Consider the following 57,671-nt stretch of genomic DNA (forward strand, 5'->3'; position numbering starts at 1 on the left):
CGGCGAGCAGCTGCCTCGGGCGGCGGTCTTGCTCATGGGCTGGCCTGGGTGCGCTCGTGGGAGGCGCTGCTGCTGGTGTTGCTGGTGCTCTCTCTGGCCCTGGGGAGTGCGCTCTCCCCGTATTTCCTGAGCCTGTCCAACTTCTCGCTGCTGATCAGCGACATGATGGAGAAGGCGCTGATGGCCCTGACCATGACGCTAATCGTGATCGCTGGCGAGATCGACCTCTCGGTGGCCTCGATTCTGGGGCTGGCCAGTGTCGTGCTTGGCTATACCTGGAGCCACGGCTTGCCCCTGGGTCTGGCCATCGTCCTGGTCTTGTTGATTGGGGCCCTTTGCGGCCTCGTCAATGGCCTGGCGGTCACCCGCCTTGGCTTGCCGTCGCTGGTGGTCACACTGGGCACACTGGCCCTCTTTCGCGGCCTGGCCTATGTGGTCATGGGCGATCAGGCAGTGAGTAGCTTCCCGCCAGCCTTCACGAACTTTGGCTTCGGTACGGTGCCGGGCACTCTGATCCCCTGGCCGTTCGTCCTCTTCGTTGCTCTGGCGCTGATCTTCTCCTTGCTCTTGCATCGCAGTACGCTAGGCCGGCAGATCTATGCCATCGGCAGCAATAAGGAGGCAGCTCGCTTTGCCGGCATCCGCGTTGAGGATATCAAGTTGCTGCTCTTTGTCCTCTCGGGCCTGATGGCGGCCCTGGCCGGTGTGGTTTTCACAGCGCGCTTCTCTAACGCGCGTGCCGATAACGCCCTCGGCTTTGAGTTGGATGTGGTGACGATTGTGTTGCTGGGTGGAGTCAATATCTTCGGCGGCAGCGGCAGCCTGCCCGGCGTGGTGCTCTCACTCTTGATCATCGGAGTGTTGCGCAACGCGCTGGGTCTGGCGGATATCAGCGGCGATATCCAGAATATTGCCGTGGGTGCGCTGCTCATTCTTTCGGTGTTGGGGCCTAATGTGGTTCGACGTTTCCAGGAGGCGGCCTCGCGCAGACGCGCAGCTGAAAAGGGGCCTGCTGGCGGGCCGGCCCACGGAGCCGCGCGCTCTGTGCCTGAAGAGACAGGAGCTGCCCGCGCCCGCGAGGGAGGACAGCGCCGCTAGCTCGACTGGCCTGATCGGGCGAGTCGGGTCCGGCGCTGACTCGACCCTCGTCTGGGGTGGTGCTCTGCCCTGTCTCGGGATAGACGTGTTGGTTGTCATCACCACTACATCACCACTACCACACCAGGACGCTCCGCTTGTGGGAGCGTTGGTAAGGAGGAGGAAAACAGTGAAGACGCTGTTGCGCACACTGCTCACCGCTCTCTCTGTGGCAATGCTGCTGATGCTGGCTGCCTGCGGTGGCAGCAGCAGCGGGAGTGGCAGCTCGGGCGGAAGCTCCACTTCGCTCAATATTGCCTTTCTCCCCAAGGCGATCAACAACCCCTATTTCGATACCGCGGCCAATGGCGCCAGGCAGGCGGCCACAGAGCTGAAGGGGCAGTTCAAGCAGGTTGGCCCGACGGAGAGTAGCGCGGCGGCACAGGTGCCGTTTATTAACACGCTGACGGAGCAGCATGTGAGCGCTATCGTGGTCTCGGCCAACGATCCCAACGCCCTGGCGCCGGCCCTGAAGCGTGCGATGCAGCAGGGGATTAAGGTGGTCAGCTATGACTCGGACGTCGCTCCCGATGCGCGCCAGATCTTTGTGAATCAGGCCAATTCCGAGGATATCGGGCGGATCGAGGTCCAGATTCTGGGGAAGCTGATTAACTACAGCGGCGACATCGCCATCCTCTCGGCGGCCAGCACGGCCACCAACCAGAACACCTGGATCGGGTACATGAAGGATGAGCTGGCGAAGCCCCAGTACAAGAATATGCATCTGGTCAAGATTGCATACGGTAATGATGATGACCAGCAAAGCTTCCAGCAGACGCTGGGGCTACTACAGGCTTATCCCGACCTCAAGGGGATCATTTCGCCAACGACGGTGGGGCTGGCCGCAGCGGCGCGCGCGATCGAGTCGGTAGGCAAGGGCGGCAAGGTCATGCTGACTGGCCTGGGGACGCCGAATCTGATGCGCAAGTACGTGAAAGATGGGACGTGCCCGGAGTTCGCCCTCTGGAATCCGGCTGATCTGGGCTACCTGGCCTACTATGCGGCTGCCGCCCTGGTAGAGGGCAAGATTACAGGCAAGCCGGGCGAGAGCTTCAACGCCGGGAAGCTCGGTACGAGGACCATCGGCCCTAATAATGTGGTCCTGCTTGGCCCACCGACGGTCTTTAACAAGGATAACATCGACCAGTTCAACTTCTAGCGCTGCCAACGGCGTCGCAATCGCTCCGCTGGCGGACACTGACCTGCGAAGTGGGCTGCGACACCCGACCTGGCCTGAACCCGATTGGGCTGGCCGGCGGCCCGGTGCCTGTGAAGAGCCGGCTGCGGCTCGCTGCGCCAGCCTCGGACCAATTGGCTGCACTCTTGTACCCCTGTTCCGATATTCCCATTCAGTGCGGCTATAAGTGCTGTGTAGCGAAGTGAAGGAGGTTCGCTTGAAGCAAGAACAGGATCAGCCAAACGTGGGCCGCGACCGGCTTGCCAGTGAGGAGCTGGATGCGGCTGAGCGGCGCAGCGTGCTGGAGGCTATCAAGCGCTTTACGATCGAGACGCCTTCCTGGGGCTACGGTGACTCTGGGACTCGTTTTAAGGTCTTTCACTGGCCTGGGGCGGCTCGCAATTTACGCGAAAAGCTAGCCGATGCGGCCCTGGTCCATCGCCTGACGGGCGTCTGCCCGCGGGTGGCCATCCATATTCCCTGGGATAAAGAAGATGACTGGGAAGCGGTCAAAGCCTACGCTGCCGGGTTGGGCGTCCGCATCGGGGCGGTCAATCCCAATCTCTTTCAGGATGAGGAGTATCGCTTTGGTAGCCTCTGTCATCCTGATCCAGCGGTGCGCCGGCGCGCCGTGCAGCATGTCCTGGAATGCATCCAGATCGCGCGTGCGGTCGACTCCGATACGATCAGTCTCTGGCTGGCCGATGGGACAAACTATCCCGGCCAGGACGATTTACGAGCGCGCAAGCACCGTCTGGAGGAGACCCTGGCCGAGATTTACGCTGCCCTGGCGCCCGGTATGCGTCTCTTGATCGAATATAAGTTTTTTGAGCCGGCTTTCTACCATACCGATCTGGCCGATTGGGGAATGGCCTACACCCTGGCGCGCAAGCTAGGACCGCAGGCGCGCGTCCTGGTCGATACCGGGCATCATCCCCAGGGCACCAACCTGGCCCATATTGTGGCTTTTCTTCTTGACGAGGAGATCCTGGGCGGCTTCCATTTCAACGATCGGCGCTATGCCGATGATGACCTGATTGTCGGCTCGCAGCATCCGTTTGAGCTGTTTCTGGTCTTCAATGAGCTGGTTGCTGCAGCCAGCCAGCCCCAGGCGCCGCGCATTGATTACATGATCGATCAGTCGCACAACATTGAACCCAAGATCGAGGCCATGATTCAGTCGGTCCTCCATATCCAGAGCGCCTACGCCCGCGCCTTGCTCGTCGATCGCCGGCGTCTGGCCGAGGCCCAGGCCGCGGGGGATGTGCTTGGAGCCTACCGGGTGCTGCGGGATGCCTTTGAGACTGATGTTCGTCCTCTGCTGGCGCAGGCGCGCGAGGAGATGGGCCTTGATCCTGACCCCATTGCTGCCTTCCGCCGCAGTGGCTACGCCGACGAGGTGGCGCGGGCGCGCCCGGCCAGTAAGGGCGGAGCAAGCGGCTATCCAGGTGCCTGATATCTCTAATGGCCAGGTGATCAGCAGATAAACAAGCAAACCTGGCCTGCTGCTCTCAGGGCTTGTTCTTGTCTTGTCTGGCTTTGGAAAGGGGAGACGACACTATGCCGCGCAATCTCTGGCGCGATGATGACGTTCGGGGGCAAGAGACTGACGAGGTCGCGCTGCTGCTCTATCGCTCGCATCTGCTAGGTCGCGATCGTAGCCTGGCCAACTGGGGCGGGGGCAATACTTCTGTCAAGCTGACTCAGCCAGATTTCCGCGGGCGACCCACGCGCATCATGTGGGTCAAAGGCAGCGGCTCCGACCTGGCGACCATGACAATGGCCGACTTTGTGCCACTGCGCCTGGACGATGTGCTGCCGCTGGAAGAGCGCGAGGCCCTCAGCGATGAAGAGATGGTGGCCTATCTGCTCCATTGTCTTGCTGAGCCGGGACGTCCGCGGCCCTCGATTGAGACTCTGCTGCATGCCTTCTTGCCCTTTGCCCACGTCGATCACACGCATCCCGACGCCATTCTTGCCTTTGCTAACGCCCAGAACGGGCGCCGCCTGGCAGAGGAGGTCTTTGGCCGGCGCCTGGCCTGGATTCCTTATATTCGTCCAGGCTTCACCCTCGCCAGGCAGGTCGCCCAGGCGGTACGAGCCAATCCCGAGGTCGAACTGGTCATTCTCGAAAAGCATGGCCTGGTGACCTGGGGCGACAGTGCCCGCTCCTGCTACGAGCAGACCCTGCGTGTGGTGCAGGAGGCCGAAGACTTCGTTGCTGCCGAGCGTCAGCGCCGTGGGCGGACAACCGTCCTGGTCGCTCAGCCCGGGCTGAGTGCCGCCGAGCGCGAGCAGCTGCTGACAGCCATCCTGCCCGGCCTGCGGGGCCAGCTCAGTCAGCCGCAGCATATGGTCCTGGCCGTTGACAACAGCGAGGAGGCCCTGACCTTCGCCAGCGCTCCTGAGGCGCGCGAGGTTGCTCGACGTGGCTCGGCCTGCCCCGATCACCTGGTGCACACACGGCACTGGCCAGTCTGGGTTCCCTGGGAGCCAGCCCAGGGGGCCGAAGCACTCCAGGCTGCCCTGCGTCAGGAAATCACGGCTTTTCGCCACAACTATCAGCGCTACTTTGAAGAATGCCATCATCCGGGCGACGTCCTGTTGCATGCCAATCCACGCATCGTGGTCGTGCCACACCTGGGCATCATCGCCAGTGGGCGCGATGCCCAGATGGCCGGCGTCGCCCGTGACCTCTATCAGCGGGCTGCAGCCGTGATGCGCGCCTGTGAAAGCATTGATCGTTTTACGCCGCTCTCCGAGCAGGAAGCCTATGACATCGAGTACTGGCCGCTGGAACTCTATAAACTGACGCGCCGCCCGCCCGAAAAAGAGCTGGCCGGGCGCATTGCCCTGGTGACTGGCGGTGGCAGTGGCATCGGGCGCGCCACAGCTCTGCGCCTGGCCGCCGAGGGGGCCCACGTTGCCATTCTTGATCTCAACCCGCAAAGTGCCCAAGAGGCCGCCGACGCCATTGCCCAACAATATGGCCAGGGGCGCGCGCTGGCCTGTCCCTGCGATGTCAGCGACGAGGAGCAGGTTGCCGCTGCCTTTGCCGCCACCGTGCGCGCCTACGGCGGACTCGATATTGTCGTCAGCAACGCTGGCTTCGCCGCCGCAGCCCCGCTGACCGAAACCCGCCTGCAAGACTGGCGCAAAGTCTTTGATGTGCTTGTTCAGGGCTACTTCCTGGTGGCGCGCGCCGCCTTCCGCCTCTGGCAGCAGCAGGGCATCGGCGGTAGCTTGATCTTCATCACCTCTAAGAATGCCGTCGTGGCTGGCAAGGAAAACAGCGCCTACAGCGCTGCCAAGGCCGCGGAGCAGCATCTCGCGCGCTGCCTGGCCGAGGAAGGCGGCCCACTGGGCGTGCGAGTCAATGTGGTCATGCCCGATGCGGTCCTGCGCGGCTCCGGCATCTGGAGCAGCGCCTGGCGCGAGGAGCGGGCCCGCGCCTATGGCATTGCCCCCGAGCAGCTAGAGGACTACTATCGTCAGCGTACCACCCTCAAGGTCAATGTCTTCCCGGAGGACGTTGCCGAGGCCGTGCTCTTTTACGCCTCCGATCGCTCCTCCAAGACCACTGGCAGCGCCCTCACCGTCGATGGAGGCGTTCCAGCTGCCTACCTGCGCTAGGGCTGGCCTGCGCAGCTCGGACACCGGCGTAAGAGCGAGCGAGAAAGAGGAACGCGAATGAGCGAGCGCTATCTTGCCGTCGTTGATCTAGGAGCGGAGAGCGGGCGTGTGCATCTGGCGCGCTACGATGGTCAGCGCCTGGCCCTGGAGGAGGTCCATCGCTTCGCCAACGGCCCGGTGGCCCTCCAGCGCCATCTCTATTGGAACGTGCTCTCTCTCTGGCAAGAAGTCATCAGCGGCCTGCGTAAAGCACGTCGCCTGGCTGGCAGGCTCGATAGTATCGGCGTCGATACCTGGGGCGTCGACTACGTCCTGCTCGATGACCAGGGCTTGCTACTGGGCCTTCCCTTTCACTACCGCGACCGGCGCACCGAGGGCCTCATGGAGAAGGTCTTTGCGCGGGTCCCGCGCGAGGAAATCTACGCCCAGACGGGCATCCAATTCATGCCGATCAACACCCTCTACCAGCTCCTGGCTCACCAGCGAGAACAGCCGCATCTCCTAGAAAAGGCAAGGCACCTGCTGCTGATACCCGATCTCTTCCATTACTGGCTCAGCGGCGAGCGCCTCTGCGAATATACCAATGCCACCACAACCCAATGTTGGTCGGTTCCACAAGGGACCTGGGCCAGAGACCTCCTGGCCAGGCTTGATCTGCCGACGCACTTTCTGCCGCAGGTGGTGGCGCCCGGTACTCCGCTTGGCACAGTCCAGGGTGAGCTGGCCGAGGAGTTGGGGCGAGATGTGCTGGTCATCGCCCCAGCAACCCACGACACTGCCGCCGCCGTCGCTGGTATCCCTATGCGCGCCAGTCCGCGAGACCGGGCCTACATCAGCTCTGGCACCTGGTCCCTGGTCGGCCTCGAACTGCCTCAGCCCCAGATTGCCCAGGGCAGCGCCAGCAACTTCACCAACGAAGGTGGCATCTTTGGCACCGTCCGCTTTCTGCGCAATGTCATGGGCCTCTGGCTGCTCCAGGAATGCCGCCGCAGCTGGCAGGAGGGCGGGCGATCCTTCACCTATGAGCAACTTCTCACCCTGGCCGAAGAAGCGCCAGCCTGGGCCGCGCTCTTCGACCCTGACCATCCCCTCTTTCTCCCACCGGGCGACATGCCGACACGCATCCGCGAGCAGCTTAGCGTCCACGGCCAGCCCGTGCCCGCCGCCGAAGACATTCCGGTCCTCGTGCGTGCCATTCTTGACAGCCTCATCCTGCGCTATCGTCAGGTGTTAGAGCTGGCTGCCAGCATCACCGGCTGCGCGCTCCAGACCGTTCACATCGTTGGCGGCGGTGCGCAAAACCGCTGGCTCAACCAGGGCCTGGCCGATGCCACTGGCCTGGTCGTCATCGCAGGTCCCATCGAGGCCACCGCCCAGGGCAACGCCCTGCTCCAGCTTGTCGGCCTCGGTGAACTTCGCTCCCTGGAAGAAGTGCGCACCCTGGCCGCCCGCTCCACGGTTACCCAGACCTTTCTCCCCGACCCAGGACGGCGAGCCGTCTGGGATGAGGCCTATGCCCGCTTCACCACGCTCTTCCCTCTAGCCCTCCCTCTCCAATAGCCGCGGGAATGCCGGGCAAGCCTGTTGGCAGTTGCTCGCCCGGCATTCCCGCCTTCTGTCTGACTCCCATCAAGCGGAGGCAGAGGTCTGCGTGGCGGCCTCCGACCCAAAGGCTCGACGGAGCGCCTGACAGCATTCAGCAATCGCCTCCTGCGTCTGCGGTAAAGGAATGGGCGGTGTCAGGAAGCCGTGAATCATACCCTCATAGCGGCGAATCGTCACCGCTACCCCAGCCTGGCGCAGGCGCTCGCCGTAAAGCTCGCCCTCGTCGCGCAGCGGATCATATTCAGCAGTAATCACCAGTGCCGGCGGCAGTCCACTCAGATCCTCGCGCAGCATCGGCGAGACCCGCGGATCGCGCGCCTCCTCCGGACTATTCAAATAGTGATTGGCGAACCACAGCATATCATCGAGTGTTAGACTATAGCCCTGAGCGTTCTCCCGACGCGATGCCGTATCCGCCGTAAAGTCCGTGGCCGGGTAGAGCAGTAGCTGAAAGACCAGTGGCGGCCCCCCACGCTCACGGGCCAGGTGCGTCACCACCGCCGCGAGATTGCCGCCGGCGCTATCACCCCCGACGGCCAGACGCTGGGCATCCCCGTTCAGCTCTGTCGCGTGCTCGGCCACCCAGCGAGTCGCCGTATAGCAGTCCTCGGGAGCCGCCGGAAACTTATGCTCAGGCGCCAGCCGGTAGTCGACCGAGACCACCACGCAGCCAGCACCATTGGTCAGACTGCGGCAGAGGCCATCGTGCGTATCGAGATTGCAGATCACCCAGCCGCCGCCGTGGAAGAAAACCAGCAAAGGGAACGGACCAGCGCCCGCAGGAGTATAGACACGGATAGGAATCTCACCTGCCGGGCCAGGAATGCGCCGATCCTCAACGCGAGCCACCGGCTCCTTAACCTGGGCCGTGGCTAGTTGGGCCGCGATGGCCTCGCGCGCCACCTGGGGGTTCAAAGCACTGATTGGCGGCACATTCATGGCCGCCAGCCCATCGAGATAGGCGCGCAAATTCGGATCGAGAGGCATACAGCAGCCTCCTGCCTTTCTCTGGAAAGTCTCTCACTCGCCTGTTTGGAAGCTGCCACTGATCTCAATGGATGAGAAGCAGAGCAGCACACAGGCAACAGCAGCAGTATCATCATAGCTCACCATTGACGGGCGAGGCAAATCCGATATCAGGACGCTCATCCCTGGCAAGCGAGCATGGTGGTGGAAAGGCCGGCATCGGCAAAGGGCAACAGCGAACCGCCGGCTCAGCAAACCGGGAAGGGGGGAGAGCCAGCCGGGAGGAAGCGCTCGTTGGGGTGTATGATCGATAGATATAAAACATTTTAGGTAATAATTGCCCTCGTGTTAAAGAGCACAATGAATGTAACAGTAGTACTGTGACATTGTAGCTGACTGCACGTCTGAAGTTATCCACAAGTTATCCACTTGAGGAGGGCCAAATTGGTGGATAACACTCTTTTCGCCTCCCCCGGATTACTGTATAATGTAGTGGGGAGAAGTGGGGGAAAGTGGTGAATTCTGGCGCTGCAGCTCAGGCTGGCAGAGCCGGCCCTTCCGCTGAGAGGAGGGCAGCTCCTCGTTGCAAGATAGAGAACGCACATGTTTCTTGGCGAATATGAGCATACGATTGACTCGAAAGGGCGCATGGCTGTGCCAGCGCGTTTTCGGGCCCAGATGGGGCGGGGAGCCGTGATCAGTAAGGGGATGGGGACCTGCCTGTCGGTCTATCCGATGCAACGCTGGGAAGAGAAATCGGCGGAGCTGGTGGCGGGCAAGAATAGCGATGAACTGCGCGACTTCGAGCGTCGCATCTATCCCAGCGCCAGCGAAGTCGAGCTAGATGCTCAGGGACGGATTGTGATCCCGGCCAAGCTGCGAGCCTATGCCAGGCTTGGCACGGAAGTTACCGTAGCCGGCGTGCGAGATCACTTTGAGATTTGGGATCGCGCCATCTGGCGGGCCTATCAGGAGAAGCTGGAAGCCGAAGGGGACAAAATTCCTTTTTAGTTTGTTGACAGGGGTGGCGAGTGGATAGCGGGTATGGCAGCTAGCTGATGGCTGCGGCGGCCAGCGTTGCAGGCTGGGGAGAGTCTCCCGGTCGCAGATCGCTCGGCAGCGCGTACCAAGCGGTTTAAGCGAGTGGAATATGGAAGTAAGGCATATGCCGGTGCTGCTGGAAGAGGTGGTACGGTTTCTGCAGCCGCAAGCGGGCGGTCATTATATTGATGGGACATTAGGTGATGGTGGCCATACAGAAGCGATTCTTGAGCGTTCGGCTCCCGATGGCAGAGTTCTGGGTATCGATCTCGACCCCGAGGCGCTGGACCGTGTAGCACGGCGCCTCTCCAGGTATGTGAAAAGTGGACGCCTGCTTTTGGCGCAAGGCAACTTTGCCGACCTCGAACGCATCGCTGCAGCACACGCTTTTGGGCCGGTCCAGGGGATACTCCTCGACCTGGGGTTCTCGTCTCTGCAGCTGTCGGACCCGCGGCGCGGCCTCTCTTTTGCGGTGGAAGGACCCCTGGATATGCGGCTTGATCCGGCGCAGTCGCTCTCCGCTGCCGACCTTGTGAACCAGGCTGATGAACAGGAACTGGCCGACATCTTTTATCGCTATGGTGAAGAGCGCTATGCCCGCCAGATCGCCCGGCGCATCGTGCGTGAACGTGGGCAGGCGCCCATCACCAGTACACGTCGGCTGGCTGAAATTGTGACAGCGGCCATCGCTGCCGCGCGTCAAAGGCCCCCCCGCGATGGCATCCATCCAGCGACGCGCGTCTTTATGGCTCTGCGTATTGCCGTCAACCGCGAGCTGGAGAATCTGGAGCGAGCCTTGCCGCAGATGCTGAATCTGCTCAGCCGTGGCGGTGGCGCCTCGGGCGAGCGTGGCCTGGCGGGCAGGATGGTCGTGATTGCTTTTCATTCGCTGGAAGATCGCATTGTGAAAGATTTTATGAAGCGCGAGGCGACGGACTGCCTCTGTCCCCCACGGACGCCTGTCTGCGTCTGTGGCCATCGCGCGCGGCTACGCCTGCTTACTCCCAAGCCCGTCTGGCCAACGGCTGAGGAGATCAGCGCTAACCCGCGCTCGCGTAGCGCCCGCCTGCGCGCTGCCGAACGCCTGGCAGACTTACCTGCCTGAGCACCTTCTCAACGAGGCGGCGGGCCGATGTGATCGGTCTCCTTCTGCTGATGTTGGTGATATTGGCTCTGGGCCAGCCTCGCTAGCAAACCACGGCAGAAGCGGTGCGATGCGTACTCTGTTGCGCATCGCGTCAAGATGCGGACAGAAGCAAGCGAGAGCGAGAGAAGAGAAAGAAGGTCCAGCCATGCATTACGCTAGTAGTGGACAGAAAAAGGCTCCCACGCGACCCATTGTGGCCGCGCGGCGCCGCCGTCAGTTGCATCCCTTCTTTTTCCAGATGGGGCCGGTGGCGCTGACCATCAGCAGTGTTCTGTTGATCGCCCTGATGGCCCTGCTCTACCTGTCGCAGCTGAGCCAGGCGCTCAATGTGAACCAGCAGATTCAGGATTACCAGGCAAAGCAGGCGGTTCTGCAGCGGCAGAATCAGGACCTGGTCAATACCCTGGCGCAGGAGCAGTCGCCGGCCTATATTGCTGCCCACGCCCAGGCTCAGGGGCTGGTTCCTGCCGATCCGAAGGCTGTTGAAGTGCTGGAGGTGCCCGGTTTGCAATCTGTCCCCGATCAGCAATCGGGAGTGGCCCCTTGATGCAGTATCCCATCTCCGTCTGTGAGTCAGTGAACGCGTGAGTGGGTGTGCAGCCTGCGAGAGCGACCTCTGGATCGCTGCCTGTCAACCAACCAGCCAGACGAATGGCCAATCGATAGGTAGCTGGTGGACGGGCAAGGGCCTGGCCGGCAGCCAGCCCGGACCAGAGGTCCAGGGCCAGGGTAGGGGCCAGCCGGGATAGCCAGCGCGATGGATGAAGGAAGCGACATGAAGAAGACGAGGAGAAGCATTCCGCCAGGGGGAGGAGGCTAGATGAGCACGGAGGTTCGCCGCGCGCGTGCCCGGCAAATGCTCATCTTCTTGCTGGTCTGCGTTGGCATGTTTGCCCTGCTCGGACGACTCTACTACTGGCAGATCGTCGAAGCCTACAGTGGTCACAAGCTAGCGCTACTGGCCAGCCAGGAGCATATCCATGATCAGGTGCTGACCGCTTCTCGCGGCCTGATCTACGATGCCAACGGCCTGGTGCTCGCAACCAATGTGGTGCGCGACGACGTCTATATCGAGCCGGTTCAGTTCTCCGAGGACCACCCCGATGATCTGCAGGAGGCCCTCTCTCAAACCCTGACGGCTCTTCATGGCGTGCTGCCTGCGCTCTCCGTCGCCGAGACTCGCCATGCCTTTATGGAGGCACTCAGCGCCAATCGCTGGTCACTGCTCATCGCCCACGCGGTCACCCCACAACAGAGTGAGCGCCTGCGCGAACTGGCCCTGCCCGCGGTCTTCCTGGCCCCTCAGACTGAGCGCATCTATCCCCAGGGTGATCTCGCCGCCCAGGTGCTCGGCTATGTGGGCTACGTCGGCGGCAGCTCGTCCCCGCAGGGCGTCTATGGGATCGAGGCTCAATATAATAGTCTGCTCGCCGGCAAGCCAGGCAACCTGACCGCCGAGCGCGATCTCTATGGTAATCCTTTGGTGGTCGGCGCCAGCTCGGAAGAGCCACCCGTGCCCGGCGCCAATCTGACCCTGACTATCGATAGTACCATTCAGTACTTTGTGCAGACTCAGCTGGCCGCTACGGTCAAGCAGCTCGGCGCTCAGGGCGGCACGGTGGTGGTGCTCGATGCCCACACCGGAGCCGTGGTGGCGATGGCTGGCTACCCAGACTACGACCCAAATCAGTACGGACGCTACGCCGACCAGACCGGCTGTCTCCACAGTGAGGAGGTCTATCTGAATCCAGCCCTCTACTGCGCCTATGAACCTGGTTCGACCTTGAAGGCCGTGACGATGGCTGCAGCCCTCGATCAGGGCCTGATTACGCCCGATACAACCATCTATGATCGTGGCTATCTGACCTTCAACGACGGGACGCCCATGGTGACTAACTGGCAGAACCAGGCCTGGGGACGCGAGACGATGACCGAGGTGCTGGTGCATTCGGCCAATGTCGGGGCCGCTTATGTGGCCCATGACCTGCTCGGCCCCTCTCGCTATTATCCCTACCTGGCTCGCTTCGGCTTCGGTCAGCGCACCGGTATCGATAGCCCCGAGGCCACTGGCTTCTATCGCCAGCCCGGCTCGCCAGGCTGGACACCCAGCGATCTGGCGCGCCAGGCCTTCGGTCAGAGCATTCTGGCGACGCCCTTGCAGGTCGCTCTGGCCTACCAGGCCATCGCCAACGACGGCGTGATGATGCGCCCATACCTGGTCTCCGCTATCGATACCAATGGCCATGTGACCAGAATTCAGCCCCAGGTCGTGCGCCGTGTCATTAGCAGTAAGGCGGCCCGTGAGTTGACCACTATGCTGGAGGTGGCGGCGATCGATGGCTCCGCTCAACGCGCCATCGTCCCAGGCTATACGGTCGCCGCGAAAACCGGCACCGCCACCACGCAGGGGATCTCAGAGGATCAAACTGAGGCTTCGGTCGCGGGCTTCTTACCCGCCTCCCATCCCCGCTTCGTGATTCTGGTGAAGCTGGATCGCCCCCAGGCCAGTATCTACGGTGGGACCGCCGCCGCTCCTCTGTGGAAGGCAATCGCACAGGAGCTGATGTGGTACTACCATGTCCCGCCTGATCAGTCGCAGTGATTTCTTTCTGGTACTATAAAAGGTGCAAAATGGAATTACAGGATCAGAGGCAAGAGCGTGACGATCTTGATCTACAAGCAAAGGCGCAGCGGCTGGAGGAGCTTGAGCTGAGTGAAACCTGGCGGCAGTTGTTGGGGCTGGCGGGCCAATCTGGGCAGCAAGAGAAGACGGAAGCGCCTGCTCCCACTGAGCCGGTGATGATCGAGCCGCTTCCCAATGATCCCTGGAGCGAGTTGGTACAGACGCGGGGCACAGAGGTCATCGATCTGCAGCGCCTGCATGCCAGCCATGAGCCACTTAGCGAGCAAGATGTGGAGCAGGCTCTCCAGGCGATCCAGGAGCAGCCGATCCAGTCAGCGCAGAATCAGACTCAGGCCCGGGGAAGCGATGGCCAGCCGATGGGGGGAGAGAGCTGAAAAGGCTAGACAAGGGGACTGATCGCCTTGTTCATCTGCCGCTCTCGGTCCCTGGTTGATCGACTGGAAGCTGGAGAGCGACGGCCCTCCGGGCCACGGACGCTATAGCAGGCCAGGCCGGCTCACTGCAGTGACCTCTGTTGTTTTCAATGCTATAACAATCAAGAAAATAGAGTATTAAAATGCCCGATGAGCGTCAGCGACAAGCTCGACAAGCAAGGCCCGGCAATCAGGAAGGGCGACGCAAGGCGTTGCCTCACCTGCGCTCGCCAGCACTGGAGGCCCTGGCCGGGGGAGACGGCGCTGGACAGGGCCAGAGCGAGCGCGGCAAGAGGGGGCAGCCAGCGGGTCGACCTCCGCGTAAGCCGGTCTCCAGCCAGGCCTATCTCGCCGCTGAGGAACAGCTAAAGGTGCCCTCGCTGGCCCGCAAGAAGCTGCCAGCGCGAGCCGTCAGGCTACTGGATGGCGTGCTGGACCGCGTAGAGCAGGCGGCGCCGACGCCGGCCCGCCCTCAGCGCAGCGGCTTAACCGCTGGCTGGCGCCGGCGGCTGCTGGCTGAAGAAGAGAGCGCCACCGTGACCGCGACGCCGCCGGAGCTGAGTGAGGAAGAGCAGCGCCGCCTGGAGGAACTGGAGATGCGCCTGCCGCGCGTCGCCGGCAAGGTCGATCACTGGTTGCTCATTGTGGTCCTGGCCCTGCTCTGCTTTGGCCTGGTCATGGTCTACAGCGCCAGCTCGTTCATCTCTGCCAGCCTCTACGGCGATGCCTCCTACATTTTTCAGCGTGAGCTGTTGTGGGCTGTGCTCGGGGTCATCGCCATGCTGGTGACCATGCATATCGACTATCGGCTCTGGCGCCGCTTCTCGCTGATCGGCATGCTGCTGGCCCTGGCCCTCCTGGTCCTGGTCTTGAAGTTCGGGACAAGCGCCTATGGGGCCACGCGCTGGCTGACATTTGGCTCGTTCATCTCGTTTCAGCCTAGCGAGCTGGTCAAGCTCGTGCTCGCCCTCTACATCGCCGACTGGCTGGCACGCAAAGGAAAACAGGTCAGAACCTTCCTCTATGGCCTGGCGCCGTTCGTGATCCTTGTAGGGGTCGTGCTCGGGCTGGTCTTGCTGGAAAAAGATATGGGCACCGCGGTGATTATCGCTGTTGCGGCGACGGCGATGTTTTTCTCCGCCGGCGCTAACATCGCCCAGCTCCTGCTGGCCCTGGCCTGTGGCGGCCTGGTCTTTCTCACTCAGGCCTTCAGGGGATATCGCTATTTCCGCCTGCTTGGCTTCCTGGACCCGTTCCGCGATGTGACTGGGATCAACTTGCAGCTCTATCAGTCGCTGCTCGCGCTCGGCTCAGGGGGATGGTTCGGTCTCGGCCTGGGGGCGAGCCGGCAGAAGACCGGCTATCTGCCATTGCCCTATATTGATTCTATTTTTGCCATTATTGGCGAGGAATTGGGCTTTATCGGCTGCGCCACAGTGATGCTGCTCTTCCTATGGCTGGCCTTTCGAGGCTTTCGCCTGGCCCGGCGCACGCCGGATCTCTATGGTTCGCTGCTCGCCACGGGAATCACCACCTGGCTCGTAGTGCAGGCCATGATCAACATTGGCTCTAGCACAGCCTCGATCCCCTACACCGGCGTGCCGCTGCCGTTCATCAGCTTCGGCGGCTCCTCGCTGGTGGTCTCGATGGCGGCGGTCGGCGTCCTGCTGAATATCTCGCGCTATGTCCAGGAGCCGGATGACCCGCTCTTCTCGCGGCGCACGCTGGAACTACGTCTGAAGCGTAGCCGCCAGCGTGCCGCAGCGCGCACTCGCCAGAGTGCCAGCTGAGCGCCAGGGTCACCATTGATTGACAGGAGGCGCGTTGAGGAGAGGACTGCAAGGTCTCGTCTCCTCACGGTAGCGAGCGGCTTGTGAATGGTCAACACAGATCATGCTCTTTTTGTTGATGAAAGAAAAAGCGAGGATACTCTCGCGTGACTCTATCAAAACGATGCCGCCGGAGGGAACCAGCAGTCTGCCTGGTACCTGGCCCGCATGGAGCGGAGCCTGGTGCCAGGCCGGCCTGCTGGCGGCTGGCTTCTCCGGCGAGAACCTTTTGTGCTTCTGGTAGGCAGTGTATGAGGATACTGGTATCGGGCGGCGGCACCGGCGGGCATATTTATCCTGCACTGGCGGTGGCGACGCAGCTACAGCGGACTTTTCAGGCGGAGATTCTTTATTTGGGAAGCGATGATGGACTGGAGGCCGAACTGGCACCAGCTGCCGGCTTGCCTTTCGTAACCGTCAAGGCGGGCAAGCTGGCGCGCTATGTCTCCTGGCGCACAGTCACGGGGCTGGCACGCGTTCCCGTGGGTATTGTGCAGGCGATCGGCGTGGTGCGTCGCTTTCGCCCACAGGTAGTCTTTACCAGCGGCGGCTATGTGGCTGTGCCGGCTGGCCTGGCTGCCTGGTTACATCGTGTACCGTTGCTGATGCATCAGCAAGACGTGCCTGCGAACCTGTCAAATCGCTTATTAGCGCCGCTGGCGACATGTATCTCGCTGGCCTTTGAAGATTCGCGGGTCTATTTCCCGGCGCGCAAGACCCTCCATGTGGGCAACCCGGTGCGTCAGGCGATCCTGGATGTGCGCCGGGTCTCGGTCGAACAGGCTCGTCTACAACTGGGCCTGGACCCGCGCTGTCCGCTGCTCCTGGTGACCGGTGGCAGTCAGGGAGCGCGCCACCTGAATCAGGTAACCTGTCGGGCCTTACCTGCCCTCCTGGAGCGCTGCCAGGTCTTGCATATCAGTGGGAAAAAGCTCTTCCAGGAGACGGAGACCCTGGCCCGGCGCACACTGGCAGCGCTTACCGAGGAACTGCGGGGACGCTACCGTCTGGTACCCTATCTGGATGCAGAAATGGCGCTGGCTCTGCAAGCGGCAGATGTAGTGGTTTGCCGCGCCGGCGCCGCCACCCTCAGCGAGCTGGCGGTCTTGGGTAAGCCAAGCATCCTGGTGCCGCTGCCCCCAGCGATCGGTTCCTCGCCCCAGGAGGCCAATGCGGCGATGTTTGGACGCCGCCGGGCGGCGCTGGTTGTGCGCAACGACGATCTCACGCCCCAGGTGCTGGCCGGCCACGTCGAGACTTTGCTGACCAGCCCGACCTATCGCGAGACGATGGTGCGAGCGCTCAGCGCCCTGGCGCGACCGGATGCGACCGAGGCCATTGCCGAGGCAGTGGCCCGCCTGGCGGGCGTGGCCCCCACGCGCGAGGAGCAGGCCAGCCTCTGTTGAGGCCAGAAGCTGAGGCTTGAGGCTGATTGAGCCAGGGCGGGCGAGCTGGCGAAACACCAACCAGCGTGCGGCGCCATTCTCCCGCCTCGCTGTGACACTTATTGACAAGCTACCGTCTAAAGAGACAGGCCGCGATGGAGAGAGCAGAGAGAAAGCTGACGATGAATAGTGAGTCCGAAGCCAGCAGGCAAGACCGGCAGACCGAGCTACGTGCTCTGCTGAGCAGGCGCTTACATTTCATGGGTATTGGGGGACAAGGCATTTCGGCGCTGGCGCGCCTGGCGCAGACCACCGGGGCCACGGTCAGCGGCTGCGATCGGGCCCCATCGGCGACCACGCGCGAGCTGGCCGCTGCAGGGATCAACGTGACCATCGGCCACAGCGCGCAGCATCTGCAGGGGCAGGAGGCACTCATCATTACGCCCGCTGTGCTCGCTCTGGAGCCGGATCACCAGGAGCTGGTCGCTGCCCGGCAGCAGGGACTGCCTGTGGTGACCTGGCAGGAACTGCTAGGCGCTCTCACCCGCGATTATTGCCTGCTCTCGGTTTGTGGCGTTCACGGTAAGGGGACGACCACTTCCCTGCTGGCCCTGATGCTGGTCGAGGGCGGGTTTGATCCTACCTGCGTCATCGGGGCGGTGGTGCCGGCCTTGGGGGCCAACTATCGCCTTGGCCAGAGCCACTTTTTCGTCAACGAGGCCGACGAGTTCAACCATAACTTCTGGCACTACCATCCGCGCCTGGCCGTCGTGACCTCGATTGAATATGAGCATCCTGAATTCTTTGCTGACTACGAGGCGTTTCTGCAGGCTTTTACGCGTTTCATCCAGGGTATGGATCTGAGTGAGCGCTGGCCGCTGCCTCCTACCCTGGTCATGAACGCCGACAGTCCTGGCTGCCTGGAGCTGCGCGCGCGCCTGGGCCGCTGGGCGGGTCGCACCGTCTTCTATACCGTGGCCGCCGAAGCCATACAAGAAAAGACTGAGCAACTAACGTCTATTACAGTTAAAGGAGAAAGCCCCCTACTTTTCGAAGCCCACGATCTGAAGCTGGAAGGAGAAACCAGCTTTCGAGTGCGCTTGCATGCCGAAGGAAGCCAAGGCGCTGCCGGTCAGGCGCGCTCCCTCTTTGGGGGAGAGAAGATCACCTTGCACGTACCTGGCCTGCATAATGTGCAGAATGCCCTGGGAGCCATCGCGGCCGCTCAGAGCCTGGGCGTCTCCGAGGAGGCCATCAGGCGAGCACTGGAGGGCTTCCGTGGCAGCAGACGCCGTTTTGAGATACGCCATCAGGGGCCGCTGCCGCTTGCCGGGCGGACATGTGATGTCATTCTCATCGATGACTACGCCCATCATCCCACGGCCATCGCAGCGACACTGGCAGCGGCGCGCCAGCGCTATCCGCAGCGGCGCCTTATCGCTGTCTATCAACCCCATATGTATAGCCGGACGAAAGTCTTCTTTGAACAATTTGTAGAGGCTTTTGATGAGGCCGATATCGTCCTCATCAGTGACATCTTTCCGGCACGTGAGCGCGATACGGGCCTCGTTCATGCCCGCGATCTGGTGGTAGCCCTGGCCCAGCGCCCACACTTCAGCGGAGAAGGGCGCCAGGTTCTCTACGGAGGCGATCGAACGCAAACGGAGGCCGAGCTGCGTGCCCTCTTAGACGACGGCGACCTTGTGCTCATCATGGGGGCCGGCGACATCTATCTTGTGACCGAACAGCTGCTAGGAGAAGGTGGCCAGAGTCACCACCAGGGATAAGGGCCTGGCGTAGATAGCGTCAGGAGACAGAGCGGGATAGCCTGGAGCAAGACCAGACACGGAGGGACAGGACCCGGCAAACCCTGGAGAACGGGGTGAGGCGGGTGTGGGGTCGCCTTCCTGTCAAATTGATTCAAAACCTGGCAAAAGAATGGAGAATGGAAGCGACAATGGCATTTGATGCGGAGAGCGCCTACGCCACGCTCCTGCCGCGCTTCGGCAGGCGGCTACGCTTGCATGAGCCGCTGGCACGTCACTGCACCTTTGGGGTCGGAGGCCCGGCAGATCTCTGGCTCTCACTAGAGACGCGCGACGAGCTGCTGTGGCTCGTACGCCGCTGTCTGGCGGAGCGCTGGCCGCTGCTGCTGGTCGGCAACGGCACCAACGTCCTCTTTGGAGATGCAGGTGTGCGCGGCATCGTGGCGCGTATCGCCCTCAGCGATTACCGCCTGGTGGAGCAAGAGGACGGCTCGGCCCTGCTCTACGCCGAGGCCGGTGTCAGCTGGCCGAAGCTGCTGAACGAGCTGGCGGCTCAGGGGTGGGGGGGACTGGAGTTTGGCCCTGGCATCCCCGGGACGCTGGGCGGGGGCGTTGTCAGCAATGCGGGGGCCCATCAGCGAGATCTGTCGCAGGTGCTCGAGTGGGTGGAGGTGCTCGATGTGCGCCCTGCCCTGGCCCTGGAGGCAGGGGAGAGCGCTGAGGAGAGTGCACCGCAGCTCCGGCGCTACGAGAGGGCTGAGCTGGAGCTAGGCTATCGTCATAGTCGCTTCCGTGCGGGGCGCCAGATAACCTTCGATGAGCGTGGCTATCCACAACCAGCTCCACGCGCGCTCATCGAGCCGGCAGAGATCGTCCTGCTACTGGCCATACGCTTGCAGCGCGACGATCCGGCCAAACTGCGCACCCGAATCGAGGAGTACAGGCAGCATCGCAAGCGGACTCAGCCACCGCAGCCGAGTGCTGGCTCGGTCTTCAAGAATCCCCCTGGCGACTATGCCGGGCGGCTTATCGAGCAAGCCGGCGTCAAAGGTCTCTGCTGTGGTCGCGCCTGTATCTCCGAGCGGCATGCCAACTTTATCGTCAACCTGGGAGGTGCGCGCGCAGCGGATATTGCAACCCTGATCAGGGAGGCGCGCCATCGTGTACGAGAGCGGTTCGGCGTGGAGCTGGAGCTGGAGGTCGAACTGCGCGGCGAGTGGGAGATAGCATGACCGAGCACAGAGGAGAGATACGAGAGCAAATAGCTTTTTGGGAAGCCAGGCGCGCTGAGCCAGCGAAGGGCGGAGGGGAGCAGCCACGACAGCGAGTGGTGACGACGCCTCAAAAGATCGTGCACCCGGCGGGCTGGACGGCGATGGCGGAGCGACGCGCCCAGCAGCGGCGCATGCGCCAGCGCCAAGGCGGTTCCCCTCTCGTAGCGCGCGCTCTCGCTCAGACAGCCGTGCGGGCCTCAAGTGGACAGATGCGGGCCATACGCTCGCCTGTGGCTCGGCCCCGGCCCGGGACCGAGCCTGCGGTCGAGATTCCCCGCAGAAGCAGCCGCCTGCAGGCTCGCCAACGTCGGCGCTGGCGCAAGCTCCTGGCGGCTCTGCTTGGGTTGGTGCTCGTACCGGCGGGGCTACTCTTCGCCTTGCTAGGACCCGCCTTTCGCATCCAACAGATTACCGTGGTTGGCACTCACAACCAGGCCCTCATTGCCCAGATTCAACAACTGGGCCTGCAGGGCCAGAACCTCTTCCTGGTCGATACGGCGGCCCTGAGCAAGCGCATTGCCGCCTTGCCACTGGTGGCCACTGCCAGCGTCGAGCGCGACTGGCCCGATCGACTGCAGGTGATGGTAAGCGAACGGCAGCCGGTGCTGCTCTGGAAAACGGCCCAGGGAAGCTATAGCGTGGACCGCAGCGGCATGGTCCTGGCAGCGGCCAGCAGCACTCCCCAGGCCGGCCAGCTCCAGACGGTGATCGATGCGCGTGCGCAGAAGGTCACCGCAGGCATTCGACCTGGCGCGCACCTGGAGGCCGCAGAAGTCACCTTTGCTGTGGAGGTCTTTAAAGAGGTACCCGTATTGACGGGGATTAGCAATTTTACACTACGCTATGAGAGTAAAATATATGTAAGCAATGCCGGCCCTTCCGCGCAGCAGCTGCAGACGGTGAGCCACACCACCTTCGTCATCGTCAGCCCCGCCGGCTGGGTAGCCTATCTTGGGGGGCCGGATGATGCCAACCCGCTGGCCAACCGGTTGCGCGAGTTGCAGCAGATCCTCGTCATGGCGCAGCAGAAGGGGCTTCACCTGGCAACGATCGACCTGCGCTTTGGCCTGAATGTGGCCTACACTCTACAGCCATAGACAGAGACAGCAGGAAACTAGCGGGACCGGACGGGCCCGGCCTCACCGCGTAGGCGCCCCTGATCCTGCGGAAGCATGGTCATGTAAAACTGAAAACGTCTGTAGTGCGTCTCTGATGGACACGTGGTGCGCAAAGGAGGCAGGTGGCGAGGAGGAGAGGGAACAACGAGGTGGTAGCGCGGTGAATAATGAGCTAAGCGAGCGTGGAAATGGGGAGAGAGCAAAGGAAGAGAGAGCCGGGGCAGGCGAGGAGAGTAGCAAGCAGACAGGAAAGTGAGCGCAGATGCGTGTCCCTAGCTAGCAATGCCGCCCGATGAGGAGCTAGATCGTGCAAGAGCGGGTGATCGTCGGAATCGACGTTGGAACAACAAAGGTCTGTGTTCTCGTTGGCGAACTTGATCGTGACGGGAAGCTGAACATTGTTGGCGTTGGCACCTGCCCTTCACAGGGCTTGCGGCGTGGGGTGGTGGTCAACATAGAGGAGACAGTCACCTCGATCGCTGCAGCAATCGACCGTGCCGAGCGCCTCTCCGGCAAGCATATCACCACGGCCTACGTGGGCATTGCCGGTAGCCATATCGAATCGGAGAACAGCAAAGGCTTCGTCGCTATCACTCCGAGCCATCGCGATATCGTTCAGAATGATATTTGCCGGGCGATTGAAGTGGCGCGGGCGATTGCCATTCCGGCCAATCGCGAGATCATTCACGTCATTCCGCGCGGTTATGTTGTTGATGGGCAGGAGGGTATTAAAAATCCCATCGGCATGTCTGGCTTCCGCCTGGAGGTGGAGACGCATATCGTCACGGGCTCCGTCTCTTCAATCCATAATCTGATCAAATGCGTCCAAAAGGCTCATGTGGAGATTGAGGATCTGGTGCTGGAGCCGTTGGCCTCGGGGGAGGCGGTTCTGGCCGATGGCGAAACTGATCTGGGGGTGGTGCTCGTGGATGTGGGCGGTGGTACCACCGATATTGCCATCTACACCGACGGCGCCATCTGGCATACCGTCGTCTTGCCCATCGGTGGCAACCTGATCACAAGCGATATCGCGATCGGCCTGCGCCTGCCTTTCGCCGTCGCCGAAGAGCTGAAGGTAACCTACGGGCACTGTGATCCTTCGGCTATCGACGATGATGATATGATCGATCTCGCGCAATTCATGCCAGATTGTAACGATCTTGTGCCGCGCAAGCTGCTGGCCGAGATCATCCAGGCGCGTGTTGAAGAACTCTTCGAGATGGTGCATGATGAGATTAAGAAGTCGGGCTACGATGGGCTGCTGCCCGCCGGCCTGGTGCTGACGGGTGGCACTGCCGAGCTTCCGGGCATCCTGGAGCTGGCCGGGCAGATCCTTGATCTGCCGGCGCGCATCGGCGTCCCTCTTGGCCTGCATGGCCTGGCCGACTCGATCTGTCGCCCAGCCTATGCGACCGCTGTCGGCTTGCTGCTCTGGGGCCTGACTCACTCGTCGCTAACCTACGACGAGGAGGAGGGGCAGCAGGCTGATCGCGGCACTATGCTGTCGCGCATCGGGCGCTGGCTACGTTCGTTTATTCCGTAAGTCTTGGGAGCCTGTGAAAGGAGACGAGACCCGGGCCGCGCATCCGGTCCGACCAGCCTGGCTCTGGTCAGGGACGGTCGGGGACTGGGGCGAAGGCTGGGGCGCAAGTGGAGAGAGGGAGGAAATGCGCGGTGAGCGGAGCGAGAGAACTTGTGACAGGCTCGAAAGGGGGCCACGAATATATGGGATCAATGGGACAACATCAGGTTGAAGGCTTCGCCCAGATCCGTGTGATCGGGGTGGGAGGCGGCGGCAGCAACGCGGTCAATCGCATGATTCAGGCCAATATGGTGGGTATCGAGTTCATCGCTGTCAATACCGATGCTCAGGCCCTGCTGTTGACGCAAGCCCCGAAGCATATCCGTATCGGCGATAAGCTGACCCGTGGCCTCGGTGCAGGAGGGAATCCTAGCGTGGGGGCCAAGGCAGCAGAGGAGAGCGCCGAGGAGCTGTATGAGGCGCTGAAAGGCTCCGACATGGTTTTCATTACCGCCGGCATGGGCGGCGGTACCGGCACCGGCGCCAGCCCCATTGTGGCACAGATCGCCCGCGAGGTCGGGGCGCTCACAGTGGGCGTGGTGACCCGTCCTTTTAGCTTCGAGGGTAAGAAGCGTCAGCAGACGGCTGAGGAGGGCATTGCCAATCTGAAACAGCATGTGGATACACTGATTACGGTGCCCAACGACCGCCTGTTGCAGATTGCTGACAAGCGCACGCCGCTCTCGGAAGCGTTCCGCCTGGCCGATGATGTGCTGCGCCAGGGTATTCAGGGAATCAGCGACCTGATTACCGTGCCCGGGCTGATTAATCTGGATTTTGCCGATGTGAAGACGATTATGTCCGCCGCTGGCTCGGCTTTGATGGCGATCGGCGAGGCGAGCGGCGAAACACGCGCGATCGATGCCGCTCAGATGGCGATCGCCAGCCCGCTGCTCGACATCGACATTAGTGGCGCACGCGGCGTGCTCTTCAATATCACCGGGGGCACCGATCTGACGCTCTTCGAGGTACAGGAGGCCGCCGATGTGATCAGCCGCGCGGCCCATCCCGAGGCAAATATTATCTTCGGAGCGGTGCAAGATCCAGCCTACGATGGGCGCATCAAGATTACGGTGATTGCTACTGGCTTTGATACGGTGCGCAGTCAGTCACCTGCCGGCACAGGCCGCCTGGAGTACAATCGGAGCATTTTCTACCAGCCCGCAGGCCTTGGGAGCAATGGGGTCTCGGGAGGAGGCTCCCCTTTGCGCCAGCCAGCGCCGGCGGCTTCACACAGCTCATCTCAGGGCTATACGGGCTACACACCGCTGCCGGCCACGCCTCCGCTCAATATCGCCAACGCCCCAACCGGTCCCGGGCCACTGGCCGCGGAACATGCACGCTCCCAGCGAAGCCGCGAGCTGGCCGCGGAACTGCACGGAGATGCCTACGGCGAGGGCTTCGATGGCGAGGATGAGGAGCTGGAGACGCCTGCTCATGGCCACCTGCCGGTCCCCGAGCCGGAAGCTCGACCGCTGCAGCGCCCCGAGCAGCGACCGCAGCGCCAGATTCGGCGCCTCGATCCAAAGATCTCCGACCTGCCACGCGGCAATCGTGGGCCGGCGAGCGATGTGATCGATATTCCGGCTTTCCTGCGGAAACGCTGACCAGGCCTGGCTGCCGCTCCCAGGTGGAGCCACCACAGCCTGTGCGGGAGCAGTTGCAGCTGCTCCCGCCTTGGCTTGCTTCACCTTTTATCCTCAAGAAATATCTTTCTTCTCACTTATTTCATAGATCTCCTCAAAAAACGCCGCTCTTATACATTCCTCACCGGGCGTATTCCTGCGCGTTTGCTGACAAACTCGGACCGCTGATTGGCAACTCTGGCCAGATCTCTCTTGGGCACTTGCAAATTGTAGTAGATATTTGTAGTAGATAGGTGATAACGAGAAGAAGGTGCTCTTAGTGATTAGCTTGAGGAGCGAAGTGTGTTTCTTAGGCTGGGGCCCGAGATGGTTTTTCACTATAGAACCAATGCCTGTCGGGATGGCTGTATAGGGAGAGGAAATCAATTGGCAAAGATATCTAATGTAGTTGATACGCTAATGGTTGACATAATTGCTGATTTCTAACACAATATAAGCAGATAGCCTCTGTCTTTAGACTGAAACGACAGAGAGTGAGACGGACATCAAGTGAGCCGATCCGAACAATCCTGCCTGCTCAAGGTGAATCTGGCGCGCCTGACAGATGCCGAAGAACGCCGATCTGCTGAGTTGGAGGAGCAAGCCTGCTAGAGCGGTGCTGAGCGAGCGGGCGAAGCGAAGGGCAGGGGATCTAGAGGGGATCCAGTCGAGGTTGGAGTGTTCCTGCTCCTGAGCGCATTTGATGGTGGAAAGGGCTGGATCGGTCCATATATTGGCAAGCAGGTACTCTGAGAAGGCAGAGGGAGAAAGAAGATCATGCCCCGACGAGATTCCACTGAGTCTAGCATCCCTGAGATCGCCAAGCTGCTAGACATTCGCAAGCAAGGTGGCTCCGGGATTGTGCTTGTGCTGGGGGCGCGGGCTGGTGCCTTTTACCGCCTGAGTTCGACCTTTCAAGAGATGATCATGGGCTTCAGCGAGCGCAGTCTGCAAGGCCTGAGCAGGTCCGCTGCCTTTGACGAATGCTACCGCGTCTTAAACGAGCACTCTTTTAGTGAACGCGATCTGGATTCTATCTTCCAGGCGGCCTTGCGTGATGTTACAGTCACTGATGCTGACCTTTGCTTGGCAGATCTGGTCAAGGAGGAGTATTTTAGCGAAATTATCACCACGAATATCGACGATCTACTTGAGCAAGCCTTCAACCAGGCGGGAGTCAGGGAGGGGCAGCACTATGAGGTCTTCATCCCGGGACGGAGCTATGAGCAGCGTTTGCAGCATCCTGAGCGACGGCTCTGCCGCGTGATCAAGGTCTTCGGGGACCTGGTGGCTCGCGTCTATGATGCCAGGCGTCAGCGTTCCTATCTCGATCGGCAGGCCAGGCTCAAGGAGCATCTCCAGCAGGTGCTGGAGAGCGACATCCTCGTCATCGGCCTTGATCCTGTCTGGGATGCTGAGCTGATCGATCTGATCCCTCTTGATGGGGGACAGAGCTCAACCTGGTTTGTCGATGAAGATGCGCCGCCTGCAGAGTCGCGCCTTGCCCGTGTCTTCAACGCTCGCCAGGCTCTCTATCTCACTGGCTGGGATGGGCACTATGATAACTTTCTGAAGGCGCTCTTCTGGCATCTGAAATCGTCGATGCCAACTAATATAAGAAACTTCTTTGATATTCTTAGCGAATTGCGTAAAATAAATAGTGAATATAAAATTTCGCAGAGAGAGAGACGCGAGACACAAGAGATGCTCCAGACTACCCTGATGCAACTCAGCTCGCTTCAGCAGCAAACAGAGCAGTGTTTTCAGCTAGTCACCTCTGAGCTGTCCATGCTAAGGGAGCAGTTAGGTTCGTTGCAGCGGCTGCTTCTTCGGGAAGACTAGTCTTTTCACTGTAGCGCATAGTGATTCTGGAGATCTGGCATGGAAGGCGAACTGTTTGTGAACCGAGAATTCGAGTTACATCTCATTGACGAGGCGCTGCGGACATTGCAAGACCGGCAGCGGCTCTTGCGGACGCCTGTTGTGGAGCTGTGCGGAGTGCGTGGCATCGGTAAAACGGCACTGCTCCGTCAGGTTCAGCAACGCTGTCAAGCGACGGATGTGCCGTTTATTTGGGCTGAAGCCGGGCGAGGGGAGAGTCTGCTGGAGCACCAAATCGTCGAGCAAGTGCAGCGCTATCGGGTTAACCTGAGCAGGGCAGAAATGGACAGCTCAGAGATGCTTGGTCCTGGGCTGCAGCGGGCGGTGGAGGCCTTGCGTCTCCTTGCCCAGCGAGGGCGGGCTGTCTTGCTAGTTGATGCGGTGGATGCCGGTAATGAGCGCCAGGTGCGCTGGCTGGAAGCCCTGCTGCGCGAGCTTTTGCAGGAGTATACGCTCTTCGTGGTCTTAGCTACTCCGCGTCTGGTCTCCTTTGAACAGGAGCGCTCCGTGGCGCGAAAGATAACGGTTCTGGAACTCGGGCCCCTTGATCGTCCAAGCTGTGAAGTCTATTTACAGAAGGTAGGCTTGCCACTAGAGGCCGAGGTGCGAGAGCTGATTTTCTCCTGGACGCGGGGCTATCCTCTGGCGATGGAGGTTCTCACCGAGGCCATCCGTGGCGGTCTTGATCCTCGCCAGCCCGCTGATCGCCTCCAGTTGCTCCAGCTCTTGATTGAGCGAGTCGTTCGTCAGGGAGTTCTGCACAAGCTGCCGGCGGAGGAGCGTTCCGCCTATGAAAGACTCTTACGTCTGCTCTCGGTGCCTCGCCGTTTCAATCTTCTCATGTTGCAAGAACTGATTGAACAGTTTGCTCCTGAGTGGGCGCGTGAAAGCCCTTTGGCCTATTTCTTTTTGCCTCGTGAGCTGAGCGACAGGACAGAGGTCGTGCGCTGGCACCTGGACCGTGCCGGCTACGCGGTTGAGGGGCCGGTGCGCTGGCTCTTCTTGCTGGCCTTACAGACCGAGCAGCCTGAGCAGTTTACCTTGCTCCACCGCTGGCTGGCTACCTTTAACCAGCGCTTGGCTGGGCGCGTCAATGGCTCCGATCGTATCCGTTATTTGCGCGAATGGCTCTATCATAGTGCTTTCAGCCTGGAACCTGCGGCGCTGGCTGAGGAAATCCGGGAGCTACTGGCGACCCTGTCTTGGGAGACCGCTGAGGCTCGCGTGCAATTTGTGGAAGAGGTTCGTCAAGACCAAGAGCTGCTAGAGGCCCTGGGGCAACATGCTCAGGACATGCTGACAGGGCTGCAAGCCCTCGAACACTAGGGTGAGGGAATCATACTATGGAACGCCTAGGGGTACCCGAGACTTTTCTCGGGCGAGATCGTGAGCTTTCTCTCTTTCTGGACTGGCTGGCGAACATCCAGCCCGATGCTCCCTGGATTCTCTCTGTTCATGATGCCGAGCCGGACCCCGCTCGTCGGGGCGGCATTGGGAAGACCTGGTTCCTCCGTGCCTGTGTCTCGCTGGCGCGACAGCGCTTTCCCCATCTGGCCGTTGTCCAGGTGGATTTCTTCCGTGTCGCCGATCGTGATCGCCTGGTGATCGCCCGCCGCGTCGTTGAACGTCTCCAAGCGGCTTATCCGCACTGGCAGGCGCGGGCTTTCGCTGAGACTCTGGAAAGCTTTGCCTCCCAGGGCTATCTCAGCAGTCTCTACCCGGAGAAAGATGTGGCAGATATCCGCATTCGTGATAGCCTCTCAGAGGCTTTGGCTCGCGATGTACAGGAATTGCTGCCATACTTGCCTGAGAAGGAGCTGCAGCTCTTGCTCGTCTTTGATACCTTTGAACTGGTCGAGCGCAGTCCCCAGGTAGCGGTCTTGGGCCTGGGACAGCTCTTCCCCGAGCGCTATGGCCTGCCCCATGTCAAAGTGCTCCTGGCGGGGCGCAATCCGCTGGATTGGCAGCATCCAACATGGCATGGGCGTGAGAAGGAGGTGCTGGAGCTGGCGCTGCCTCCTTTCTCGCCTGCTGAGGTGCGCCTCTATCTGGCGCGCGAGCTGGCTGAGCTGCCCGATTCGGCAGACGCAGGAGAAGCCAACGAGGCAGCCGCCGACTCAGAAGCTCCTGTTCTAGCGGCAGAGCGCCAGGCTCGTTCTATTGAGCGTCTCTATGAGCTGACGGCGGGTCGCCCTATTTTGGTCGGACTGGCCTGTGATCTGCTGGCAAGGCGCCTGCTCACGCTGGATGAATTGGTGGCCTTCCCCCAAGGGCGCTTTGAGGAGCAGCTTGTGGTGCGCATCAACGATTTGGAGCGCCCGCTCAACTGGCTGATTCTGGTGCTGGCTCATGTCTATCATCGGTTGTCTGCTCCACTTCTCTCCTGGCTGCTGACCCAGGTCAGGCTAACGGAGGCCGGAGAGCAGGTTTCTGTTGAGGAGTGGCTGGCAGCTCTGCGGCAGCTCTCGTTCGTGCGCGCTGCTGGCGAGGGGGATGAGCTGGCACTGCACGATGAGATGCGCCGGCTGGTGGTGCACTATTGCTGGGAGCGTCAAGACCCCGATCGGCGTTTCCGCCGCGAGCTCAGCCGGGCCGTGATCAGCTACTATGAACAGCAGAACGAGCAAGCGCTCTCGGAACAGGAATGGCAGGCCAGTCGTGTGGAACTGCTCGCTCACTGGCTGACGATGGATGTGGAGGAGGGCCTGCGGCGCTTTCAGCGGCTCTTTGGACCCGCCACGGTCGGCTGGCGCAGCGGCTTTGCCCGCACGCTGCTGGAGACGGTGCGCGACTATGAGCCGACCTTGACGCCTGCCCAGCGCTGGCAGCTCCGGCTCTGGGAGGCCCAGCTGCTGCGCATTGAAGAACAGCCTCACCTGGCGCAAGCGCTGCTAGAACGGTTGCAGCAGGAAGCGGACCCCTCCTGGCTGGCCAGCCAGGAGGAGGCTCTCTCCTATGAGTTCGCGCGCTGTGCCCTGCAGCAACAGCAGTTGCTGCAGACGATTCACTATTACGAACAGTGTCTGGACCTGGCCCAGCGTCGGGGTGATGAGGAGGAGGCCAGTACGCTGCAGGGCCAGCTGGGTTACGTCTATCGCCGGCTGGGGCAGTGGGACGAGGCGCTGCGCTGCTATCGCGCCTCGTTAGCCTATTATCAGCAGCGGGGGAGTCGGGCCTGGTATGCGAACCTGCTCAATAGCATCGGGCAGGTCTACCGCCTGCAGGGACGCATCGAGGAGGCCCTGCGCTATTGCCTGCTGGGCCTGCGGGTGCGAGAGGAGCTGTGGAGCCAGGGCAAGCTGGACGAACGGGCGATCGGCCTCTCCCATAGCACGCTGGCGCTCATCTATCTGGAGAGCGGCGAGCTGCTGCAGGCCGAGCGGCACTTTCGCCACGCCTTCGAGTGCTATGCCCATGTGGGCTATCGCACAGGGCTGGCAGCCACCTATAACCGCCTGGGGCAGGTGGCGCTGCTCAAAGGGCAGCTGGAGGAGGCCAATACCTGGTTCAAGCAGGCCGAGGCGCTGGTGACCGGCTTCGATGAGGAGGTCTTCATCAACAGCCAGTACTACCAGGGGCGAGTCGCGGCGGAGCAAGGACACTGGCAGGAGGCGCTCACGCACTGGCAGTGCGCCTGTGAGCATGCGCGTCACTTGCAAGATCGCTATCAGCTGGTGACCAGCCTCTGCGACCTGGTGGAGGCGCTTTCCCACCTGGGACGACACGAGGAGGCGCAGGCCGCCTGGAGGGAGGCGCGCACGATCGCTGAGGAGGAGGGCTATTGTCTGCTGCTGGGACGGGGCGAGGAAGTGCTGGGCGACCTGGCCTTGGCGGAGAAGCGTGTCGAGGAGGCCTTCCAGCATTATGTGGACAGTTGTGCCTGGATGACTCACCATAATTTTCTGGAATATCACAAGGCGCAACGACGCTTGGTAGGGCGGCTGCTCTCTCTCCCCCTGGAAAAGGTCCCTCCGACTGCGCATCTGGTGAGTGAAAGCTGGCGTCAGCGCGGCCTGGCAGAACCGTATCCAGAACTGTACCAGGCCTGCGAGGAAATTGCTCAACTCCTAAGCATCCCAGGTTAGCTGCTGACCTTCCGGCGCAGAAGGGGCCAGTCTCGTCTGCTTGGACCCAGGTTCTTCGGACCCTGGAAGTCTGGGGCCGTCGCTACTTATGGTCTTGTAGTGCGATCCGTCTGGTTGCCACTAGCTAGCGCTCAGTTCTTTTCTGTAGGGGTGACAGGTACGAATGAACGTCTGGGCTGATCTTGATCCCCTCTGGAGCATCTCTCACGAGGGTGAAACCCCTAATGAGTGCAGACCTCCTGACGAGTGTAGTCTCACTGACCAAAGGGTAGTACAGTGCGGCTGGAGAGATCAGCCGCTGCTGCCGGAAGAGAACCCTGGCGATCTTAACAGCGACTCGAGCCAACTACAGATGTCCCCTTCTCTCTATTGGCAAGAGTGTACAGCCGGGCGCTGGCTGATCTGCAATCCCGAGCAGCTAACGACCGGGCACCTGGCTGTGCTGGATGGCGAGGCGCTGGCTCTGCTCCACTCCTTTGAGCAGCCCGCCTCGCCCGCTGAGGCCGCTCGGTCCTTCTCTCGGGTGCCCCCTGAAAGCTTGCTCTCGCTGCTGCGCTTGCTGGTCGGGCTGGGCTTCCTGCTCCCTGTGCAGGCTGACCCGGCTCAGGATGGCTCTGCCTGGCCGAAAGAGGAGGGCATGATCCTCTCCGCCTGGCTACATATCACGAATGCTTGCAATCTGGCTTGCCAGTATTGCTATGTCCGCAAAAGTTCCGAGCATCTGGCTGAGGAGACCGCCAGACGGGCAGTCCAGGCCATCTTTCGGTCCGCGCGGCGCCACAGCTATCGAGCGGTGCATCTGAAGTACGCCGGTGGCGAGCCAACCTTGCGCCTCCGCCAGGTGCTGGCTCTGCACGACTATGCTCTTGCTCTGGGGGCAGAGGCCCAGATCAAGGTAAGCGCCTCCTTGCTCACCAATGGTGTGGCCCTCAGCGAGCGAGCGGTGGCCGCCCTGAAGGACCACCACATCAGGGTCATGCTCTCGCTCGATGGGCTCGGTCGGCAGCACGATCTGCAGCGCCCCTTTGGGCATGGTCAAGGCTCGTTCGCCTACGTTGAGCGCGCTCTCAATCGCTTGCTGGCCGCAAGTTGGCCTCCGTCTGTGAATGTGACCGTCTCACGGCGCAACCTCGCTGGCCTGCCTGCCCTGCTGGAGTATTTGCTAGAGCGCGATCTTCCTTTTGCTTTGAGCTACTACCGCGAACACGGTTGTTCCGCTAATATTGATGATCTTCGATTTGAGGAAGAGGAGATGATTGCGGGCATGCGAGCCGCCTTTGCGGTGATCGAGAGGCGTCTGCCGCGTCGCCGCCTGTTCGACTCGCTGCTCGATCGGACCCATCCCGGTCTGGCCTCTCGCTACGCCTGTGGCATGGGACGCAACTATCTGGTGATCGATCAACGCGGGGGGGTGGCACGCTGTCATGCTGCGCTCGGGCAGACGATTACGACCATTGCAGCTGAAGACCCGCTAGAGGCGGTGCGTGGCTCCTCTGGCGAGCTGCGTGCCCTGCCTGTTGAGGTGAAAGAGGGCTGCCAGAGCTGCCGCTGGCGTTATTGGTGTGCGGGTGGTTGTCCTTTACAGACCTATCGTCTGACTGGACGACTTGATGTCCGATCGCCAAATTGTGCCATTTATCAAGCCCTCTTCCCTGACGTGCTGCGCCTGGAGGCTTTACGTGTGCTCAAATACGGGACGCTGTTTACATTCTAGCCTGAGGGAGGGAGCGCGGAGAGGGAAGCCCGCCTTGCTCCACGCTTGCATCTGCTCAGCTCTGGCCATCTGTTTGTGCCGGCGCGGGACGCGGCTGCTCTGCAGCTGAGCCGGTAGAGAGGAGAAAGCGATGGAAACAGATGTGCCACTAGCTCTGAAGCACCTGGCCCGGCTGCTCGACCTGCGCAAACGGCAGGGAGATCAGCCTTATCGCGTTGTAATCACTCTGGCCGCCAGTTTGAACGCCGAGGTACGCAAAGCGATCTGTCACAGCGAGAGCTGGAGCGACTTGCGGGCTTATCTCCAGCAGCTCGGCCTGCGTGATCGCCTCGGAGTGCTGGCGCATGGCCTCGCTCTGCAGGAAGCCTCTCAGAACCTGAACGGCTATCGCGCTCTGGCTCGCCTCTGCAAGCAAGGTTACTTTACGATGATCTTGACGGGCGGCATCGACGCCTGGCTAGAACGCGCCTTTACGAGCGAAAACGTAGGGTTAGAGCAGCTCTGTCAGCTCGTCCTGGGTCGTGAGAGCGAAATCTATCTTCAAGAAAAGCTGAGAGATCATGCGCGTAGGCGTGAGATCCTGCTCCTCAAGCTCTTTGGCAGCCTGGAGGCCGGTCTCCTCGCTTCCGACTTCCCTGACTTGCTAGAATTTCGCTCTCCGTTGCGTGAGATCCTGGAGCGCGAACTCAACGAAGATCTCATCGTCATCGGATCTCCTACGCAGGAAGAAGCGATTCTTCGGCTTCTGAGCACGACCAGTCGCAGCAGCATTTATTATGTTTCACCACAGCCCCCGGCTGAAGATGATCGGCTGCTCAGAATCATCGAAGCGCGACACCGAGAAAGTGCCCCATTTCTGATCTGGGGAACCTACGGGCGGCCTACGCACTTCTTTGCTGGATTGGAAGCTCTGCTTAGCTCCAGGCAGGCATTGACGGTTACAGTGACCGAGCTGGAAACGCAGAGCGCCGCTTTTCCTGCCGCCGCAGCGCAACAAGCTGTCGAGCAGCGTGTTGTCTCCCCGCCGGCGGCTCTGCTCACTGGCAGTGCACGTGCCCCGCAGCCCAGGCTGCATGCCGATGTACTGCTGGTGACGGTCACCGAAATAGAGGCTCAGGCGGTGTTAGCGCTCTTCTCACAGGTAGAGCGGTATTATATTGAAGAGAAGACCTACTATCTTCTGGGTGAAGTCGGCGGTACCAGCCTGGTCATGGTCCAGTCTGAAATGGGGCAAGGTGGCGTTGCTGGCTCCCTTCTTACTGTCAGCGAAGGCATTCGTCATCTGCAGCCGCGGGCGGTTATCATGGTGGGTATCGCCTTTGGCCTCAAGCCGGATGAACAGCACATTGGCGACATTCTGGTGGCGCGCCAGATCCTGGCCTATGAACTACAGGCCGTAGTGGCCCGCGAGGGCCAGCGCAGCGTGCGCCTGCGCGGCGACCGGGTGACCGCCTCGCCGTTGCTGCTGGATCGCTGCAAGAGCGGCGCCAAGAGCTGGTCGGGGCAGCGTGTCCAGTTTGGCCTGCTGCTTTCTGGCGAGAAGCTGATTAACGATAAGGAGTATCGTGATCAGCTGCAGGCCCTGGAGCCGGAAGCCATCGGCGGCGAGATGGAAGGAGCTGGACTGTGCGCGGCGGCCCAGCACCACAAAGTCGACTGGATTCTCGTCAAGGCCATTGCCGACTGGGCCGATGGCTTCAAGCATGTGAACAAGGAGCGGCGGCAGCGCAAGGCTGCCAGCAATGCAGCTCGCTTTACCCTGCATGTGCTGGCTCAGGGGGGCCTGGCACCTCTGGCTACTGGCCCAAACTGGATAGAAAGCTAACTACAGGAGAAAGCGGAAGTAGGTCATGGCCCTGGCCGATCTATCCCGCGCGGTAGCCAGCGACCGTGTGCCTCTCTCGCCTCTCTCGCCTTCGCCCATGTCTCTGTCTGTAGGCTGACGGGGCTGCCTAGCGGCCATCTGCTCATCAGCCGGCCTCAGCCAGCAATTGGGCGGCGGCCAGCATCAGAGCAGCGGCGGTCCAGGCCTGGACCTTGCAGGCGCGCGTATAGACCGCCAGCACCTCGGCTCCGCCCGTAGTGGGGGTCAGAATCCATTCCGGAGGCAGAACGCAGTAGAGTTCCACCGGCGAATCGAAGAGGGCCAGAGCCTCCAGCAGACGCCGGCTGATGATGAGGGCCTGGCTATGGCGGCCCATGCGCCAGAGAGCGGAAGCGATGATGGCATTATCGAATGGCCAGACAGTGCCGCGGTGGTAGGAGTACGGATCGAAAGCGTACGAGGTGCGTGAGAGCGTGCGGATGCCCCAGGGGGTGAGCAGGTCGGGCTGGAGCAGGCGCTCTGCCGTCTGGGAGGCGTAGGGTTCCTCCAGAGCCGCGCACCAGAGCAGATGCCCCATATTGGAGGCCACCAGGGGAATGGCTTGCTTCTCTGGAGAGAGGGCCATAGCAGGACAGTGCTCCGTGGGCAGCCAGAAGCGCGGTAGGCCCTTGCGCAGGCGCTCTACGCGCTCCTCTAACTCGCGCAGGAGAGTGGCCTCAGCTCCTGCGGCCTGGAGCAGGGGGCGCATCTCGCGGAAAGCAGCCAGGGCGTAGCCCTGCAGCTCGATCCAGGCCACTGGTGGCTTGGGGGGAGCGCCATCTTCGAGCAGCAAAGCGTCATTACTGTCCTTCCAGACCTGATTGCGCAGTCCCAGGCCGCGAGGCTGGCGCGGCATTACCTCAATCAGTCCGTCATCGTCGACATCGCCGTACTTCAAGGCCCAATCGAGTGCTGCCAGGACATGGGGCCAGAGCTGCTCGACCAGTTGCCGCCCGCCCTCAACCTGCTGCCAGACCGTCGCAGCGGCGATCAGAAAGAGGTAGGTGGCGTCCACTGAGCCATAGTAGCGGCCCTCCCACAATGGCCATTCACCCTCGGGCCAGCGGCGCGGTTCTGGCCAGTACTCGTGAATGATCTTGCCCGGCTGCTCCTCATTCTCGTCACGCTCGCTCGTGCCCTGTGTGGCTGCCAGCGCCCGCAGACCACGAGCGGCGAACTCTCCAACCCAAGAGGCCAGCGCCCGATCGGTCGGACGCAGCCGCGCGGCCTCTAGCACCAGCAACACCGACCAGAGTGTATCACGTCCAAACAGGGCATGGTAGTGATCAGCCGCGCTGCTTGCGTGCAGGCCGGTGGGCGTCTGTAACTCATCCAACCAGGCACGTCCTCGCTCTAGCCAGCGGACGAGAAGAGCAGTCTGTTCCGACTCATGCATAAACTTCACCACAAATGCTCTACGAATATCGTTTTGTCGTGCCAGCCAGGCCTCTATCTGCCGGCCAGGCCCGACGTAGATAGACCCTGGATAAAGTAGCGCTGGAAAATGAAGAAAATGATCACCAGCGGGGCAATCGAGATCATCGCGCCCGCCAGCACCAGATTGTACTGGGTCACATAGTTGCCTTTGAAGAAGGCCAGGCCCACTGTCAACGTGTAGTTCTCCTGGTGGGACATTACGATCAGTGGCCAGAGGAACTCATTCCAGGCCCCCTGGAACGATAAGAGCGCGACCACTGTGACTGCTGGTCGGACCAGGGGGAAGATGATCTGCCAGAAGGCGCGAAAACGAGAACAGCCGTCGATCAGGGCCGCCTCCTCTAGCTCGCGTGGCAGCGTCTTGAGAAACTGCGTCATCAGGAAGACCGAAGTGGGCGTGACCATCGCTGGCACAATCAATCCGCCATAGTTATCGGTCAAGTGCAACGTATAGGCCACCAGAAACTTCGGGATCAGAATGAGCTGTGAGGGGATCATCAGGACCGCCAGCGTCAGCAAGTAAAAGAAGTTTTTCCCGGGAAATTCCATGCGTCCAAAGGCATAGCCAGCCATTGAGGCCAGCAACACATTGAGGACCGTCACAGCGCCGGCGTAGATGATCGAGTTAAGAATATAGCGCGGGAAGAGCTGGGCCCCACTCAGAATGAAGCGGTAGTTGTCAAGGGTGGCCGGGTTAGGCAAAAGGCTCGGTGGCCACGAGAGCACCTGTGCGTAGGTCTTGAATGAAGATGAAAAGGCGAACAGGAAAGGGGCCAGTGAGAATAGCCCATAACCGACCAGCACAACATAGAGCAATACACGACTCAGCGACAATGGCAGTGGGGGCCGACGCCGCATAGAGACGGCAACTGACGGCAGCTGCACCTTTTCCACTCGGGCTACGCCTCCAATTGTGCTCATAGCTCGTACTCCTCTCTCTTGCTTGACAAACAGACCAGAATCGTTCTGCATCTTTTCACATCTCTACCTGCCTATGTGCATGCTTGCCTGACAATCTGGACACTGCCCATTAGTATTGGATGTTGACGTCGATGTAGCGCTTCTGAAGCAGTGTCACTGCAAAGATGATGATGAAGAGTACAAAGGCTTGAGCGCAGGCCAGGCCCATCAGCGATTTCTGGAAGGCCGTGTCGTAAATGACCATCGCTGCCGTCAGAGTTGAGCGCAGCGGGCTCCCGTTGGCGCCCTCCATGACGAAGGCCTGGTCGAATATCTGGAAGGCTCCGATGGAGCCAAGCGCCACCACGGCGAAAGTGGTTGGACGCAGCAGAGGCACGGTGATCTTCCAAAGCATCTGCCAGCTATTGGCCCCATCGACGCGGGCGGCCTCGTAGAGTGTTGGAGGAATATCCTGCAGGGCGGCCAGATACATCAACATGAAAGTCGGGGCTGTGGTCCAGATGTTGAGCAGCATAATGGCTGGCAGGGCGGTCGAGGGATTCTCCAGCCAGGCCGGCCCCTGGATATGCAGCAGCGAGAGCACATAGTTGATCCCTCCCTGGGGCTGGTAGAGCCAGTAGAAGATCAGCGAAATGGCCACCGAGGAGGTCATGGCCGGCAGGTAGAAGATCGTACGAAAGAAGCCCCGCCCGCGCACCTTCTGATTGAGCAGGAGGGCCAGGAAGAGCGCCAGAATCGTCTGAAGAGTCACGACGCCAATCGTGTACTCAACGCTGTTGCGTAGACCGACAGCGAAGTCGCCATCGTGAGTCAGGTCGTACCAGATATTCAGGTAATTGCGAAAGCCGTAGAAGATCGGTGTGGTAAAGCCAAAGTCGACGTAGAAGAAGCTCAGGGTGAGCGCCGTCACGACGGCGATCAGCGTGAAGACGATCAGTACAAAGAGGTAGGGGGCCAGGAAGGTGTAGGCTGTCAGGGTCTCTGTCAGCTTGCGCCGATTGATCTTGAAAGGCAGACCGCGACGCGTCTCGGGAGGACCGCCCGGACGAGCTTTGCTTGCTGCCAGTTGCATAGTCAAGGCTCCTTTATCTTGCAGACCAGATAAATGAACGTGGCTCTCAAGCAGGAGCCAGGAGAGCGCAGGACCAGGGTGTGGCCAGAGCGAGAGCGAGGTGGCTCTCGTCTGACCGACCCTCCCTGGCTGTCCCCGCTCTCCTGTTTCTCTACAGGATCAGAGCGCTCGCGCTCGGGTGCAGGCGCGAGCGGCCAGGGCTAGGGTGCGACGTTTTGCTGTATCCAGGTATTGACCTTCTGGGCTGCCGCATTGAGGGCGTCGGTAGCCGACTGCTTGCCGAGCATGATGGACTGCAGGGCGTTGCTCACATCGTTGTGGATCTCGGTATCGGCCACGCCGTAGAAGTCAGGCTGACCATAGGCAGCCCCATCCTGCAGCACCTTGACCCCTGGATTCTGCTGGAAGTAGGAGTCGTTGGCCAGCGAGGTCAGGGTTGGGAGGGCGAAACCGTCATGCAGCACCTGCGTCTGATACTCGGCGCCGGTCATATACTTGATCAGCTCCCAGGCCATGCCAGGGTACTTGGTGCCAGAGTAGGCGGCCCAGGCGTTGGTGTAGAGCAGGTTGCCCCGCTTGCCGCTCGGTCCGATAGGAAGCGGCGCGATGCCGTACTGGACTTTGGGATAGTTTTGGGCCAGGAAGGGGATCATCCAGCCGCCTTCCAACGTCATCGCCACCTGCTGCTTGCCGAAGGCATCGCCGTCCCAACTGGCACCAACGTCGCCGGGCATGACACCGGTATGGTTCAGCTCGAAGGAGGTGTAGAACTCCGCCGCCTGGATGCCGGCCTGACTATTAAAGAGGGCTTGCTTTCCGTCAGCAGAGACCATCTGACCGCCGTTGGCGAAGAGGAAGGCTCCCCAGCGCGAGGCATCGGCGGGCAGGGCGATACCATAGACGCTATTGGCCGGGCTGCTGCCGCGCTTCGTCAGCTTCTGGGCGGCATTCTTCAGGTCATCCCAGGTCCAGTTGGAGGGATCACCAAGACCGGCCTGCTGGAAGAGCGTCTTGTTATAGAACAGGCCAAGCGAGTTCCAGTCCTTGGGGATGCCAAAGACCGTGCCGTCGGCGCAGTCGAAGTCCTGCATCAGCGACGGATAGTAGGTCGAAGGCGAGACATGGTCGCGCGCCATATAGGGGCTGAGATTGAGCAGCTTGCCGGCGGGGATATACTCCTGGGCCATCGGCGGCTGTAGATAGAAGACATCAGGCACGTTGCCGCTGGCAACGTTGGCGCGCATCTTGGTGGCGTAGTCGCCAGGGATGGGCGTCCAGGTCACGGTCACGTTGGGATGCAGCTTCTCAAAATTCTGCAGACCCTGCTTGACAAGGGCGTCCTCCGCCGGCGTGGAGGCCCAGCCAGCGACCACCAGATGGATCTGACCAGTCTCAGGGCTGGCCGCGGTGGTATTGGTATTGCTCGGGCAGCGCACAAGAGCGTTTTTCGGCCCCGTAGCGCTGGGGCTGGCCCCACTGGTCGTGCCTCCACTACTGCTACTGCCACCGCAGGCGGTAAGGAGAGCCACGAGGGTGAGGGTCATCAAAATACTCCAGAGGCTCCTTTTTCTTGCCATACCTGACATGATTGAACTCCTTTGTTTGCTCTCATCGGCTACTCTACCGATCCCTCTGTCAGACCAGCGTGGGCGGCGCGGTTCCGTGGGCGCAGGGGGCTGGGTGAGCGCCTGCCAGCCATGCCACGGCCTGCCCCGGCTGCATCTGACGGGACTGGATATGGACAGAGCGACAAGTCAAGTAAGAGTGCCGTCGTTACTCCTCTTGTAATTCTTGCATCATTGCAAGAAAGGTCGAGTAAAGATAATTGATTAGAAACAACGAGTAATTGAGTCACAGACTAGCTCAGGCTCACCTCCTATGGACCAGCCGTGATGGCGGAAGGGGACCAGCGCACCAGCAGCTCATAGGCAGTGGTCTGCTGCAAGGCGGGAGCGAGCCAGATGGTGCGCTCCTCGAACCCGGTGAGCTGGACCGGGTGGAGTGTTACCGGTCTGCCATTCAGACGAGCCTCGCGGATACGCTGGTTGGGAAGCAGTGCCAGGCCGGGCAGCAGCTCCCAGTCCGGTTCGCTAATCGTGAGCTGCACCTGCAAGCTATCCTGTCCTACGGTCAGCTCGACATCGAGAGAGGCTGAAGCCAGGGGGATGCGGCGCAGGGCGGCCCGGGGCCAGCTGCTGGGGGGCTGGGGGATACAGAGTAGACGGCGTTTGGCCACCTCGGGGCGGAGACCGAAGAAATAGTGTACGACGGGCCAGACGATGCCGTAACTTGACCAGAGCTGCAAGAAGCAGCCCCCGTCGGGAGCGTACTCGCTCAGCGTACCAGGTGAGGCCAGGCCGAAGGCGGTACTCATGCGCTGCATCCAGGTCAGGGCCTGATCAGCGTGACCGTAGCGAGCCGCGCCGACTGCCAGGGCGCCTGAAGGTAAGGTCATGACCGCTCGGTTGCGCCGGGCATTGAGGACCAGCCCGCAGGCCTCCTGCCACTCGGGCGTTGCCAGACGCGCCAGCAGCGAGCTGGCCTGAGTCAGCGAGGGCAGGCCGGCGTCTAGAGCCAGCGCCTGGACCATGTGGTACAGCAGCCAGGGGCGAGGAGCCTCCTCGGCCTGGGCGCGGCTGGAATCGGAGGAGGCGCGCTGTTTCTGGAGAGCCTCTTCCAGAGCGGCTGCCGCTTCCTGAAGGGCCTGGGCCTCACCCTCCTCTGACGTGCGGGAAGCCTCCTTGGCGCGGGTCTGCAACAGGATCTGCTGCCGGCGCAGACTGTGGGGGGAGGCGTAGAGATCGCCGAAGAGGCCCTCGTGTGGCACCCACCAGGCGTCGCGCACATGGGCGCGAGTCTGCGCGGCGCGCTGGCGCAGGTCGGTGGCCAGCCCGGGGTCGTCCAGTTCAGTGGCCAGGATAGCGAGGCAATCCAGAGCCTCGGCCAGGTAGGCGGCCACATCCAGCGCCTGCACCTCCTCGCTGGCCATCTCCGGCGTCTCTACGATGCTTTTGCCGTGGGGGACCAGGGTAGCGCGCCGGTCGCAGTCGGCCAGCGGCCAGGCGCGCAGGGCCTGCAGACAGAAGGGGAACAGCTCTCTCAGCAGGCCCTGGTCCCCAGTCCAGCAGTAGGTATGGTAGAGTGCGCGCACGAAGAGCGGCAGCTCCACCAGGTTGCCGCTCGCCCAGAGCTGGCCATAAGGGAGCACTTCATGAGGCACGGCGCCGTGAGGGTCGCAGCGTTCACCGAAGGCGGCCAGGGTGCGCAGGCTAAGCACGGCAGCCTCGGTCTGCCCGATGGGGAGCAGTGGCAGCACTCCATAGGCCGTATCGCAGCCAAACCACCAGGGGAAATCAGGCAGACCGGCCATCAGACCGGCGCCGATGCCTGGCACCTCCAGCAGGAGGCGGGCGGTATTGGCCTTAGACCAGGCGAAGACCTCATTGAAGGCCAGATCGGGCGAGGAAAGAACGCAGTGCTCGAAGGGGGAGCGAGACTCAGCCTGGGCGCGGTGCTGAGCTTCGACGAGCACAGGCGTCAGGCCGCCTAAAACGTGTCCCCCACGCGTCAGGCGGGCGAAGAGGTCGGCAGCCGACCCCGCGGTGCGCGCGGGGCCGGTGATGAGAAAGCTGAGCTGCGCGGCACCGGCGGAGGAGATCTGGCAGCGATACCAGAGCGCAGCGCCGGTGCCGCGTCCGCCGGTGCGCTCCGGCCCCCAGATGGAGTTGCCTACCTGCCAGGCAACGGGAGCGACTGTGGCTCCCACGCAGGCCGTCCACGTGGGGTGGAGCGCGTCGCGCAGCACGACGGCGGCCAGCTTCTCATCATACTCGGCCAGGTCTTCCCCGTCGTGCCAGCCGAGGCGTTCCTCGGCCATCCAGGCGCCATGCAAATCGCTGCGTACCACCAGACCACAGAGCACTTCGCTGACCGCTGCCTCTCTCTGGTGTGGCTCCGCCTTGCTGGCCCTGGCCTCTAGGGGCCGGGCCTGGTGCTGGCTCGGATGATCTGAACCAGGTAGTGCCCTCAAGGTCAATTGGATGACCAGGGCACTTTCATCGGGCACAATCCATTCGCGTCGCTCGATGGCGAGGCTTAGCGCCGGGAGTGTATAGCTGAAGGTTACGCCTGCAGCGCTCCATTGCCAGCGCTCGGGCGCGGTGAGCCAGAGCGCTTCCTCGCTTCCAGGCATGCGCAGCGCAAACCAGTAGCCGTCGAGTAGTTTGATCGGCGGGGCCCACAAACCACCCATCTCGCCTGGCTGGTGCCAGCCCACGTCGGGAAAGCGACCCTCTAAGGTGGCGATGGTATAGAGGCGCCTGCCGCTGAGGGCATAGTAACGCTTCCCGTCGGGATGCGTTTGCAGAGCTGGACCATCTTGCTGCTCTTCGTACACGGTTCCTTTCTCCTCTTCGGCAATACTGGTCTGGCTGCTCTGGCTTCCAGACGCAAGGAAGACAGCTGTGCTCTAGCGTTGCGGCTATTATTGATTAGTAACCGCGCGTCGAGGCGCGCACTATCAGCTCTGGTTGTAGAAAGACGTGTGGCTCTTCCGGCGGGGTACCGCGCAGGACGGCGCACAGTAGCTGCACCAGGATGCGCCCTACCTCATTGATGGGCTGGCGTAGGGTTGTGAGCGGGGGGGTTAAGTACGAGCCAAGCCCGAGACCGTCAAAGCCAATCACTGAGAAGGCGGGTCCGACCTGGACTCCGGCATCAAGGGCGGCCCGCATTACACCGACGGCGAGCACATCGCTAATGGCAAAGATGGCTGTTGGTGGCTCTTCCCAGGAGAGTAGTTGTTGCGTGAGAAGGTAGCCGTCTTTCTGGGAGATGCCGCTTGGAATACACAGACGTGGGTCGTAGGGCAGATTAGCGCGCGCCAGGGCCTCGCGATAACCGGCACGTCGATCGCGCTCCCAGTGATAGGTATCGCCTCCGCCGATGAAGGCGATGCGCCGATGACCTAAACCGATAAGATGCTCGGTGCCGATTCTGGCCCCACTGCGGTTGTCGACTTCGGCCCAGGGATAAGGATAGAGCCGGGCCTCAGCCAGATCTTCAGCGGAGCGACCGAAAAGGACGTGGGGATAGCGGTGACGACACAGATAGGCGAGGCGATGGTCGTTCGGGCGCAGGTCAGTAAGAATCACGCCGTCAGCGTGCCGTCCACCAAGAATGCGCTGATAGACACCTAGTTCGCGCTCCCCCTCTTCAGCTCGCACCAGGAGAACGTCGAAGTGATGACTGGCAGCCTCATCTGCAATGCCGGCGAGCAGCTCGACCAGAAAGGGGTCGGCGCTACCAGCACCGGTGTCGAGGTTCAGGGCACGCGAGACCAGGGCGATGGTGTCAGTGCGCGCGTGGTTAAGGTGGCGCGCGCTGGCGTTGGGCACGTAGTTGAGCTGCGCGGCCAGGTCCTGGATGCGCTGGCGTGTGGCCTGCGGAATCGAGGGATCATCACGCAGGGCGCGCGAGACCGTAGATTTGTTGACGCCCGCCCGCCGGGCAATCTCCGCAATCGTGGGCCGCGCAGAGTTCAGCTCGGGAAGCATCTGCCTGAGCTGCTCCCCTGACTGTTGCGGCTCGTTCGGGCCGGCGCTTGCCATGTGCTGCTCCTGTGTGGTCATCAGAGACCCCCTGACCGCAGTCTCTTCATCGCTCGTCTGGCCGGTCGCTGCGCTGCGATCCGCTGCCCTGACTGCTTCTCCCCGGTTGCTTTGTCTACGCAACCGGTTGCGTTGACTTATTGATTAGATACCATATGGAGCGGCTGTCTGTCAAGATGGAAACCGGGATGAAACTGGGGGCGTTCAGGGGGCCAGATGGGTGCTCGCTGGTGTTTTTCTAGCCCGTTGTCTCTGCTCTCTCGACTTCGTCCTCGTGCTCGGGTATAATTAAGACGATCTTGAACAAATATTCGATTTATTGTCAACTTGTACGATCGGCCACGGAAGAGGCGCAGGCTCTGGAGGGGCAGGGAGGGATGGGGGCGGCCAGGGGCGCTACCACAAGGAGAGCACTCTATGATGACGCAGCATATCACTTGTGGAAAAGAGAGAATGCTGGGGGAGCCGTCGATGCTCCGACGGTTGGCGGAGATTGATCTGGTGGTCCTGGATGCTGCCGTGGCCAGTGGTGTGGCGGGCGAGCGGGCGACTCGCCTGCTCGCGAATCGCCGCCGGCTGGCGCCGGCGCGTCCCGCTCACCTGCTGCTGCACGCCCACAGCCGGCAGGAAGAAGAGCAGGCGAGGGGCGCCGCGGAGCGCCTGGCGCCCCTGGTGGCGGCGGTCCATCTGCGGCGCCTCGGCAGTCGGAGCGAGGTGGCACGCGAGGCGCTGACGCTACATCGGCAGCTCTGGCCCGCCGAGGATGAAGCGCGGCGCAAGGCTCGTCTCCTCCTGCTCATTCGGCGCGGCGGGGCCGGCACCCCGCAGTTCATTGCCCCCTTTGTCGGCGGGGCTGGCACGACCTGTGGGGCCTGGACGCCGATTGTGGCCTACCGTCGGGGCCGCCAGATCTGGATCGCTGGCACCCGCTCCCGCGAGGAGGAGCGGGAGGCCGAACCGATTCGCGGCTTCCTGCGGGGCAACTACGCGCAGGGCGTCTGCCCGGTCGAATGCAGCTTCTGCTACCTGCGCGGCCTGCAGGGGATGGGTCTCAAGAGTGTGGCGCTCAACCTGGAAGACGTCATCCCTGAGCTGGACCGTCTGCCGCGGGGCAGTGTGGTCAACTGGGCGGAACTGGGCGGCCCTGTCGAGGAAGATCCCTGGTTCGTCGATGAGCAGGGGCGCGGCTCGCTGGTGCAGACCATTCTGGATCTCTCCAGTGCGCGTGGAATCGTCTCCTTCTTCCTAACCAAGGGGGTCTACGAGCCCTACCTGCAGCTCGATGGCCGGCTGGCCCTCGTGGCCATCAGCCTGAACCCGGCAGCCATCTCGGCGCAGTTTGAGCCGGGCGGGGCCCTTCCGGAGGAGCGCCTGGGCGGCCTGGCCTGGGCTATTGATCATGGCGCCTTCGATCATACGATCCGGCTGGGGCCAATCATTCCCGTGGCGGGTTACCGCGCGGCCTATCACGAGCTGTTTGTCCAGATCCGCGACATCCTGGGGCCGCGGCTCAAACGGATAACCGTGGACATTCTGCGCTTCTCGCCGCAGATGCCACGGCTGCTCAAGTCGAGCTTGCCCGAGGAACAGGTGGCGCCCTTGCTCGCTGAGCTGGAGCCGGAGGTGGTGGCGCACAAATATCGCCCGTCGGCGGCGCGGCAGCAACGGCTCTACCAGTGGGTGCGGCTGCTCTTGGAGCGCTACGGACTGGGGCAGGTGCAAACCACTCCCTGCAAGGCGGACCCACGGGAGGCCCTGCAGTTCCTCAAAGCCGGGGTGATCAGCAGCATGCCCTGCGCCTGCCACATCAGCTATCGGCTCCGTGCTCAGCTACAGCACAGCCCGCTTCCTACGCTGTGAGGTCTTGATCACCTTCATGCATGAGGAAATCAATCGTTTTCTGGAAGCTGATTACAGGACCAAGCAGCAGCATTATGACTCCCTCTTCGGTACCACCGCATGGCAGACAATCACCCTTGATGCCCCCGATATCCAGACACGGCAGCGGCGTCTGCACGACCTCTATCGCCAGCAGCTCTTAACTGTCGCTGGCGCTCGCTACGTGCGCTCATTCTGTATGCGCAATAGTAAAAATACAACTGATTATTTTCTCTTCTTTGCCACAAAGCATCGTCGAGGCATGAAAGAGATGAAACGAGCGATGTGGCAGGTTGACCCAACGGGAAACTTTGTCTTCTCCGACTGTACAGGAATGGGACAAGAATTCTTGCTTCATAACGATGATCCAGCGATTCTGGCTAAAGAGATTTACTATCATTTTAGAGGAAAAAGAGTTACTGTTGATGATATCGAGGAATTTGTTATTGCCGATACCGCATTTTTCAAGTATAAGTCGAGCTTGAGCCTGCTGGAAGAAAAAGGGAGGATTGTGGTCTATGGGCCGGAAGGACGGAGGAAAGGCACCTACAAGGACCCTGCGCTACAGATCTATTTCCGCTAAGCTCTGATCGTTTATCCTTTCTCTCCCGGACTTCATGTTCCGATGGGCGGCAGGGGACCGTCTCGTGTGTTATCCTTCTCTCCGTGAGCGGTGTCTTGTCTGTGTTCCCTCTACTGCTCCTGGTCGTCGTGAGGCAAACGGACAATCACCAGACGTTGCTCTTTCTATCTTCTATCGAGAGCAGGAAGAGAGGAGCCGCCAGGGTCGACGGATGGCCAGACATTCACCTGCGTTTGAGCGAAGTCATGCTCTTGCTCTACATCTGGAGAGAAAGGAGTGTCAGCGATGACCGAAGCCGATCGCGCTGGCGACCGGATTGAACGCACCATTGAAGTGCAAGGGATAGCCACCCATCTCTTCGAAGCCGGTCCTCCCACAGCCCCGCCGCTGCTCTACCTGCACGGCACCCATCTTGGCAATCTCTGGCTCGACCACCACCGTCTCCTGGCCCAGCAATTCCACCTCTTTGCTCCTGATATCCCAGGTTTTGGCCTCAGCGAGCGGCCAGACTGGATGCACGATATGAGCGATTACGTGCTGTACTTCCGTGATCTCATGGCGGCCTTGGGTCTTGAGCGTGCCGCCCTGGTCGGGCACTCGCTTGGGGGCTGGATGGCTGCCGAAATCGCTGTCTGGTACCCCGAGCGTGTCAGCCGGCTCGTCCTCTCCAACGCTGCGGGCTTACGGGTCAAAGGGGTCCCGATGGCTGACATTTTCGCTCTCAGTCCTCAGCGACTGCTAGAGACCTGCTTTGAGAATCTCATGGCCGCCGCACCGTTGATCCCGCGCGAGATCAACACCGACTACTTTGTCCGCCTCTATGCCGAGCGAACCACCCTGGCCGCCCTGGCCTGGAACCCGCACTACGATCCGAAGCTGGCGCGGCGTCTCCAGCAGCTGAGCTGTCCCACACTGATCGTGTGGGGAGCGCGCGATCGCCTTATTCCACCTGCCTATGGCCAGGAGTGGCAGCGCCTTATTCCCGGTGCGCAGCTCGTCATGCTAGAAGGGACCGGCCATATGCCCATGTTTGAAGTCTGTGAGCAATGGGTTGCCCACGTCTCCGCCTTTCTTCAGCCGTCGCAGCCGCAGGAGGTGAAGTCCTCATGAGCCGCCCTCGACTGACTTTTCACTACTTCCATCTCATGCCCTGGCCCGATCTGCCGCCCGACTTCGATGAAAAATACGACTCGGCCTGGGTGACGCTACCCAACAGCATTTACGACCCCGAGAAGGGTCACGCCCTCTATAACCGCTACTTCGACGAGCTGGAGCGCGCCGACAAACTGGGCTGGGACAGCGTCTGCGTCAACGAGCACCATCAGAACGCCTACGGGACCATGCCCTCGCCCAACATCATGGCCGCCGTCCTCACCCAGCGCGTCAAACGGGCCAGGATCGGCATCATCGGCAACGCCCTGCCGCTCCACGACGATCCTCTGCGCGTCGCGGAGGAGATCGCCATGCTCGATGTCATCAGCGGCGGACGCATCATCTCCGGCTTTGTACGTGGCACCGGCATGGAATACTTCAGCTATAATATCAATCCGACGCTGAGCCGCGAACGCATGAACGAGGCCCACGACCTCATTATCCAGGCCTGGACGCGGCCCGGTCCCTTCAGCTTCGAGGGAGAGCACTACAACTATCGCTACGTCAACATCTGGCCGCGACCTTTGCAGAAGCCGCATCCGCCGATCTGGATGCCGGGCACCGCCAGCCTGGAAACCATCGACTTCGCCGCTGCCCATCGCTATCCCTACATGACCGTTTTCATGCCGATGGAACAGCGCAAGCGGGCCTATGAACTGTATCGCCGCCTGGCTGAGGAGAAGTATGGTTACGAGGCCCAGCCTGAACAACTGGCTTTTTGCGTACCCATCGCCATCGCCGAGACCGATGATCTGGCCATGAAAGAGGGAGAGCGCTACATGATGTGGCTCTTTCAGAAGGCCATGAAAGTTCCGACTGAGTTCTTCATGCCGCCGGGCTACATGAGCCTGCGCAGCATTCGGGCGGCCATTGAGAATCGCGCCAGTTTTGGCTTCGGCAACACCACCTTCAAGGAACTGGTTGAGCAGGGCGTGGTCATAGCCGGCAGCCCGGCGACGGTCATTGAGAAGCTCAGCTACTACACCGAGGTGCTGCATGCTGGCATGCTGGTCACCGGCGGCTGCACTGACGGCATGCCCGATTACCTGGTGCTCAAGCACCAGGAGATGATGGCCCGCGAAGTGATGCCCTACTTCCGCCAGCAGGAGCTGCCGCCGGAGCCACGACCGGTCGAGATTCACAGTGAGCAGCACTGAATGCCACGCCCGCCGACCTCTGGGGATGGGACAGAAGGGACGGTACTTTTGTAGAAATCTGTCAGCTTGCCAGTGGTGGCGCGTGTCCTCTTCATAGGGGCAAGGTCACTCCAGTGCTGGAGCTTGCCCTGTCCACATCCATGACAAGCCTGACATAGCCTGAGACTGGCAGGCAGCAAGGAGGGGTTCAGGGGTGTTTGCCGCAACCGCACCGCCGGTCTGGCTGAAAGAGAAACTGCCGCGGCTGGTTTGTCCGCGCTGTGCCTCACGTCAGACGGCAGCAAACTCTGACTCGCCACCGCAGGGTGAGAGCCAGGTGAGGCCCGTCCCTGCCCAAAAAGAGCCAGCTTTGGGACTCCCAGCAGGGAGGCGAAGAGAGTCTACAAGCGACGAGGAAAATGCCCGCGAGGGCGACCTGGGCTAGCAGGAAAAACCTGCTTGGCTCCAGCTTCCCCTCGGTGGGTCGCCTCTATCTCAGGCTGCTCGGTGACAGTTGGAAAAGGAAGCGTGGGCGAGGTCACTCGCTGGTCTGGCAAAATCAACTGCATCAGGACGGGAACAGTAATGCAGCGAGCCTGACACCAGTGACAGTAGCTGGGCCTTCCCTGGCCCAACGCTGAGCGACATCGAGCAGCCTGTTTTTCGCTTGACAACTCCCTCCGCGCAGCAGCCGCATCACGAGGCCGCTCCCCAGCAGGCTGCGACACCAGAGGCAAGCAACGCATGGCCCAGGCGTGAAAGGTCAAGAAAAAGGAGCTGTCATTTCTGTCCATAAACTACATAATACTGATACTCTATTTGTAATATTTCTATTTCTCTATTAATTTCTCTCAGTACAGTATTAAATTGCCCTTCCTCAATGTTAAGTTGTTGCTGCAAGAGAGGAAAAAGACCTGGAAAGGTGGCCATCAGGTTCTTCTGCAGCATCACACCCTCGTGACGACCCCAGGGGCCGACCGGCACACTCAACGTTTCCAGGCGAACATGGTGCAGCCCAAGACCCTGGAAAAGGTTGCCAAGACGATCCGCGATGGCCGGATCATAACCAGCCCGCTTGCTGGCCTGGCGATACCACTCTATGAACAGTCTGAGAGCGGGACCGGCGTTCACAAAGGTATCCCCTCCCTCGAACAGCTCAATCCAGCCGCCTGGCGCTGTTACTCGCTGCAGCTCTTGCAACAGGAACGGCCATCTCTTAGCTGGAATACCCATAGCGAGCAGACGCTGATGGACATAGTCAAAAGTGTGCTCGGAGAAGGGCAGACCCTGGAGTACGTCGCCTTGTAAAAAGCTCACATTTGGGGGGAGTTTCTGCGACGGCGTCGACCATTCCAGATCGATGCCATAGACGCGCGCCTGGGGGAAAGCCCGCGCCATCTCGATGACCCAGCGCCCAGTACCGCAGCCGACGTCGAGGATGGACCGCACTCGCTCCTTGTCGAGTGGCGCCAGGTAGTTACTTTTAAGGACATGCTTGAGGTAGAAATGCTGGAAATCGAGTCGATTGGCCTCGATGAGATCTTTTGGCAGGAGATAGTCTGTATCCATGAGATAGCGCCTGGTGAGGGCTGTCACCAGGGGAGGCTGAGGAAGCCGAACAGTCGGATGCTGCTCCAGGGCCTGTCGCTGGACGAGGACACTACCAACTCCCACCGGCTCCATCTGACCTGTGGCCTCCTGCCTGCGGGCCTGCTCCTTGCCTCCACGACCCGGATGATGTACTGAGTAGCCTGGCCAGCCGTCGACCGCTGTTCTGGCCAGGTCTCCTGCACTATCCAATATCCCGATGACTGTTGATCCAAACGAAGTGCAGGTAACTGTCTCTTTGTCCCTTCCAGCCCGCAAAACCTGCTGTGGATGAGCCTGCTCCAACCCTTGCCCTGCTACGTCAACCCCGGCAGCCGCCTGCAGAGGCGCCACTCTCAGCTGCCCGCGTTTTTTAGCTCTTCCTCGCCACAACTGCTTCAACCAATGCCAGATGTTCATAGACACAAACACTCCCTACGATATTTTGTGCTCCTCCTGAGCTTTATCTAGATCCTCTCTGGTGTTCCGTGACAGTCTCCTCTCTTGCCTCGTCCCATTCGTGAACTGGCTGCCGTGCAGTGCTGCTCTGCAACCTCCTTGCTGCTCTCTTCGCTGCTTCACTGGGTCCTCGCCGGTTTCCCGAGCGGCCAGCAAGGGTCCTCGCTGGTCGCTCAGGACGTGAGACGACTGCAAGTGCTTCTTTATTGTTGTACGTTTTTAGCGACCTATTTTTCAAGGCATCGGATGGGAATTTTAGACATATTTCCTAACTTCGATCAGATTTCTTGTGTACAAGTGATCTGCAAAGAGCCTTGCCATTAAAATTGTAATCCCCGCTGGATTTACGGCTTGCCTGCTAAGAAGCAGGCAGTAATATCGATTTGCACCTCGATAAAAAATGCAATTCCCGGATGGAGCGGCTGAGGAGAATGCCAGGCAGGGGCAAGCAATGAGCGAGTCGGCCAGATGGGGAAGAAGGGAAGGCCCGGAGTAAGCGCCGGCATGAATCCCGGTGTTATGCCGGCGCTTGCCCGGCCTGAGCAAGGGAAGTCACCTGTGAGACCAGGAGGCGGAAACCTTTTTGATCCAGCTGCCGCGGCTGCGGTAGTGCCAGAATAGCAAGCCAGAGATGAACAGCAAGAGCACAGCCACCTCTAAGAGAATGGGCAAAGTGCCCTGGGGCAGAGCGGGTACCCATTCTGGCAGGTAGAAGCCTGAGAGCTGCAGCGGTTGCTGGGGAGGCGTGCCAAAGGTGACAGCATGCATCAGCCCTGGCTGTGGGCTGACCTGCAAATCATAAGTGACCTGGGGGGCCGGCGCTGTCAAACTGAGATAAGTAAGCCAGCTTCCTGGCCAGACCCAGCCCATATTGCGATCTCTCACCAGATCGTGATAAAGGGTCTCGCTTAGTGGCTCCTGGAGACGGATCTCCAGGCCCGGAGCGCCGGGCACCTGGCCGCCCACCGGTGATAGTCCCAAATGATAGGCCCAGTCGCTGGTATAGAGGGGCTGATCAGTCAGCAAGAACAGATCGGCATTCACGGTATCAGTGCCGATCGCCAGCACCTCCAGCGGTACCCAGAGCTGAGGTAAGCGCATCGTAATCAACAGCGGCGTGCCGTCTCCCTGCGTCAGGCCGCGCTGATGGGCCTGTGCCGAGTCAAACTGCACAGCCATAAAAAAAGGGCTGGCCTGACCGTAGACCAGCAGATGGGCCCGCGTTTCCTCGTCGAGCAGGAAGCCATGCTGGGTGGCCCAGTCGAGCACAGCCGCACCGCTCCCCTTGACCACCGTGATATTGAGGGCGCCAATCTGCACGCGCTGCACTACCTGAACGCTGGCTGTGTCGAACTGCACTGGCTGCCCTCCGCGTAGGAGCAGACGCCGCTGAACCTCCAGATTCAGACGCTGCAGCGTCCAGGCGCCCCCCTCCTGAATACGCAACGGAGCGGTTGGCAGCGGCACGATCCAACCGAGGCGGCTGGCGTCCCCCTGGTAGGTAAAACTCGTCAGGTAATACTCGATGCCTGCATGCCAGGCGACCAGAGTGGTGGCGCGCTGCAAGCGCACACTGCCGTTGGGGGCCACCAGTCCCCCGCAGGCCAGCACTGGTGCGGTCTGCAGCAAGGTCAGGAGCAGCAACAACAAAGCCGCAAGCGGTCCCTTCCAGAGGCGGTATATGATCGACATCTGGACACCTCCTTCGTCGATGGATGACTCCATCCGAAGGACGGCGCCTTCGTCCTAAAAGTTCCACTTCTGTTTGGGACCGCTCGCCTCTTCAGTGCACGGGCGGCCTCGGCTCAGCAGCGGTTATTTGCGGTTATTTACCGCTGTGTCCCAAGACATAGATATTGATAAAGAAGTAGAGCGTCATGGTCACGCCGACCAGCGTCACAAAGAGGCGTACCCAGCGCTGGTCGATTTTGCGCGCGTAGTAGGCGCCGCCGTAGCCGCCGATCACGGCTCCCACCACCATCAGCAGGGCCTGGGGCCAAAAGACCGCGCCGGCCAGCGCAAAGGTAATCACTGCCACCCCGTTGATCAGACCCGCCAGCAGGGTCTTGAGGCCATTCATCTCATGGATATTTTCCATACCCATCATGCCCAGCGTAGCCAGCATCAGGATGCCAATCCCGCCGCCGAAGTAGCCCCCATAGGTAGCGATCAGCAGTTGAAAAAAAGAGACGCTGACCAACTTGAGAGGGGAGAGCTTCTCGACGCTCCAGGCCAGGGTTCTCGCCGTCGGGGCTGCTGAGGAGAGCGTACTCTCCTCAGTCGCAGTCATGCTGGCGGTAGCCGCTGAGAGAGCCGCTGCTGCGCGTCGCTTGCGCAAGAGGGCTGTCAGCCGTGGGCTAACGGCGAAGAGGACCGTAGCGATCAGGAGCAAAGGCGGAATCAGCAAAGTGAAGGTCTGCTGAGGTGTGCGCAGCAACAACAATGCGCCCAGGATGCCGCCAATGAGGCTGGTGCCGCCCAGCACTAGCATCAATGCCCGTGGCTGCCGGGCCAGCTCATGGCGATAGGCCCCAGCACTGGCCACCACACCGGGCCAGAGCGCGACTGTGTTGGTCGCGTTGGCATTGATAGACGGTACACCGGTAAATATCAGTGCTGGAAAGCCGATGAAGCTGCCTCCACCGGCAACCGAGTTCAGCATGCCGCCGAGCACCGCGGCAAGGAAGAGCAGAATGGCCTGTCCAAGGGTCATAAACGTATTCCAACTTTCCTTTGTGAGAATGATCCTCCTGTAATCATAGCAGCAAAAAAAGCAGGAAAAAGAGAGGCTCTCACTCACTCTCCCGGCTTGCAGAGGTCTCGGAGACCGGTGCTAGCGGAACCGGGATGCCGGCCAGGCGGAAGAGCACCAGGAGTGAGAGCCTCTGCCTGACTGAGACTGAGATCAGGGGAGCAACGGCAGGCTGCGACCTAGTGACTTAGCTCAGTCAGCCCAGCCTGATGTCTGCGCCGCTCCTCCTTGCCGCGCACCAGCGAAGTCCCTACGCCGATGGCGGCGATCAGAGCGCAAACCAGAAAGGCGCTCTGGAAAGCATGGCTGAAGGTCTGTTCAAGCGCGCCGGCCCTGGCCGCAGAGAGGGCGCCGTGGGCGCGCAACATTACAAGCTGGAGACCAGCGTCGGCGCCGCCCAGACTGGTAAAGACCGCACCGGCGAGGGCCACGCTGATGCTCTGGCCCATCGTGCGGCCCGTGGCCAGGAAGCCTGAAGCGCTGCCCTGCTGCTCACGCGGAGCATCGCCCATCAACGCGCTGCTGTTGGGCGATTGGAAGATCGCCTGGCCCATCCCTGTGACCACCAGGCGCCAGATGATATCCCAGATAGAGCTGTGAGCATTCAGCTGGCCCAGCAAAATCAATCCCAGACACGAGATCGCCAGCCCGGTGGCCGCCAGCCAGCGCGAGCCAATGCGGTCCGCCAGGCTGCCGCTGAGCGGCGCTACACAGGCGAGCGTGATAGGCAGGGGCGTAAGTAAGAGGCCAGCGACCTCCGTCGGGAAGCCGTGCAGCTGCTCCAGGTAGAACGGCATCAGGAAGCTGACCGCGAAGAGCGACATGAAGCAGAGAATCAGACTGATGTTGGCCGAAAGGAAGACGCGTCGCCGCAGCAGCGAAAAGTCAATGACCGGGTAAGCCACGCGCTGCTCAATAAAGTAGAGCGCGATCAGTGCCGCCAGACCACCCAGTAAGCTGACCATGACGAACGGCGAGAACCATCCCAGCTCCTGCCCAAAGGAAAGAGCAAGGGTAATGCCGGCCAGGCCCAGACCCAGGGTCAGCGCTCCCAATGGATCGAACCGCCCCTGACGCTGAGCATGGCGCTCCTTGAGCAGGAACCAGGTGGCGAGGAGGCCAATGATGCCAACTGGGACATTGACGTAGAAGATCCAGCGCCAGGAGAGAGAGGTGGTGATCAGGCCGCCTACCGTTGGGCCAACGCTGACGCCAAGGGCCACGTTAATGGCGTTGAGGCCCAAAGCTCTCCCCCGCTCGGAGGGAGGAAAGGCGCTGGTCAACATGGCCGGCGAGATGGCCATCATCAAGGCGCCGCCAATACCCTGGAAGCCACGGGCAATGACGAGAAAGAGCAGCGAGGGTGCCGCCCCACAGATGGCCGAGCCAAAGGTGAAAATGACCAGCCCCAGCAGCCAAACAGGCTTTTGCCCCACCATATCGGCCAGCCGCCCAGCTGTTAGCAACATAGAGGCCGTGGTCACAAGGTAGGCGATAGTCACCCACTCAACTGCCCCATTGAGCGGCACATGAAAATAATTCGCTATAGCAGGCAGGCTGATATTGACGATCGAGCCGTCAAGGGTGGCCATGAAGACACCAATGGCAAGAATGCCAAAAACGAGCCATTTGTTGGTCTCAATGACCGTTGCCGACCGGCCCCCCTGCTGCTCACTGTGAGCTGCAGCACGCGGTAGGCGCGGCTCAATCACAGGGAGGGTAACTGTCTCTCCTGTCCGCCGCTCCTGCTTATGGCTGTGACCGTTGCGCTCTACCTGCTCGCAAGGCTGGCTCGTCTTCTCCTCCTGGAATAGGCGCAGTTCTGACAGTTGGGGATCTTGTTGCTGCATTATCCTTCCTGTTCCACTCACTCCCAATAGATACAAAAATTGGAGTCTATGTATATGATTTAGATAGAAGCACTGAAGTGCTATCTGCGCTGCTCATCTGCGATAGTGTAGATCGTCTCAAAAAAGAGGGTGTATGATAAGGCGCTCGCATCCACAGAAGATATATTTGGGCCGGTTCCATAGACTATGGGGCGCTGTGGTAGCGAGACACTCTCTTCATATTCTCTTTACATAAAACAACTCTGAGAGAAAGGACATTCCTCATACCGACATATCGCCAAGTTGGAGAGCCAAAAACTGTCCTTTTGGACAGGTTGTTCTATCCGATCTGCTCTCGCGTCCTGGTTGCCCGCCTCATACCCTTGTCATAGCCCGGCTTTCCTCTGTAACATGGACATGCTATCATACATCACGGTTCTGAGAGCTATGAGGGGATGTGCTCTTTATGCTGTCCGGTTTGCTACAGTGCGGCATCGAAAAGTGCTCTTCCTTGATATTAAAATTTAGAGAGATAAAGATAGAAAAAGGATTGATGGACGATGCAAGACAATCCATCAGAGTTTCAGAGGCAGCAGCTGCCGGTCCAGGGATCTCAGGGGCAAGAAGGACTTTCCTACCGGATCAGCGATTATGACTACGAGCTGCCGCCCGAACTGATCGCTCAGCAGCCGATCGAGCCGCGCGATGCTTCGCGCTTACTGGTGGTGCATCGCGCCACGGGAGCCTTAGAGCACCGCCACTTTCGCGACATCGGCGACTATCTGCGCGCGGGTGACCTGCTGATCGCTAACCAGAGCCGCGTTATTCCCGCCAGGCTGCTTGGCAAGCGAGAGGGTACTGGAGGAGCGGTCGAAGTCCTGCTTCTGGCCCATCGGGCCGATCTTGGAGCAGACGTCTGGGAAGCGCTGGTTCGTCCTGGTCGGCGTCTGCGCGAAGGCGCGCGCATTCTCTTTGGTGAGGATCGGGAAGCGGGTCTACCGGCACGCTTGTGGGGAGAGATTCTGGGGCGTACCGAAGCAGGCGGACGTTTCATTCGTTTTGCGCTGACGCCCGAGTATCTGGCCGTTCACAACCAGGCTCAGACCAGGCCGCCGGCAGTTGCACAGGTGATCGAGGAGATTGGGCGCATGCCCTTACCGCCCTACATTCGTGAGCCGTTAGCCAATCCTGAGCGTTATCAGACCGTCTACGCGCGGATCGCTGGCTCGGCGGCGGCCCCCACGGCTGGACTGCACTTCACGCCGGAACTGCTCGATCGTCTGCGTGCCCAGGGGGTGCGTGTGGGCTTTGTGACCCTCCACGTTGGCCTCGATACCTTCCGCCCGGTCGATGTCGAGGATGTGCGCGATCACAAGATGCACAGCGAGGAAATCGACATCGACGAGACCACGGCTGCACTGGTCAATGAGACGCGGCGGGCTGGCGGGCGCGTAGTCGCTGTGGGCACAACCTCGGTACGCGTGTTGGAGAGTGTAGCCAGCCTCTTCAACGGTCAGGTGCGTGCCTATCATGGTCACACTAACCTCTTTATTACCCCTGGCTATCGCTTCAAGGTGGTCGATGCCCTGATCACTAATTTCCACTTGCCGCGCTCGACGCTGATCCTCCTGGTCAGTGCCTTCGCAGGCAAGGCGCTGATCGAGAAAGCCTATCAAGAGGCCATTCGCCAGCGCTACCGCTTCTACAGCTTTGGCGACGCGATGTTGCTTCTTTAGTCGCTCTCTGGCCTGGCTCAGGCTTCCAACAGAGCGCGGGCGTAATGGCCATAGAAGCCTGGATTGGCCCAGCGCAGCGGGGAGAGCAGCGGCAGGGGCAGCCCGCGGATGAGGGCCTCGCGAAGTGCCTGGTGGGCCTCGGCCTCGTGTCCCGATGTAGCCCAGATAACGGCCTGCCAGAAGGGCGCCCCCCAGTGATCATCAGCGCCAGCGCCGGCCTGGGCACGGCTGATGGCCGCCTGGGCCTCGGCCTGCTCTCCCCGTATCCAGGCACTGGCTGCCTGGCAGAGCAGAGCTACGTACTGCTCGGGAGCGGTCTGGGCCAGGGCTTGCAGGCGCTCTGCCAGTCGCTCGTTTGGACGCTCTTCGCACAGGGTCACCCAGCAGGCCAGCCAGCCATGATCGATGTGCATTGGATTGAGAGTTGTGGCCCGCTGGCAGTCCTGGCGTGCCCCAGCGAGATCTTGCAAGTAGAGAGAGGCCAGGGCGCGGTAATGGTAGGCACAAGCAAAGTTTGGACGGGCCTGTAGCACGCTATTCAGATCGGCGATGGCCTGACGCGGCTCCCGTAGCTGCAGATAGACCAGGGCCCGTTGAAAGATCAGCGAGGCTTCGTGCGGACTGTACTCCAGGGCGCGGCAGTAGTCGTGGAGGGCTGCATGGGGATCTTTGAGCCGTTGATAGAGAGCCGCCCGCTCCGGGTAGATGAGAGTGGCCAGACCCGCGTCAAGCTCCAGGGCCCGTGTATAGCTGCTCAGGGCCTGCTGATAGGCAGCCAGGCGGGTGCAAATGCGCCCGCGCAGATAATGGGCCTCGGCCAGCGCTGGGTGAAGACGCAGGGCCTGTTCACAGTCACTCAGGGCCTGTTGATATTGGCCAGCCTGATAGCAGGCTTCCCCACGGCGCAGATAGAGCACGGCCTCGTCGCCTGCCAGAGCGAGGGCGCGGCTGTACAGCTCGATGGCTCGTTGAGGCTGGCCCCGGCGGAGGTACATGCTTCCCCGTCGCGCTAGCGCAGCAGCTTCTGCCTGATAGCCTTGCTCCTCTTTGCCTGGACTCCGGGGGTAGATCAGCAGACCAGGCCCCTCTCCCTGGAGGCAGGGAGCAATATGCAGGAAGCGATAAATAAAGTGATAGACGGGAATGATGCTGGCAAACGTTGTAAAGATGCTCAAGGCAGTAAACATGCTGGATGGATTCATGCAGGCCGCTCCCGGTCAACATTGGCTCTCTGTTGTCTTTCATATATTATTGTAGGCAACAGAGCAACAGAGGACAGAGGGAGACGGACAGCAATGGGAAGGTGCAACGCTCATGGGGAGAGTGAGCGGAAAGGGGCGAGAGCCTGCAAGACATCCTCGACCGAGAAGGGCTTTGGCATCAGGCCGTCGGCCTGCAGGGGAGAGGCGTCGACCAGGCGGTCCATTGCCGACATCAGAATAATGCGGTGGCGGCGGCGCAGCTCCGGCTGAGCGGCCAGTCTGCGGCAGAGCGTGCTGCCATCCATCACTGGCATCATCAGGTCCAGAAAGACCACGTAGCGCTCCTTGCCCAGCAGCACCTGCAGCGCCTCCTCGCCGTTGCGGGCTGTGCGCAGGCGGCAGCCCTCGAATTCAAGAATATCGATCATCATC

General features: G+C 61.0%; 39 protein-coding genes and 1 pseudogene (2 of these 40 cut by a window edge). 27 read left to right on the forward strand and 13 right to left on the reverse strand.

Translation table 11 applies throughout. The features are described 5' to 3' along the window. The 5 genes from KTAU_RS20895 to KTAU_RS20915 form a co-directional block, all read left to right on the forward strand. Nucleotides 1–1,098: the 3' portion of an ABC transporter permease gene (locus tag KTAU_RS20895; protein WP_151730179.1), read on the forward strand. The gene continues 93 nt to the left of window position 1, outside the view; 1,098 of the gene's 1,191 nt are visible here — the last part of the coding sequence; the start codon falls outside the window, past its left edge; its stop codon occupies nt 1,096–1,098. 214 nt (nt 1,099–1,312) lie between these two features. Beyond that, complete coding sequence (gene rhaS / locus KTAU_RS20900; protein ID WP_174844086.1) at nt 1,313–2,296, forward strand: rhamnose ABC transporter substrate-binding protein; 984 nt, start codon at nt 1,313–1,315, stop codon at nt 2,294–2,296. 235 nt (nt 2,297–2,531) lie between these two features. Further along, nucleotides 2,532–3,770 (forward strand): L-rhamnose isomerase, encoded by a 1,239-nt coding sequence (gene rhaI / locus KTAU_RS20905; protein WP_228026573.1) that lies wholly within the window; start codon nt 2,532–2,534, stop codon nt 3,768–3,770. A gap of 104 nt (nt 3,771–3,874) precedes the next feature. Beyond that, nucleotides 3,875–5,947 (forward strand): bifunctional aldolase/short-chain dehydrogenase, encoded by a 2,073-nt coding sequence (locus KTAU_RS20910; RefSeq protein ID WP_151730181.1) that lies wholly within the window; start codon nt 3,875–3,877, stop codon nt 5,945–5,947. A 57-nt stretch (nt 5,948–6,004) separates the two neighbouring features. Further along, nucleotides 6,005–7,507 carry a rhamnulokinase gene (locus tag KTAU_RS20915; protein WP_151730182.1) on the forward strand — a complete coding sequence of 501 codons (1,503 nt, stop codon included), beginning with the start codon at nt 6,005–6,007 and terminating at the stop codon, nt 7,505–7,507. Nucleotides 7,508–7,576: 69 nt separating this feature from the next. On the opposite strand, the gene lipP1 is transcribed toward KTAU_RS20915, so the two are convergent. Beyond that, a complete protein-coding gene (gene lipP1 / locus KTAU_RS20920; RefSeq protein WP_151730183.1) occupies nt 7,577–8,539 on the reverse strand; it encodes a LipP1 family hormone-sensitive lipase in 963 nt (320 codons plus the stop codon). A 582-nt stretch (nt 8,540–9,121) separates the two neighbouring features. Here lipP1 and mraZ point away from each other — a divergent pair. The 17 genes and pseudogenes from mraZ to KTAU_RS21005 all read left to right on the forward strand — a co-directional run bounded on the left by mraZ (nt 9,122) and on the right by KTAU_RS21005 (nt 33,847). Beyond that, nucleotides 9,122–9,529 (forward strand): division/cell wall cluster transcriptional repressor MraZ, encoded by a 408-nt coding sequence (gene mraZ, locus KTAU_RS20925; protein ID WP_151730184.1) that lies wholly within the window; start codon nt 9,122–9,124, stop codon nt 9,527–9,529. A 154-nt stretch (nt 9,530–9,683) separates the two neighbouring features. Then, nucleotides 9,684–10,664 (forward strand): 16S rRNA (cytosine(1402)-N(4))-methyltransferase RsmH, encoded by a 981-nt coding sequence (gene rsmH, locus KTAU_RS20930; protein ID WP_228026574.1) that lies wholly within the window; start codon nt 9,684–9,686, stop codon nt 10,662–10,664. Between the two features lie 187 nt (nt 10,665–10,851). Further along, nucleotides 10,852–11,253: a hypothetical protein gene (locus KTAU_RS20935; RefSeq protein ID WP_151730186.1), complete on the forward strand. Its 402-nt coding sequence runs from the start codon at nt 10,852–10,854 to the stop codon at nt 11,251–11,253. 273 nt (nt 11,254–11,526) lie between these two features. After that, nucleotides 11,527–13,308, forward strand: a complete 1,782-nt coding sequence (locus tag KTAU_RS20940; RefSeq protein ID WP_151730187.1) for a peptidoglycan D,D-transpeptidase FtsI family protein — start codon at nt 11,527–11,529, stop codon at nt 13,306–13,308. Between the two features lie 29 nt (nt 13,309–13,337). After that, the gene (locus tag KTAU_RS20945; protein WP_151730188.1) at nt 13,338–13,724 is read left to right on the forward strand and encodes a hypothetical protein; all 387 of its coding nucleotides are present in this window, start codon (nt 13,338–13,340) and stop codon (nt 13,722–13,724) included. 182 nt (nt 13,725–13,906) lie between these two features. Beyond that, nucleotides 13,907–15,553, forward strand: coding sequence for a putative lipid II flippase FtsW (gene ftsW, locus KTAU_RS20950; RefSeq protein ID WP_228026575.1), 1,647 nt, complete (start codon nt 13,907–13,909; stop codon nt 15,551–15,553). Between the two features lie 290 nt (nt 15,554–15,843). After that, nucleotides 15,844–16,998 (forward strand): undecaprenyldiphospho-muramoylpentapeptide beta-N-acetylglucosaminyltransferase, encoded by a 1,155-nt coding sequence (murG, locus tag KTAU_RS20955; RefSeq protein ID WP_151730189.1) that lies wholly within the window; start codon nt 15,844–15,846, stop codon nt 16,996–16,998. A 134-nt stretch (nt 16,999–17,132) separates the two neighbouring features. Beyond that, a complete protein-coding gene (murC, locus tag KTAU_RS20960) occupies nt 17,133–18,764 on the forward strand; it encodes a UDP-N-acetylmuramate--L-alanine ligase (RefSeq protein WP_151730190.1) in 1,632 nt (543 codons plus the stop codon). Nucleotides 18,765–18,934: 170 nt separating this feature from the next. Beyond that, a complete protein-coding gene (gene murB / locus KTAU_RS20965) occupies nt 18,935–19,975 on the forward strand; it encodes a UDP-N-acetylmuramate dehydrogenase (protein ID WP_170293475.1) in 1,041 nt (346 codons plus the stop codon). Beyond that, nucleotides 19,972–21,114: a cell division protein FtsQ/DivIB gene (locus KTAU_RS20970; RefSeq protein WP_151730192.1), complete on the forward strand. Its 1,143-nt coding sequence runs from the start codon at nt 19,972–19,974 to the stop codon at nt 21,112–21,114. Before murB ends, KTAU_RS20970 begins: the two co-directional genes overlap by 4 nt. Before the next feature lie 328 nt (nt 21,115–21,442). Continuing rightward, a complete protein-coding gene (gene ftsA / locus KTAU_RS20975) occupies nt 21,443–22,678 on the forward strand; it encodes a cell division protein FtsA (RefSeq protein WP_112430223.1) in 1,236 nt (411 codons plus the stop codon). A gap of 191 nt (nt 22,679–22,869) precedes the next feature. Further along, nucleotides 22,870–23,868: pseudogene (gene ftsZ, locus KTAU_RS20980) on the forward strand (cell division protein FtsZ); the annotation flags it as partial. Between the two features lie 1,251 nt (nt 23,869–25,119). Beyond that, entirely contained in the window at nt 25,120–26,184 is a 1,065-nt protein-coding gene (locus tag KTAU_RS20985; protein WP_151730193.1) for an SIR2 family protein, read from the forward strand. Between the two features lie 39 nt (nt 26,185–26,223). Continuing rightward, the gene (locus KTAU_RS20990; protein WP_151730194.1) at nt 26,224–27,549 is read left to right on the forward strand and encodes an ATP-binding protein; all 1,326 of its coding nucleotides are present in this window, start codon (nt 26,224–26,226) and stop codon (nt 27,547–27,549) included. A gap of 17 nt (nt 27,550–27,566) precedes the next feature. Then, nucleotides 27,567–30,308, forward strand: a complete 2,742-nt coding sequence (locus KTAU_RS20995; RefSeq protein WP_151730195.1) for a tetratricopeptide repeat protein — start codon at nt 27,567–27,569, stop codon at nt 30,306–30,308. A gap of 352 nt (nt 30,309–30,660) precedes the next feature. Continuing rightward, nucleotides 30,661–32,022: a radical SAM/SPASM domain-containing protein gene (locus tag KTAU_RS21000; RefSeq protein ID WP_170293476.1), complete on the forward strand. Its 1,362-nt coding sequence runs from the start codon at nt 30,661–30,663 to the stop codon at nt 32,020–32,022. Between the two features lie 130 nt (nt 32,023–32,152). Continuing rightward, the gene (locus KTAU_RS21005) at nt 32,153–33,847 is read left to right on the forward strand and encodes a 5'-methylthioadenosine/S-adenosylhomocysteine nucleosidase family protein (protein ID WP_151730197.1); all 1,695 of its coding nucleotides are present in this window, start codon (nt 32,153–32,155) and stop codon (nt 33,845–33,847) included. 145 nt (nt 33,848–33,992) lie between these two features. On the opposite strand, the gene KTAU_RS21010 is transcribed toward KTAU_RS21005, so the two are convergent. The 6 genes from KTAU_RS21010 to KTAU_RS21035 all read right to left on the reverse strand — a co-directional run bounded on the left by KTAU_RS21010 (nt 33,993) and on the right by KTAU_RS21035 (nt 42,946). After that, a complete protein-coding gene (locus tag KTAU_RS21010; RefSeq protein WP_151730198.1) occupies nt 33,993–35,282 on the reverse strand; it encodes an amylo-alpha-1,6-glucosidase in 1,290 nt (429 codons plus the stop codon). Between the two features lie 53 nt (nt 35,283–35,335). Further along, a complete protein-coding gene (locus KTAU_RS21015; protein WP_170293477.1) occupies nt 35,336–36,244 on the reverse strand; it encodes a carbohydrate ABC transporter permease in 909 nt (302 codons plus the stop codon). A 109-nt stretch (nt 36,245–36,353) separates the two neighbouring features. Next, nucleotides 36,354–37,316, reverse strand: coding sequence for a carbohydrate ABC transporter permease (locus KTAU_RS21020; protein WP_151730200.1), 963 nt, complete (start codon nt 37,314–37,316; stop codon nt 36,354–36,356). Nucleotides 37,317–37,516: 200 nt separating this feature from the next. After that, nucleotides 37,517–38,860 carry an ABC transporter substrate-binding protein gene (locus KTAU_RS21025; protein ID WP_228026579.1) on the reverse strand — a complete coding sequence of 448 codons (1,344 nt, stop codon included), beginning with the start codon at nt 38,858–38,860 and terminating at the stop codon, nt 37,517–37,519. A 332-nt stretch (nt 38,861–39,192) separates the two neighbouring features. Next, nucleotides 39,193–41,712 carry a glucosidase family protein gene (locus tag KTAU_RS21030; protein WP_151730201.1) on the reverse strand — a complete coding sequence of 840 codons (2,520 nt, stop codon included), beginning with the start codon at nt 41,710–41,712 and terminating at the stop codon, nt 39,193–39,195. A gap of 94 nt (nt 41,713–41,806) precedes the next feature. Next, nucleotides 41,807–42,946 (reverse strand): LacI family DNA-binding transcriptional regulator, encoded by a 1,140-nt coding sequence (locus tag KTAU_RS21035; protein ID WP_151730202.1) that lies wholly within the window; start codon nt 42,944–42,946, stop codon nt 41,807–41,809. A gap of 396 nt (nt 42,947–43,342) precedes the next feature. Between KTAU_RS21035 and KTAU_RS21040 the strand changes: the two genes are divergently transcribed. From KTAU_RS21040 to KTAU_RS21055, 4 genes are all read left to right on the forward strand, one after another. Then, entirely contained in the window at nt 43,343–44,785 is a 1,443-nt protein-coding gene (locus tag KTAU_RS21040) for a radical SAM family protein (RefSeq protein WP_151730203.1), read from the forward strand. 16 nt (nt 44,786–44,801) lie between these two features. Continuing rightward, nucleotides 44,802–45,386 (forward strand): three-Cys-motif partner protein TcmP, encoded by a 585-nt coding sequence (gene tcmP, locus KTAU_RS21045; protein WP_151730204.1) that lies wholly within the window; start codon nt 44,802–44,804, stop codon nt 45,384–45,386. 285 nt (nt 45,387–45,671) lie between these two features. Then, the gene (locus KTAU_RS21050) at nt 45,672–46,496 is read left to right on the forward strand and encodes an alpha/beta fold hydrolase (protein ID WP_151730205.1); all 825 of its coding nucleotides are present in this window, start codon (nt 45,672–45,674) and stop codon (nt 46,494–46,496) included. Beyond that, nucleotides 46,493–47,695 (forward strand): LLM class flavin-dependent oxidoreductase, encoded by a 1,203-nt coding sequence (locus tag KTAU_RS21055; protein ID WP_170293478.1) that lies wholly within the window; start codon nt 46,493–46,495, stop codon nt 47,693–47,695. The genes KTAU_RS21050 and KTAU_RS21055 overlap by 4 nt, the downstream gene beginning before the upstream one ends. Nucleotides 47,696–48,454: 759 nt before the next feature. On the opposite strand, the gene KTAU_RS21060 is transcribed toward KTAU_RS21055, so the two are convergent. The 4 genes from KTAU_RS21060 to KTAU_RS21075 form a co-directional block, all read right to left on the reverse strand. Then, a complete protein-coding gene (locus tag KTAU_RS21060; protein WP_170293479.1) occupies nt 48,455–49,357 on the reverse strand; it encodes a class I SAM-dependent methyltransferase in 903 nt (300 codons plus the stop codon). A 915-nt stretch (nt 49,358–50,272) separates the two neighbouring features. Next, nucleotides 50,273–51,412, reverse strand: a complete 1,140-nt coding sequence (locus tag KTAU_RS21065; RefSeq protein WP_170293480.1) for a DUF2330 domain-containing protein — start codon at nt 51,410–51,412, stop codon at nt 50,273–50,275. 133 nt (nt 51,413–51,545) lie between these two features. Continuing rightward, a complete protein-coding gene (locus KTAU_RS21070) occupies nt 51,546–52,433 on the reverse strand; it encodes a sulfite exporter TauE/SafE family protein (protein WP_151730209.1) in 888 nt (295 codons plus the stop codon). 218 nt (nt 52,434–52,651) lie between these two features. Further along, nucleotides 52,652–54,322 (reverse strand): MFS transporter, encoded by a 1,671-nt coding sequence (locus KTAU_RS21075; protein ID WP_151730210.1) that lies wholly within the window; start codon nt 54,320–54,322, stop codon nt 52,652–52,654. A 539-nt stretch (nt 54,323–54,861) separates the two neighbouring features. On the opposite strand from KTAU_RS21075, the gene queA reads away from it, so the two are divergent. Next, nucleotides 54,862–56,037 (forward strand): tRNA preQ1(34) S-adenosylmethionine ribosyltransferase-isomerase QueA, encoded by a 1,176-nt coding sequence (gene queA, locus KTAU_RS21080; RefSeq protein ID WP_151730211.1) that lies wholly within the window; start codon nt 54,862–54,864, stop codon nt 56,035–56,037. A gap of 17 nt (nt 56,038–56,054) precedes the next feature. Here the strand turns inward: queA and KTAU_RS21085 are convergent, their stop codons facing one another. Together KTAU_RS21085 and KTAU_RS21090 are read right to left on the reverse strand one after the other, a co-directional pair. Then, a complete protein-coding gene (locus tag KTAU_RS21085) occupies nt 56,055–57,239 on the reverse strand; it encodes a tetratricopeptide repeat protein (protein ID WP_151730212.1) in 1,185 nt (394 codons plus the stop codon). Between the two features lie 110 nt (nt 57,240–57,349). Continuing rightward, on the reverse strand, nt 57,350–57,671 hold the 3' portion of the coding sequence (locus KTAU_RS21090) for a response regulator (protein WP_151730213.1). Its footprint extends 53 nt past the window's final position; only the last 322 of its 375 coding nucleotides appear in the window; its start codon lies beyond the right edge, outside the window; the stop codon is at nt 57,350–57,352.

It is taken from the genome of Thermogemmatispora aurantia (genome assembly GCF_008974285.1).
In the GTDB taxonomy this organism is placed as follows: domain Bacteria; phylum Chloroflexota; class Ktedonobacteria; order Ktedonobacterales; family Ktedonobacteraceae; genus Thermogemmatispora; species Thermogemmatispora aurantia.

Excerpts from the sequence above, each read along its gene's own strand:
- rhaS (WP_174844086.1), top strand. The coding sequence starts at position 1,313 with ATGCTGCTGATGCTGGCTGCCTGCGGTGGCAGCAGCAGCGGGAGTGGC.
- KTAU_RS20910 (WP_151730181.1), top strand. The coding sequence starts at position 3,875 with ATGCCGCGCAATCTCTGGCGCGATGATGACGTTCGGGGGCAAGAGACT.
- KTAU_RS20915 (WP_151730182.1), top strand. The coding sequence starts at position 6,005 with ATGAGCGAGCGCTATCTTGCCGTCGTTGATCTAGGAGCGGAGAGCGGG.
- lipP1 (WP_151730183.1), bottom strand. The coding sequence starts at position 8,539 with ATGCCTCTCGATCCGAATTTGCGCGCCTATCTCGATGGGCTGGCGGCC.
- mraZ (WP_151730184.1), top strand. The coding sequence starts at position 9,122 with ATGTTTCTTGGCGAATATGAGCATACGATTGACTCGAAAGGGCGCATG.
- rsmH (WP_228026574.1), top strand. The coding sequence starts at position 9,684 with ATGCCGGTGCTGCTGGAAGAGGTGGTACGGTTTCTGCAGCCGCAAGCG.
- KTAU_RS20935 (WP_151730186.1), top strand. The coding sequence starts at position 10,852 with ATGCATTACGCTAGTAGTGGACAGAAAAAGGCTCCCACGCGACCCATT.
- KTAU_RS20940 (WP_151730187.1), top strand. The coding sequence starts at position 11,527 with ATGAGCACGGAGGTTCGCCGCGCGCGTGCCCGGCAAATGCTCATCTTC.
- KTAU_RS20945 (WP_151730188.1), top strand. The coding sequence starts at position 13,338 with ATGGAATTACAGGATCAGAGGCAAGAGCGTGACGATCTTGATCTACAA.
- ftsW (WP_228026575.1), top strand. The coding sequence starts at position 13,907 with ATGCCCGATGAGCGTCAGCGACAAGCTCGACAAGCAAGGCCCGGCAAT.
- murG (WP_151730189.1), top strand. The coding sequence starts at position 15,844 with ATGAGGATACTGGTATCGGGCGGCGGCACCGGCGGGCATATTTATCCT.
- murC (WP_151730190.1), top strand. The coding sequence starts at position 17,133 with ATGGAGAGAGCAGAGAGAAAGCTGACGATGAATAGTGAGTCCGAAGCC.
- murB (WP_170293475.1), top strand. The coding sequence starts at position 18,935 with ATGGCATTTGATGCGGAGAGCGCCTACGCCACGCTCCTGCCGCGCTTC.
- KTAU_RS20970 (WP_151730192.1), top strand. The coding sequence starts at position 19,972 with ATGACCGAGCACAGAGGAGAGATACGAGAGCAAATAGCTTTTTGGGAA.
- KTAU_RS20985 (WP_151730193.1), top strand. The coding sequence starts at position 25,120 with ATGCCCCGACGAGATTCCACTGAGTCTAGCATCCCTGAGATCGCCAAG.
- KTAU_RS20990 (WP_151730194.1), top strand. The coding sequence starts at position 26,224 with ATGGAAGGCGAACTGTTTGTGAACCGAGAATTCGAGTTACATCTCATT.
- KTAU_RS20995 (WP_151730195.1), top strand. The coding sequence starts at position 27,567 with ATGGAACGCCTAGGGGTACCCGAGACTTTTCTCGGGCGAGATCGTGAG.
- KTAU_RS21000 (WP_170293476.1), top strand. The coding sequence starts at position 30,661 with ATGTCCCCTTCTCTCTATTGGCAAGAGTGTACAGCCGGGCGCTGGCTG.
- KTAU_RS21005 (WP_151730197.1), top strand. The coding sequence starts at position 32,153 with ATGGAAACAGATGTGCCACTAGCTCTGAAGCACCTGGCCCGGCTGCTC.
- KTAU_RS21010 (WP_151730198.1), bottom strand. The coding sequence starts at position 35,282 with ATGCATGAGTCGGAACAGACTGCTCTTCTCGTCCGCTGGCTAGAGCGA.
- KTAU_RS21015 (WP_170293477.1), bottom strand. The coding sequence starts at position 36,244 with ATGAGCACAATTGGAGGCGTAGCCCGAGTGGAAAAGGTGCAGCTGCCG.
- KTAU_RS21020 (WP_151730200.1), bottom strand. The coding sequence starts at position 37,316 with ATGCAACTGGCAGCAAGCAAAGCTCGTCCGGGCGGTCCTCCCGAGACG.
- KTAU_RS21025 (WP_228026579.1), bottom strand. The coding sequence starts at position 38,860 with ATGACCCTCACCCTCGTGGCTCTCCTTACCGCCTGCGGTGGCAGTAGC.
- KTAU_RS21035 (WP_151730202.1), bottom strand. The coding sequence starts at position 42,946 with ATGACCACACAGGAGCAGCACATGGCAAGCGCCGGCCCGAACGAGCCG.
- KTAU_RS21040 (WP_151730203.1), top strand. The coding sequence starts at position 43,343 with ATGATGACGCAGCATATCACTTGTGGAAAAGAGAGAATGCTGGGGGAG.
- tcmP (WP_151730204.1), top strand. The coding sequence starts at position 44,802 with ATGCATGAGGAAATCAATCGTTTTCTGGAAGCTGATTACAGGACCAAG.
- KTAU_RS21050 (WP_151730205.1), top strand. The coding sequence starts at position 45,672 with ATGACCGAAGCCGATCGCGCTGGCGACCGGATTGAACGCACCATTGAA.
- KTAU_RS21055 (WP_170293478.1), top strand. The coding sequence starts at position 46,493 with ATGAGCCGCCCTCGACTGACTTTTCACTACTTCCATCTCATGCCCTGG.
- KTAU_RS21060 (WP_170293479.1), bottom strand. The coding sequence starts at position 49,357 with ATGGAGCCGGTGGGAGTTGGTAGTGTCCTCGTCCAGCGACAGGCCCTG.
- KTAU_RS21065 (WP_170293480.1), bottom strand. The coding sequence starts at position 51,412 with ATGTCGATCATATACCGCCTCTGGAAGGGACCGCTTGCGGCTTTGTTG.
- KTAU_RS21070 (WP_151730209.1), bottom strand. The coding sequence starts at position 52,433 with ATGACCCTTGGACAGGCCATTCTGCTCTTCCTTGCCGCGGTGCTCGGC.
- KTAU_RS21075 (WP_151730210.1), bottom strand. The coding sequence starts at position 54,322 with ATGCAGCAACAAGATCCCCAACTGTCAGAACTGCGCCTATTCCAGGAG.
- queA (WP_151730211.1), top strand. The coding sequence starts at position 54,862 with ATGCAAGACAATCCATCAGAGTTTCAGAGGCAGCAGCTGCCGGTCCAG.
- KTAU_RS21085 (WP_151730212.1), bottom strand. The coding sequence starts at position 57,239 with ATGAATCCATCCAGCATGTTTACTGCCTTGAGCATCTTTACAACGTTT.